Source organism: Amphritea sp. HPY, from assembly GCF_050870985.1.
In the GTDB taxonomy this organism is placed as follows: Bacteria; Pseudomonadota; Gammaproteobacteria; order Pseudomonadales; family Balneatricaceae; genus Amphritea.
On sequence record NZ_CP194015.1, the window covers coordinates 690,713 to 748,383 of the forward strand.

At 51.2% G+C, this 57,671-nt stretch carries 37 protein-coding genes (2 of these 37 running past the window's edge); 28 read left to right on the forward strand and 9 right to left on the reverse strand.

The features are described from left to right. From ACQUQM_RS02820 to ACQUQM_RS02865, 10 genes are all read left to right on the forward strand, one after another. Positions 1 to 737, forward strand: partial view of a putative bifunctional diguanylate cyclase/phosphodiesterase gene (locus ACQUQM_RS02820; RefSeq protein ID WP_432472964.1) — the end only. 1,507 nt of this gene lie to the left of the window's left edge; the window shows 737 of its 2,244 coding nt (coding positions 1,508-2,244); its start codon lies off the left edge, out of view; the stop codon is at positions 735 to 737. 513 nt (positions 738 to 1,250) lie between these two features. Beyond that, positions 1,251 to 2,171: an AAA family ATPase gene (locus tag ACQUQM_RS02825; RefSeq protein WP_432472965.1), complete on the forward strand. Its 921-nt coding sequence runs from the start codon at positions 1,251 to 1,253 to the stop codon at positions 2,169 to 2,171. 12 nt (positions 2,172 to 2,183) lie between these two features. After that, complete coding sequence (locus tag ACQUQM_RS02830; RefSeq protein ID WP_432472966.1) at positions 2,184 to 3,176, forward strand: DUF58 domain-containing protein; 993 nt, start codon at positions 2,184 to 2,186, stop codon at positions 3,174 to 3,176. 236 nt (positions 3,177 to 3,412) lie between these two features. Further along, a complete protein-coding gene (locus ACQUQM_RS02835) occupies positions 3,413 to 5,395 on the forward strand; it encodes a transglutaminase TgpA family protein (protein ID WP_432472967.1) in 1,983 nt (660 codons plus the stop codon). Positions 5,396 to 5,443: 48 nt separating this feature from the next. Further along, positions 5,444 to 6,199, forward strand: a complete 756-nt coding sequence (locus tag ACQUQM_RS02840; protein ID WP_432472968.1) for a M48 family metallopeptidase — start codon at positions 5,444 to 5,446, stop codon at positions 6,197 to 6,199. A 208-nt stretch (positions 6,200 to 6,407) separates the two neighbouring features. Next, a complete protein-coding gene (locus ACQUQM_RS02845; RefSeq protein ID WP_432472969.1) occupies positions 6,408 to 8,213 on the forward strand; it encodes a methyl-accepting chemotaxis protein in 1,806 nt (601 codons plus the stop codon). 300 nt (positions 8,214 to 8,513) lie between these two features. Continuing rightward, positions 8,514 to 9,632 carry a porin gene (locus ACQUQM_RS02850; protein WP_432472970.1) on the forward strand — a complete coding sequence of 373 codons (1,119 nt, stop codon included), beginning with the start codon at positions 8,514 to 8,516 and terminating at the stop codon, positions 9,630 to 9,632. A gap of 268 nt (positions 9,633 to 9,900) precedes the next feature. Continuing rightward, complete coding sequence (nosP, locus tag ACQUQM_RS02855; protein ID WP_432472971.1) at positions 9,901 to 11,058, forward strand: nitric oxide-sensing protein NosP; 1,158 nt, start codon at positions 9,901 to 9,903, stop codon at positions 11,056 to 11,058. Beyond that, the gene (locus ACQUQM_RS02860) at positions 11,055 to 13,664 is read left to right on the forward strand and encodes a NahK/ErcS family hybrid sensor histidine kinase/response regulator (RefSeq protein WP_432472972.1); all 2,610 of its coding nucleotides are present in this window, start codon (positions 11,055 to 11,057) and stop codon (positions 13,662 to 13,664) included. The genes nosP and ACQUQM_RS02860 overlap by 4 nt, the downstream gene beginning before the upstream one ends. 285 nt (positions 13,665 to 13,949) lie before the next feature. After that, a complete protein-coding gene (locus ACQUQM_RS02865; RefSeq protein ID WP_432472973.1) occupies positions 13,950 to 17,327 on the forward strand; it encodes an EAL domain-containing protein in 3,378 nt (1,125 codons plus the stop codon). Positions 17,328 to 17,367: 40 nt separating this feature from the next. On the opposite strand, the gene ACQUQM_RS02870 is transcribed toward ACQUQM_RS02865, so the two are convergent. Beyond that, a complete protein-coding gene (locus ACQUQM_RS02870; protein WP_432472974.1) occupies positions 17,368 to 18,036 on the reverse strand; it encodes a response regulator in 669 nt (222 codons plus the stop codon). Positions 18,037 to 18,657: 621 nt separating this feature from the next. On the opposite strand from ACQUQM_RS02870, the gene ACQUQM_RS02875 reads away from it, so the two are divergent. After that, complete coding sequence (locus ACQUQM_RS02875; protein WP_432472975.1) at positions 18,658 to 20,775, forward strand: cache domain-containing protein; 2,118 nt, start codon at positions 18,658 to 18,660, stop codon at positions 20,773 to 20,775. A 70-nt stretch (positions 20,776 to 20,845) separates the two neighbouring features. Here the strand turns inward: ACQUQM_RS02875 and ACQUQM_RS02880 are convergent, their stop codons facing one another. Genes ACQUQM_RS02880 through ACQUQM_RS02895 form a run of 4 tightly spaced genes read right to left on the reverse strand, consistent with a single transcriptional unit; the run spans position 20,846 to position 24,602 of the window. After that, complete coding sequence (locus tag ACQUQM_RS02880) at positions 20,846 to 21,634, reverse strand: ABC transporter permease (protein ID WP_432472976.1); 789 nt, start codon at positions 21,632 to 21,634, stop codon at positions 20,846 to 20,848. Then, entirely contained in the window at positions 21,634 to 22,395 is a 762-nt protein-coding gene (locus tag ACQUQM_RS02885; protein WP_432472977.1) for an ABC transporter ATP-binding protein, read from the reverse strand. Before ACQUQM_RS02885 ends, ACQUQM_RS02880 begins: the two co-directional genes overlap by 1 nt. After that, complete coding sequence (locus tag ACQUQM_RS02890) at positions 22,395 to 23,375, reverse strand: YVTN family beta-propeller repeat protein (RefSeq protein WP_432472978.1); 981 nt, start codon at positions 23,373 to 23,375, stop codon at positions 22,395 to 22,397. Before ACQUQM_RS02890 ends, ACQUQM_RS02885 begins: the two co-directional genes overlap by 1 nt. Positions 23,376 to 23,408: 33 nt before the next feature. Continuing rightward, on the reverse strand, positions 23,409 to 24,602 hold the full coding sequence (locus tag ACQUQM_RS02895) for an ABC transporter substrate-binding protein (protein ID WP_432472979.1): 1,194 nt from the start codon (positions 24,600 to 24,602) through the stop codon (positions 23,409 to 23,411). Between the two features lie 163 nt (positions 24,603 to 24,765). On the opposite strand from ACQUQM_RS02895, the gene ACQUQM_RS02900 reads away from it, so the two are divergent. Then, positions 24,766 to 25,200, forward strand: coding sequence for a copper-binding protein (locus tag ACQUQM_RS02900; protein WP_432472980.1), 435 nt, complete (start codon positions 24,766 to 24,768; stop codon positions 25,198 to 25,200). Positions 25,201 to 25,302: 102 nt separating this feature from the next. Here the strand turns inward: ACQUQM_RS02900 and ACQUQM_RS02905 are convergent, their stop codons facing one another. The 3 genes from ACQUQM_RS02905 to ACQUQM_RS02915 form a co-directional block, all read right to left on the reverse strand. After that, entirely contained in the window at positions 25,303 to 26,607 is a 1,305-nt protein-coding gene (locus ACQUQM_RS02905) for an HlyD family type I secretion periplasmic adaptor subunit (RefSeq protein WP_432472981.1), read from the reverse strand. Further along, positions 26,594 to 28,339: a type I secretion system permease/ATPase gene (locus ACQUQM_RS02910; RefSeq protein ID WP_432472982.1), complete on the reverse strand. Its 1,746-nt coding sequence runs from the start codon at positions 28,337 to 28,339 to the stop codon at positions 26,594 to 26,596. Before ACQUQM_RS02910 ends, ACQUQM_RS02905 begins: the two co-directional genes overlap by 14 nt. Positions 28,340 to 28,417: 78 nt before the next feature. Further along, positions 28,418 to 44,167 carry a VCBS domain-containing protein gene (locus tag ACQUQM_RS02915; RefSeq protein WP_432472983.1) on the reverse strand — a complete coding sequence of 5,250 codons (15,750 nt, stop codon included), beginning with the start codon at positions 44,165 to 44,167 and terminating at the stop codon, positions 28,418 to 28,420. A gap of 484 nt (positions 44,168 to 44,651) precedes the next feature. Between ACQUQM_RS02915 and ACQUQM_RS02920 the strand changes: the two genes are divergently transcribed. Further along, the gene (locus ACQUQM_RS02920; RefSeq protein WP_432472984.1) at positions 44,652 to 45,782 is read left to right on the forward strand and encodes a helix-turn-helix transcriptional regulator; all 1,131 of its coding nucleotides are present in this window, start codon (positions 44,652 to 44,654) and stop codon (positions 45,780 to 45,782) included. A gap of 50 nt (positions 45,783 to 45,832) precedes the next feature. Here ACQUQM_RS02920 and ACQUQM_RS02925 read toward each other — a convergent pair whose 3' ends face one another. Next, on the reverse strand, positions 45,833 to 46,588 hold the full coding sequence (locus tag ACQUQM_RS02925) for a hypothetical protein (protein ID WP_432472985.1): 756 nt from the start codon (positions 46,586 to 46,588) through the stop codon (positions 45,833 to 45,835). 277 nt (positions 46,589 to 46,865) lie between these two features. Between ACQUQM_RS02925 and pedF the strand changes: the two genes are divergently transcribed. From pedF to ACQUQM_RS03000, 15 genes are all read left to right on the forward strand, one after another. Then, entirely contained in the window at positions 46,866 to 47,309 is a 444-nt protein-coding gene (pedF, locus tag ACQUQM_RS02930; protein WP_432472986.1) for a cytochrome c-550 PedF, read from the forward strand. 5 nt (positions 47,310 to 47,314) lie between these two features. Continuing rightward, a complete protein-coding gene (locus tag ACQUQM_RS02935) occupies positions 47,315 to 48,244 on the forward strand; it encodes a substrate-binding periplasmic protein (RefSeq protein WP_432472987.1) in 930 nt (309 codons plus the stop codon). A 74-nt stretch (positions 48,245 to 48,318) separates the two neighbouring features. Further along, positions 48,319 to 48,603 (forward strand): hypothetical protein, encoded by a 285-nt coding sequence (locus ACQUQM_RS02940; protein ID WP_432472988.1) that lies wholly within the window; start codon positions 48,319 to 48,321, stop codon positions 48,601 to 48,603. 175 nt (positions 48,604 to 48,778) lie between these two features. Then, positions 48,779 to 50,548, forward strand: a complete 1,770-nt coding sequence (locus ACQUQM_RS02945; protein ID WP_432472989.1) for a PQQ-dependent methanol/ethanol family dehydrogenase — start codon at positions 48,779 to 48,781, stop codon at positions 50,546 to 50,548. A 740-nt stretch (positions 50,549 to 51,288) separates the two neighbouring features. Then, on the forward strand, positions 51,289 to 51,633 hold the full coding sequence (locus tag ACQUQM_RS02950) for a VOC family protein (protein ID WP_432472990.1): 345 nt from the start codon (positions 51,289 to 51,291) through the stop codon (positions 51,631 to 51,633). An 84-nt stretch (positions 51,634 to 51,717) separates the two neighbouring features. After that, on the forward strand, positions 51,718 to 52,152 hold the full coding sequence (locus ACQUQM_RS02955) for a hypothetical protein (RefSeq protein WP_432472991.1): 435 nt from the start codon (positions 51,718 to 51,720) through the stop codon (positions 52,150 to 52,152). A gap of 124 nt (positions 52,153 to 52,276) precedes the next feature. Next, entirely contained in the window at positions 52,277 to 52,699 is a 423-nt protein-coding gene (locus ACQUQM_RS02960) for a GFA family protein (RefSeq protein ID WP_432472992.1), read from the forward strand. Between the two features lie 84 nt (positions 52,700 to 52,783). Next, positions 52,784 to 53,320: a GNAT family N-acetyltransferase gene (locus tag ACQUQM_RS02965; protein WP_432472993.1), complete on the forward strand. Its 537-nt coding sequence runs from the start codon at positions 52,784 to 52,786 to the stop codon at positions 53,318 to 53,320. A 96-nt stretch (positions 53,321 to 53,416) separates the two neighbouring features. Next, positions 53,417 to 53,830, forward strand: a complete 414-nt coding sequence (locus tag ACQUQM_RS02970) for a hypothetical protein (protein WP_432472994.1) — start codon at positions 53,417 to 53,419, stop codon at positions 53,828 to 53,830. Between the two features lie 294 nt (positions 53,831 to 54,124). Further along, positions 54,125 to 54,544 (forward strand): VOC family protein, encoded by a 420-nt coding sequence (locus ACQUQM_RS02975; RefSeq protein WP_432472995.1) that lies wholly within the window; start codon positions 54,125 to 54,127, stop codon positions 54,542 to 54,544. Positions 54,545 to 54,667: 123 nt separating this feature from the next. Next, complete coding sequence (locus ACQUQM_RS02980) at positions 54,668 to 55,249, forward strand: NAD(P)H-dependent oxidoreductase (RefSeq protein WP_432472996.1); 582 nt, start codon at positions 54,668 to 54,670, stop codon at positions 55,247 to 55,249. Between the two features lie 185 nt (positions 55,250 to 55,434). Next, complete coding sequence (locus ACQUQM_RS02985) at positions 55,435 to 55,758, forward strand: YciI family protein (RefSeq protein ID WP_432472997.1); 324 nt, start codon at positions 55,435 to 55,437, stop codon at positions 55,756 to 55,758. Between the two features lie 256 nt (positions 55,759 to 56,014). Next, positions 56,015 to 56,455, forward strand: a complete 441-nt coding sequence (locus ACQUQM_RS02990; RefSeq protein ID WP_432472998.1) for a hypothetical protein — start codon at positions 56,015 to 56,017, stop codon at positions 56,453 to 56,455. A 93-nt stretch (positions 56,456 to 56,548) separates the two neighbouring features. Continuing rightward, complete coding sequence (locus tag ACQUQM_RS02995) at positions 56,549 to 57,280, forward strand: NAD(P)-dependent oxidoreductase (protein ID WP_432472999.1); 732 nt, start codon at positions 56,549 to 56,551, stop codon at positions 57,278 to 57,280. A 133-nt stretch (positions 57,281 to 57,413) separates the two neighbouring features. Then, positions 57,414 to 57,671 carry the start of a pseudouridine synthase gene (locus ACQUQM_RS03000; RefSeq protein ID WP_432473000.1) on the forward strand. 429 nt of this gene lie beyond the right edge of the window, so the window shows 258 of its 687 coding nt (coding positions 1-258); it begins with the start codon at positions 57,414 to 57,416; its stop codon lies beyond the right edge, outside the window.

Here is a 57,671-nt window from a genome sequence, read left to right on the forward strand (position 1 = left end):
AGCAGCAGCAGGTTATCGGTTATGAGGCGTTGATTCGTTGGCAGCATCCGGAAAAAGGCCTGCAATCCCCCCTCAGTTTTATTCCGGTCGCGGAAGAGTGTGGCTTGATTGTGCCGATCGGCTATTGGGTTATAGAACAAGCCTGTCGGATGATAAAACATCGTGAGGAGCAGGGGCTGGAATCCAGGTTCGTCGCGGTTAATCTATCTCCGGTGCAGTTTCAGGATCCACAATTGATCACCCGGATCAGGGAGATTGTTCATCGTATTGAGATTGATCCGGCCCTATTGGAAATTGAGATTACTGAAGGTTCATTGATCGAAGATGTCGGGCAGGCGGTTGAGGTGCTGCACCGTATGCGAAGTCTGGGGCTGACTATCTCTATCGACGATTTTGGTACAGGCTATTCTTCCCTGGCGCAGCTGAAACAGCTGCCGGTTGACAGGTTGAAGATTGATCGCAGCTTTATTGTCGGTCTGGCCAGTGACCCCGATGATCAGATGATTGTTGGAGCGGTAGTGGCTATGGCACATAAGCTTGGTCTGAAGGTGGTTGCTGAAGGAATTGAAACCGAGCAGCAGTTGGCGATGTTGACTTCTTGTCATTGCGATATTGGCCAGGGCTTTCTGTTTGGTCGGCCTGAGCCGGAAGCCCTGCACAGTGTTGAGTCCCTTAAAGAGCAGTGCAGTGTTGAGTCGGTCAAAGAGCAACGCAGCGTCGTTCAGGGGCAGGTCTGATGCCTGTCAGGGCAGATATTCATATTGATGAAATACTGAAATGGACTTTGAATGGTTTGGTTATTTCATTAAACATCCTATCTGTCTGAGTCGATGCGGTTTAGTGATCAGTAATATATATTACTGTTTATTAAGGTTTTTTATGTTTTTCTTTGGGTTGGCATCAGTATTGCTCTTGTTTAATTGTTAAATGGTAATTGTAAGACGATAGATGCTAAAGGCTCAGCTGCGACGGTAAACTAAGATCCCCTCCTTTGTTTACCTTGGCATCACTCTCGAACAGAAAGGCGGGATATAGCGTTGCTTGCCAGTTAATCTGCATTATTTGGAATAGCACTCTTAGCCCCTCATTGAGGGGCTTTTTTTTAAGCCGTAGCTCGAGCATCGCATTATATGTGAGGTCTGAGCCTTGAACGTCTATTCGATTGAGCAACGAGTAACAATTATTGCTCGTTCCCTATCTGACTCCGGGCTATAGTGACTACAACACTTTTCATCTTTGCAGGGGATACGATGAGACAGCAGGTCGAAGCGGCTATTAGTGCAGTGGGGCAGGTGTTTTATGGCAAGGAGTTGCAGGTCAGGTTAGCACTGAGCTGTATTTTCAGTCAGGGTCATCTGTTGATAGAAGACCTGCCGGGTATGGGCAAGACGACTCTGGCCCATGCTTTAGCCAAAGTGCTGGGGCTGGATTATCAGCGTTTGCAGTTCACCAGTGATATGCTGCCGGCCGATATACTAGGGGTTAATATTTTCGATCCAGGCAATAACAGTTTTAAATTTCACCCAGGCCCTGTCTTTACCCAGCTACTACTGGCCGATGAGGTTAACCGGACCACACCTAAAACCCAGTCGGCCCTGCTTGAGGCGATGGAGGAACGAAGGGTTACTCTTGATGCAACGACTTACGAATTGCCCGCCCCTTTCTTTGTCATCGCTACGCAAAACCCCGTGACCCAATACGGAACGTTTCCGTTGCCTGAATCCCAACTGGATCGTTTTCTGATGCGGATCGAGCTGGGCTATCCCGATGCCAAAGCTGAGCGGGAGCTGTTAACTGGTGGTGACCCCCGCCGAAGGATGGATCAGCTTGAACAGGTGATTAATCTGCAACAACTGCAGCAGATTACCGATGCCTGCGCAGCGGTAAAAGCTTCGGACAGCGTGATCGACTATCTGCAGCGTATTGTTCGGTATAGCCGTCAGACCGCGGAATTCAGTTATGGTATTTCGCCCCGGGGCGCATTGGCCCTGCTCAATGCCTGTCGTAGCTGGGCGTATATTCATGGCCGTGATTATGTGGTGCCGGAAGATCTGCAGATGCTTATGGGACCAGTACTGGGCCATCGCTTGCGGGTCGCCGATGATGTCGGCAGTATCGCCGGTAAAGGGCTGATTCAGCGCTTGCTGAGCCAGGTTGATGTAGTTGCCTGACGGAGCTTGATAATGACAGAAATCGCAGCGGCAGGTTTCAGGAAACGACTCCGTAAGTCGGTACTGGATTGGGCCGTACGGCGTAGCCCCCGATCCCGCCAGCTGACCCTGAAGCAGAAGCGGATCTATATCATGCCCTCCGCCGCCGGTTTCGGTTTCCTGTTGCTGCTCGGCATCATATTACTGCTTGCGATAAATTATCAGAATAATCTGGCTTATGGTGTAGTTTTTTTGCTGCTCAGCTTATTCATCATCACGATCATCCATACCTACGCAAATATGTCAGGTCTGACCATCAGCTTTGTTCGCGGGCATCACTGCTTTGTTGGTGACGATGCGGCCTTTGAACTTCAGCTGAATGCTGCAGCGGGGCGTCAGTATCACAGCTTACAGCTGAGCTGGCAGGATGGGGCGGAAACAGCGCTGGACCTGGTTGATGGCAACGATGAATCGGTTACCCTCTACCTTCCGGCACGGCAACGGGGTGTGTTGCCCGCCGGAGTTTTGTTGATTCAGACCTATTACCCGCTGGGGCTGATTAAAGCCTGGAGCTGGCTGGACGCGGATCTGCAGGTTTTAGTCTATCCTCAGCCGATTGCAGGTGGAAGTCTGCTCGAAACCGCATCGGGGCGGGGGGATGGCCGTGAATCCGGGCAATCAGGGGCTCAGGAATTTGCCGGGTTGGAACAGTTCCAGCAGGGGATGTCACCACGGCATATCGCCTGGAAGCAATATGCCCGTGGGCAGGGGCTGCTGGCGAAGCAATACGTCGATTATGCCGAAAAGAACTGCTGGCTGAGTTGGCAGCTATGGCCAGAACTCGGCACTGAGGCACGTTTGTCCCGTTTAACCTGGTGGACTTTGCAACTGGAAAAACAGGGCGCGTTTTATGGTCTGATACTGCCTGGTACAGAGATTGAACCGGGCCGGGGAGAGCTACATCGGAATCGGATCCTGCAGGCGCTGGCGCTGTTCCCCCACGGTCAGTCAGGAGATCCGCAATGAAGCCTGTCTGCCAGTTAACCCGCTGCACTATGGTCTGGATGATACTGAGCACTAAGGGCCTGGGAGCGCAAATACGATGAAGCCTGTCTGCCAGTTAACCCGCTGCACTATGGTCTGGATGATACTGAGCACTAAGGGCCTGGGAGCGCAAATACGATGAAGCCGCTCTGTCAGTTAACCCGCTGCACTATGGTCTGGACGATACTGAGCACTAAGGGCCTGGGAGCGCAAATACGATGAAGCCGCTCTGTCAGTTAACACGCAATACTATGATCTGGATGATAGTAACTATCCTGATGGTGATACTGCCGTTTGCCGGTCACATACCGTCCTGGATATATGCGCTGGCGTTGCTGACAATTGGCTGGCGGCTAATGGTGCATCGTGGCCGCCTCGATTTTCCCCCTGGCTGGTTGCGCCTGATGCTGGTTGCTGTTTGTCTGCCCGCGCTGTTTTTCAGTTTCAAACAAGGTTCAACCCTGGGGGCTACTGTAGCTCTGCTGTTGGTGGGGTTTCTGATCAAACTGCTGGAACTATATCAGCGGCGGGATGCGCTGGTGGTATTGTTCATAGCCTACATTCTGGCGGCCTCAGTTTTTTTGTTTAACCAGAGCATTCCGATGGCGCTCTATATCCTGCTGACGCTGATAGTGATTACAGCGACGCTGAACACTGTATATCGTAGTGAGCAGGAGAGTAATTTCTGGCACCCTATAAAACGATCTGCATTGCTCTATATGCAGGCGATTCCCCTGATGTTAGTGATGTTTCTTATATTTCCCCGGATTCCCCCGCTCTGGAGTGTTGACCCTGATGCCGGGCAGGCATTTTCCGGACTCTCAGACAGTATGGCTCCCGGTGATGTCAGCCGCCTGACCCGGTCCGCCGAAATTGCTTTTCGGGTTACTTTCGAGGGGGCTGTGCCGGTAGCCAGCCAGCGTTACTGGCGGGGCGTTATCTATGACCAGTTTGATGGTCGCAGCTGGCGCCGGAGTGAGCAGGCAGAGTCGCAGTTTTTTGCCAAAGCAGCGTTAAGGCAAACGCAGACAGAGCGCTACCGCTATCAGGTTATTATGGAACCAACCGCGCAGCGCTGGCGTTATGCGCTGGACCTGCCACAACAGGTTCCGGCAAACCTGGTACGTAACAGGGATTTCACCTTATCGGCAGCTGAACCTCTGATGCAACGCAGCCAGTACAGGATCACTTCCGCGCTGGACTATGGCAGTTGGTTGTTGTCTGAATCTGAGTCGCAGCGTTACCTGCAACTACCGGCCAGTGGTAATCCCCGTAGCCGCAAGCTTGCCCGGGATTGGCTGCAGGCCACCGCGGATGATCAGTTCAAATTTATTTCCCGACTGTTACAGCACTTTACTCGCCGCTTCAGTTATACCCTTGAACCACCCGGGTTGCAGGGGGACAGTATCGATCAGTTTCTATTTCAGACCCAGCGCGGGTTTTGCGGGCATTATGCCGGTGCCAGTGTGTTCCTGTTACGGGCAGCCGGTATACCGGCCCGGGTGGTTGGCGGTTATCAGGGCGGGGAACTGAACCCGCTGGATGGCAGTATGACGATCAGGCAATACGAGGCCCATGCCTGGATCGAAGTATGGCTTAAGGGACAAGGCTGGCAGCGACTGGATCCAACGGCGATGGTGGCCCCTGAACGGGTCGAACAGCCGGCGCAGCAACTGTTCGGTACTGAGTCTGGGTTTCTGGCCGACGCGTTGCTGGCCCGAGCCAGCCTGGGCAATCGTTGGTTACAACAGATGCGCTGGCAGTATGACGCCCTGAACTATGGCTGGCACCGCTGGGTGCTGAATTTTGAAAATGAGCAACTTAACTTGCTGGAGCGGTTACTCGGCGGCATCAGTGTATTAAAAATGTTAATGCTGCTAATGATACCGGCGGTTATTGTACTGCTATTGCTTAGCTACAGCTTGCTGTCAGGTCGCCGCTCAGCCGTTGATCCGGTTGAGCGATGTATTGCCAGATTGAACTGCAAGCTGGCACGGCTTGGCTTACAAAGAGGCTGCGGCGAAACGGTCACCGATCATGCCAGACGAGTCGCTGAGGTCGTTCCGGAACTCGCAGTGGAGATCCATGAAGTTGCCGCTTGCTATGAACAGATTCGCTATGCGGGGAATGCCTCTGAGCAGGTTAAAAAACAGCTATATAAGGCTGCTGATCGTTGTTATGCTCAGATCCCTTTAAGGTAACTTCGGCTTTAGCTTTTTCATTTTTTACTGGTGTTCCGGCGATATCTGATGTTTTCACTGTTTAAAAATCGTTTACCGCAGCATGATCTGCTGCAGGATGACTGGTTGCCGGATAATACGGAATACCAACTGACCCGCAGTCGGCGGCGTAAAACAATTGAGATTCAGGTCCGGCCGGGTGCTGTTCGGGTATTAGCCCCGGCGGCTATATCTCAGGCCAGAATTGATCATTTTGTCGCGGCTAAGCAGAGCTGGATTAAAAGTCGGTTGGCGGGTTTTGCACAACAACCGGTTGCTCAAGAGATACCTGCTATCGATAACGGGTCTGAGTTGCTGTACCTGGGGAAGCGATATCCATTGCTGATTCTGGAACAGCAAGAAAGCAGCAACGTTAACGTTGAGCAGGGCTGCATTGTGTTGCATCTGTCCCATCGTATTCGTCGTCCCCGCGAGGCGGCGATCCATCATCTTCTGGAACAGTGGTATCGGCAACAGGCTGAACAATATATCCGTAACCGGACTGATTATTGGGCGGCAATTATGGGGGATCAGCCTGCCGCAGTCAGTGTCCGCAGCTACCGGCGTAAATGGGGCTGCTGTAATAGTCGTGCCGAGTTAAGGTTTAACTGGCTGTTGATTATGGCGGAGGAAGAGGTTATCGATTATGTGGTAATCCATGAGATGAGCCATCTGCAGCACATGAATCATTCGCCACAGTTCTGGCAGCGGGTTGCTCGTTTTTGTCCGGCATATAAAAACTCGAAACGCTGGCTGCAGCAACATGCTTTTCAGCTGCGATGGTGAGTTTATTATCTGAATCTTGCCCTGGATCAGTGTTTCCTATGTGTCGATAGGGTAGTTGTTGATCAGTTTCTGAATGTTTAAATGAACGTTTAATATAGCTTCAGTTAAGTACTTGAAATGGGTAAGCTTTATAGTTGTGAAAATTAAACATATGTTTTAATGAAAAAATTATATATCTGATACCAACAACAATAATAATGTGGATCAAATGAACCTGTATGACGCAGTAGAAAGTACCTTCTTCCATTCACTGACCCGTAAAATTATCGGCAATGTGTTGTTTCTGTTACTGCCATCGGTGCTGTTTCTGGTGGCTGGTTACTATTACCTTGAGCAACTGAACGGATTTATTCAGGCGGCCAGAGTAAGTGACGGCGTATTACGGCAGATTAATAGCCAGTTACAAACCTTGTATTATCTGGGCGGGGGTATTTTTGTTTTTGCGATTATCTCGGCGTTGTTTACCGTCTTCTTTATGCGCCATATCTTTCTGCGACCGATTCGCACTATGATCGATGTCCTCAGTGCGATTAAGGAGAAGGATGGTGATATTTCAGCCACCCTGCCCGAATTTACCCATGATGAAATCTCTACTATGGCTGCCAGCTACAACGGCTTTGCCAGCAGCCTGAAAAAGATTATTGCCCGGACCCGGAATCATAGTGTGCGGGTTGCGCTTAGCGCCACTCAGTTGAGCAAAGTGCTTAAAGAGGTACATCAATCCACCAGTGAGCAGGAGCAACAGGCCCAGCTGGTGCTGCAGTCAAGTCACGAATCGACACAGGCGATCGAAGAAGTCGCCGGTAATACCCTGAATATTTCTGAATATACCAGTAATAACCTGCGTGAGATTAAGGGGTCGAGCAATGAGCTGGAACAGGTTCTTGGCCAGATACGGACTATCACCGAGCTGGCAGCGGGTTTTCAGTGTACGGTGGAAAAGCTGAGTCAGAATTCCGCCAATATTACCGATATCCTGTCGATGGTTAAGCGTTTCTCTGAGCAAACCAACCTGCTGGCACTGAATGCCTCAATTGAGGCGGCCAGAGCTGGAGAGGCCGGAAGGGGCTTTGCCGTGGTTGCAGACGAAGTACGTAATCTTTCTCAGCAAGTTAAGACGGCAACGGCTGAGATTGACGAGAATATTGTAGTAATGGCTGAGCTGGTACAGGATACCCGGGCTAATTCGAAAAATATTCTCGATTATAGCCGCAATGCTGAAGACTTTATCAGCAATACCAGTGAGCAGTTTGGACGTCTGGTCGTTGATTTTGAGCAGGTGAACGGGCAGCTTACTACGATCAGTTCCACTTTGGACGAGCTGGCTTATACCAATAAAGAATCTCACAGCCATGTCGAAACAATTGCCGGCATCAGCGGAGACATCCGCAATGAAATGGCTCGCTCGCGGACCTATTCAGCTGAGCTTGAGGCGTCCACTGAAGAGACCCAGGAGTTGTTGTCGCGTTTCATCATCGGTTATGGCAGTTTTGAAAAAATCATTCAGTCCGGGCGGGATTGGACCCGCCAGGTTCAGCAGGCGCTGGAGCAGTTACAGGCGCAAGGCCTGGATCTGTTTGATCAGAACTATCAGCATACTAATCAGGGCTTACCTGAAAAGTATGACCTGAGTTATACCGATGCTTATGAGAAACTGATCAGGCCGATGTTTGAGCAGTTTCTTGGTCAGCAAACCGGGCTGATTTATGCAATTGCTGTGAATAATGATGGTTATGCTCCGGCGCATCATATCAGGGTATCTGAGCCGCTGACCGGTGATTTCAGCATTGATAATGTTAAGAGCCGTCACCGTCGTATCTTCTTTTCCACCCGGGCGGAGAAACGCCGGGCGACCCATACTGCGCCTTTCCTGTTGCAAACCTACGTCCGTGATACCGGGGAAGTGCTCAACGATCTGTCCTTTCCGATCTATCTGAATGGTAAGCACTGGGGTGGATTCATTATGGGCTTTGAACCGCAACTGCTGATAGACAGCGATACATCCCCTGAATAGTCCGGAACGTCTTTTCTAAGAAACCATCAGACTAATATCTGATGGTTTTTTTTTGCCTGAAAGCAGTATTATCAGACTTAGGCACTTCCCCTTAAGGTATTACTTCTGTGCTTAGTCCTTTTAGATGAAAGCTATTGGCTGGTGCGGCATCTGACGGTCGGGGGTCAGAAGAGCAGGGCGGTATCAGAGCCCAAAAAAGGGCCTGTCCGGCACAAAAGCAGCGTGTTTCCAGCAGAGTATCTGCGTCACTATTTTCATCACAAAAAAACAGTTCAACGTTGATGATAATTGAGGGGCAAGATGAATAATAAAAGCATGCTAATCAAACTACTGCCGGTTGCTGTGGCCGCGGTGATCAGTAACAGTGCCAGTGCTGCGATTACGCTGTACGACCAGGACGGTACTACCTTCAGTGCTGATGGACATTTTAATGCGTTTTACACCTATCAGGATGTAAACGATAAAGTTGCCGATACCAGCACTAAGACCTCCCGGGTACGAATGGGTTTTTTGCCAAACTATATCGGCTTTAATGTCGCTAAGCAGAGCGGTGATCTGACCCTGGGCGGTCGCTCATCATTCTGGGTGTCGATCAACGATAGCAACCAGGATGGCGATGATACTAAAACCGATTCCATGATTGATGTGCGTCAGTTCTACGCCACTGTTGATGGTGACTTTGGTCAGGTACTGTTTGGTAAGGATTTCGGTCTGTACGGCCGCACTAATATCTTCAGCGATGAGCTGCTGCTGGGTGTTGGCTTTGCCCCCGCTGCCACCTCTAATACAACCTTTGGTAATATCACTACCGGTTACCCATATGCCAATCCGGTCGCGCAAATCACCTACCGTAGCCCTGTCAGCAGTGGCTTCCAGGTCGCTGTAGGTATTATGGATCCGAATACCACCGATTCTGCCAGTGATCAGAGCAATAATGCCCGCTTTGAAACTGAAGCGACGTACAGTGCCGATTATAACGGTACCGGGATTAAAGCCTGGATCGGTGGCGCGTTTGGCGATTCAACAACGGCCGGTGTTGATGCGACTGGCGTCTCCTATGGTGCTCAGGTTAAAGCCGCAGGCTTTGCCCTGACCGCATCCGGTTTTGATCAGGAAGGTATCAGCAGCGTGTTTGCCAGTAATACCCTGACCGCTGCGGATGAGTCTGAAGGTTTCCTGGTTCAGGGTTCTTACAGTGTCGGGGCTAATCGTTTTGTACTGTCCTATGGTGAAACTGAAAACCAGGCGTCCGGTTCTTCCCTAACAACTAAGGACAGCCTGAGCGGTGTCGCGATGTTCCATGATATCAATGAAAACCTGAAGCTGGTGGCTGAATACACAGTACATGAAAGTAACAACGGTACTATTGATACTTCAGAAACCGATACCTTAGCGCTGGGTGCCACGCTGAGCTGGTAAGCACTGCGCTTGCGCAGAAATAATCTTAGCGTATAGCTGCAGCGGGCCATTAACCCCTTCAATGGCCCGCTTTTTTTGTGCTACTTAAGTAGTAATGTGTTCTTTTGTAAATTATATGTAAATCAGTCACTTACGGTTTTATAAGTGGTTGGTTGCAAATTATATTCTGTCCCCAAGTACAATTTTTATTCGTTGGCACTCTCCTTAGACTGTAGTTATAGCCATTAGTAGCTGTAGCTATTATCAGAACCGACCGGGTTGTCCAGCGATGCAATTACCTCCGATACCACAACAAGCAGAACTTCGTACCGCCAGTACCAGTGTCAGGAATGAACGGGAGGCAGCGTTATCCTTGCATCAGCAGCTGGATTGGCCGGAGCTTGGTTTTGTGTTGTTTTTCTGTTCTACCGAATATGATCTGCCGGCACTGGCTGAGGAGTTACAGGATCAGTTCAGTGACATTGCAGTAGCGGGTTGCACTTCTGCCGGCGAAATTACTGCCCAGGGTTATGGTCAGGGATGCGTGACCGCGATCGGTTTTGCCGCGTCCGAGTTTGCTATCAGCGCCCGGCTGATTCACAACCTGGATCAGTTTAGTTTCAGTGATGCCCAGGCGGTGGTGGATCAGTTAACGGAGGATTGTCAGCAACAGCAAATCGCGCCGATTATCGGTAACAGCTTTGTCCTGACCTTGCTCGACGGTCTCTCCACCCAGGAGGAGCAAGTACTGGTTACCCTGGATTCAGCACTGGGCAGTATTCCTCACTTTGGTGGTTCAGCAGGTGATGATATCTGTCTCGATAATACCCACGTTTACTTCGATGGACGTTTTCATAGTGACGCCGCGGTGGTGCTGATGATCAATACCCGCTGTCGTTTCGAAGTGTTCAGTATGCACCATATGCGAAGCCGGGATGAAAAGCTGGTGGTGACTGCCGCTGACAGCGATCAGCGGCGGGTTCTGGAGTTGAATGCAGAACCCGCTGCCGTCGAATATTCGAGGGTGACCGGGGTGCCGCTGGATGAACTCAATCATCAGGTGTTTGCACTTAACCCTATCGCAGTACGGATCGGCGATGAGTACTTTGTGCGCTCGATTCAGAGTGTTAACGATGACCTGAGTCTGACGTTTTACTGTGCCGTAGAGAACGGCATAGTGATGACGGTCATGGAGTCTGGTGAGATGATCGCGCAGCTGGATACCGAGTTGGCGAAAATCGAGCAGCGGGTCGGGGACCATCTGTTGACCATCGGATGCGACTGCTTTCTGCGCCGGCTTGAGCTGGAGTTACGCGATCAAAACAGGGCCATGTCCGGATTATTGAACAGGCATAAGGTGGTTGGCTTTAATACTTATGGCGAGCAGATCGGTGGTATGCATATCAATCAGACGTTTACCGCGGTTGCAATCGGGAGAGTGGGATGAATACCAGCGTAAAGTCATCTGCCGCCGATACTCAACGTTTGCAGCAACGCATCGATCAGTTAGAGCAGGAGAATCAGAAGTTACAAAAGATTAACCGGGTCTTGATCGAAAGGGTTGAGGTCAGTGCGACCACCCGCACCGATCCCTACGCTGCGTTTGAGCATTCGGTCGCACTGGCTGAACAGGTGAGGGAGCGAACCGAAGCCCTCAATATCGCCCTGGCCGACCTAAAGGTCAGCAATCAGGCGCTGACCCGGGCTAAGCTGGAGGCTGAGATCACCCATCAGCGCCTGATCGATGCCATTGAAAGTATTTCCGATGCCTTTGTTCTGTTTGATAGTGAGCGTCGCATCGTGCTCTATAACAGTAAGTTTTCCTCGTTCTGGGAGGATACCGGTGTCACTATCGCGCGGGGCACTGCGATTCAGGACATTAAGCGGCTGGCCACAGAGCACGGTGTGATCGTTGAAGAATATGTCGCCGAAGAGGCCGATAACAGCATTGTCTATCGGCTCAATAATGACCGCTGGGCGCAGATGAGTGAGCGGCGCACCCGGGATGGTGGCCTGGTTATTCTGTATACCGATATTACCGAACTGAAACAGCGTGAAACGGCGCGTCGGGAACGGGCCCTGGCTGACAAGTCCCGGGTGCTGCAAAACACCGTGGATAACCTGTCTCAGGGAGTTGTCCTGATCAACGCCCAGGGGCGGTTGGAAGTCTGGAATCAGCGCTTTGCTGAGCTATCCGGATTTTCTGAAGAGCGGCTCAATCAGCAACCGGTGTTCGATGATCTGATCTCGGATTGCGAGCTGATTTTGTTAACGCCATTTACCAACAGTCATAGTGGTCGGGCCGCGATTGAGCTGGAGCAAAGCCTGAGCAACGGCAAAGTGATCGAGATCAGGACCCACCCAATGCCTGAAGGTGGCTTTGTTAATACCTATACCGATATTACCGAACGCCATGAATATGCTGAAACACTGCGTGAAAGTGAGCAGTGGCTCCGGCTTATCACCGATCACGTACCGGCCCTGATCGCCTATGTCGGCGATGATCTGCGCTTCCAGTTTACCAATAAGGTGTATGAGGACTGGTATGGCTGGCCTCGGGAGGCGTTAACCGGTAAGACAATTACCATGGTGCATGGCGGGCAACAGTTTATTAAGCTCAAACCCTATATTGACCGGGCACTGTCCGGGGAAAGCGTCACCTTTGAGATTGAAGAGCTGGACCCCCAGGGCAATCAGCGCTTTATGCTCAAAGCCTATGTGCCCAATCTGGATGCAGAGGGTCAGGCCGTGGGCTTCTTTGTCCTGATTCGGGATATTACGGAACGTCGCAAGACCGCTCAGGCGTTGCAGGACTCCTATCAGACGATGGAGCAAAGGGTGATCGAGCGGACCTCTGAACTGACCAAACTGAATGATCAGCTATGGCAGGAGATTACCGAGCGTAAACAGGCCGAGGCACGCCTGCGTGAAGCAAATAAGCATGCTGAACAGGCTAACCTGTCAAAAACTAAGTTCCTGGCGGCGGTTAGCCATGACCTGTTGCAGCCGTTGAATGCCGCGCGGTTGTTTACCGGTGCATTGCTGGAGCAATCAGCAGGGGCAGAGAATAAACACCTGATCAGTTCGGTCAGTACTTCGCTGGAAGATGTCGAATCGTTGCTCAGCACTCTGGTGGATATTTCCAAACTGGATGCCGGGGTTATTGAACCAGATATTACGGCATTTCCGGTGACGACCTTGTTGCAGAATATCGCCAATGAGTACCGTCAGATCGCCGCCAGTGAGGGGCTGACTCTATGCTATAGCGGCTCGTCGGCAGTTATCTCATCGGATTCACAACTGCTGGCGCGGATTCTGCGTAACTTTCTATCTAACGCGATCCGTTATACCGAGCAGGGTAAAGTGCTGTTTGGTTGTCGGCGCAAGCGTAACAGCCTGGTGATTGAGGTCTGGGATACCGGTGCCGGTATACCGGAAGAGAAACTGACCGATATTTTCCTTGAGTTCAAACGTCTGCAGCCCCAGCAAACTGAAACCGATAAGGGGCTTGGGCTGGGGCTGGCGATAGTCGATAAGATATCCCGAATGCTGGGGCATCGGGTCAGTGTATCCTCTGTTGAAGGCAAAGGTTCTGTTTTTTCTGTTGAAGTACCTTATGGTGAGCTGCCTGAAAGCAGCCTGTTACCGATGCAGAATCAGCCGTTGCCGCAACAGTTTGATCAATTAGCGGGCAGTGAAATATGGGTGATCGATAATGACCCGGCCATCTGCAGGGCGATGCAAACCTTACTACAGGGCTGGGGTTGTGAAGTGATAACCGGGCTGTCGTTGGCGGGTCTGATCGAGCAGGTTGATCTGCAACAACCGCCGCGGTTACTGATAGCCGATTATCATCTTGATAACGGTGAAAACGGTCTCGATGCTGCGCTTGAATTGAACGGGAAGTTACAACAGCCGGTGCCGGTTCTGATGATTACCGCGAACTACTCGAGCGAGTTAAAGCAGACAATTCGGGAGCATGGCTATCTGCTGATGAATAAGCCTGTGCGACCACTGAAGCTTAAAACAACCCTCAACCATCTGCTTAAGTAAGCCCTTACAGGTACCCATATTGGTGGCATGGGTATTATTTTTTACACCCAACACTGGTTAAATGATCACTGCAGGTCATTCAATCTACTCACTATTTTGTCCCTATCTGACTTTTCAGAGGGGTCGTAACAGGTTAGTGAGGACCGGTGACCGCCATCAACATTAATGGTGAGCAGGTGTCCTATGAGTTGTAACCGGTCCCGGTCTGTCTGTTTTTGGTTGCTGCATATACCGCTTCTGACATTGTTGTTGCAGGTCTGTTCTGTGCAGGCTACGGAACTTTGGTTGAGTGAAGCTGAAAAAGCCTGGTTGGCGGCGCATCCTGAAATTCGTCTGGGGGTCGATCCACAATGGCCGCCGTTTGAGTTCATTGAGCAGGGCGAGTACCAGGGAATAGCCGCAGAATACATTGTGCTGCTGCAGCAGCGGTTGCCGCTTAAGCTGGTGCCGCAGCAGGATCTGAGCTGGCGTCAGGTATTGGATACCGCCAGAGCGCGTCAGCTGGATCTGTTGCCGGCGGCTGCAGAAACTGCATCCAGAAGTGAGTACCTGTTGTTCACCGAACCTTATCTCAGCTATCCGATGGTTATTATCACCCGCGATGATATGCCCGATATCACCACGCTGGATGATCTTTCTGAACGTCAGGTCGCGGTTGTGCAGGGCTACTTTTCCCATGACACCCTGAAGGCAAATCATTCGGAACTTAAACTGGTCAGCTACGGCACTATTGATAGTGCGCTACAGGCGGTAGCCTTAGGCCAGATCGATGTGTTTGTCGGCAATATGGCGTCGGTCAGCTTTGCGATTAAGCAGCAGGGTTTGAGCAATCTCAAGGTCGCAGGAGATACCCCTTATAACTTCAAACTAGGCATGGCGGTGCGCAACGATTGGCCAGAGCTGGTTGGTATTTTGAATAAAGCGCTGGCCAACATCGATACCGGGACCGCAGCCGGCTTGCAGCAACGCTGGATCAGGCTGGAGCATCAGGAGAGTCGAAAATTACGCAATTACCTGTTGCTGTCACTGCTGGTTATCGGTGCTGTGATTCTCGGTTTACTGGGGGTTTTGTTCTGGAATACCGAGCTACGGCAGGAGGTCTTATCCCGTAAGAAGGCTGAGCGTGCGCTACGTAAGAGCGAGAACCGGTTGCTAAACTCGCAACGAATTTCAGGCGTTGGATCCTGGGAGTGGTCGCTCAAAAGTGGTCGTATGTACTGGACCGCCGAGCTGTATTCAATCCTGGGTTTTAAGCCGGCGAATACTGTCTCATCATATGAAAATTTTATCGGCGCGGTTCATCCGCAAGATAGTAGAGAGCTTGAACGGCAGCTGCAGAGTGTGGCCAGCGCTTCTCCCGGTATGGACTACGAGTTCCGTATCCTGTCGGCGGAAAATCAGATCCGATATGTGCGCTGTCAGGGACGACGCGAGTTTAAATCCAAACAGGTAGTCGGTACCCTGCAGGATATAACGACGGCTAAATTATCGGATCTGTTTTATCGCGGTCTGGCGGAGAATGTATCCGGCAAGAGTGGCGATGAGTATTTTCAGAGTGTCGTAACCTTATTGGCGCAAACCTTCAGCTGTGCCTATGCGCTGGTAGGGGTAAGGGACAGTGAGAATCCTCAACGGGTTAATATTCGTGCAGTGTTTGCTCATGGCGAGATTGTTGATAATTTCAGTTATAGCTTGCAGGGCACTCCCTGTGAAAATGTAGTCGCCAGCACGGTGTGTATCTATCCTGACAATATTCAGCAGCGTTTTGCCGGCGATCAGCTGTTGCAGGATATGCAGGCCGAGAGCTATGCCGGAATATCCCTGTTTGACTCTGACGGTAGTTGCAATGGGTTGATAGCGTTACTGGATGTGCACCCACTCAACAATACTGAAGCGATCGGCGGGTTGTTGCAGATAGCGGCGAGTCGGGTGGGTGCCGAGTTACAGCGAGAGGTCGCAGATAAACAGTTACAGCTGACCGCCTCAGTGTTTGAAAATACCCGTGAGGGGATCATAGTTACCGATGCTGACAAACGCATTATGATGGTTAACAAGGGCTTCAGTGATATCACCGGCTTCAGTGAAGGCGATGCGCTCGGGTTGCGACCTGAACAGTTGTTCAGTTCAGGGCATCATGATCGCTTCTTTTACCAACAGCTGTGGCAGACCTTAATAAGCGAAGGTAGTTGGCAGGGAGAGATCTGGAACCGGCGTAAGAACGGAGAAGTATTTCCGGCACTGCAGAGTATCGAAAGGGTGTTGAACGGAGATGGCGAAGTCGTACAGTTTATCAGTGTATTTACTGATATAACCGAAAAGAAGATCGACGAAGAGCGCATTCAGTACCTGGCACACTATGATCTGGTAACCGGATTGCCAAACCGGATATTGTTGAACGACCGTTTGAGCCATGCCTTGGATCGGGCCGGGCGGGTGTGCCGTAAAGTCGGTGTTATGTTTATCGATCTGGACCGGTTTAAGTTTATTAACGATACCCTGGGGCATCATATGGGGGATCTGCTGCTACAGCAGGTCGCCCAGCGCCTGGGGCGGGGAATACGTCAGTCTGATACTTTGTCCCGCCTGGGCGGTGACGAGTTTGTTATCGTTATGGAAGATATCGAAGATACCGGAGCTTTACAGAAAACCGCCCGTAAACTGATGCTACAACTTGAAGAGCCAGTTGATCTTGAGGGACATCAGGTTGTAGTGAGTTGCAGTATTGGTCTTAGTCTGTTTCCCGATCATGGCGAGCAGGCGGAGCTACTGCTGAAAACCGCTGATATTGCGATGTACCATGCGAAAGATACAGGGCGTAACCGGTTTGCCCTGTATTCTCAGGATCTGCAACAGAACACTTACGAGCATTTTCAACTGGAGAGTAAGCTGCGCCAGGCGATAGATGATGAACAGCTGGTATTGCACTATCAGCCGCAGCTGAATCTGCATAATGGTTGTATCGAGCGGGTTGAGGCGCTGGTGCGCTGGCAAACAGATGCTGGTCTGGTACCGCCGAATACCTTTATTCCCCTGGCGGAAGATACCGGATTGATCGTGCCTCTTGGTTGCTGGGTTTTGCGTCAGGCTTGTATGCAGGGGCGTATCTGGCTCGATCAGGGGATGCCGGTAAGAGTTGCAGTTAATCTGTCTGCCGGTCAATTGTCTCGCAGTAATATGTTCCAAACCGTCGAGAATGCATTGCAGCAAACGGGGCTGCCGGCTGAATACCTTGAGCTGGAAGTAACCGAAAGCTATATCATGCAGGATATAGATCAGGTGGCAGAGACCCTGAATCAATTGCGCAGTCTCGGAGCCAGTATCAGTATCGATGACTTTGGTACCGGTTACTCTTCTTTGAGTTATCTGAAGCAGCTGCCGATCGACAGCCTCAAAATCGATCGCTCTTTTATCCGTGATATACCGGACGCTAAGAATGACGAAAAGATCGCTGCCGCGATCATCGCAATGGCCCGTCAGCTGGGCCTTGAGGTGATTGCCGAAGGTGTGGAAACTCAGGCTCAACTAGAGTTTGTGCAGCAGCGTTGCTGTGATCTGGTACAGGGGTTTTACATATCCCGGCCTCTGACCGCAGAAGGTTTCTCCCGCTGGATGCGAGAGCATGAAACCTGCCAGCCGACCGAATCATTAGCTTGTATAGACTAGCGGATACAGGTCCTGATGGAGGGTGTTGAAAGTCGTGTGCTCAGCGCTTCAGGTATTCGCTGAAGTCGATGTTGCCGGCGGATAAAACAGCCTGAATCCGGTTATGCACACCGAGCTTTCTGAGAATCGCTGAAACATGGGCTTTAACCGTAGTTTCGGCGATATTCAGGTTATAGGCTATCTGCTTATTTGATTCACCTTCAGACATTCGTTCCAGTACCAGTAGCTGACGGCGGGTCAGTGAAGACATCATCTCGGGTGGAATCTGACTCTCTTCGTGGCGCCGATGGACGCGGCTGGCTGGTTTATCCGAGCGGATAATGTCTGATGGAAGATAAACGTTTCCGTCGAGAATCTGTTGCAGTGCTTCGGTCATCTGCTGACGGGGTGAGGATTTAGTAATAAAACCGACAGCACCGTAAGTAATCGCCTGCAGCACGATCTGTTTATCTTCTTCTGCCGAGACGATCACCACCGGGATAGTCGGGCAGTCGTTACGCAAAGTGATCAGGCCGTTGAGACCATTCATCCCCGGCATGTTCAGATCCAGCAGGATCAGGTCCAGGTCATCATGTTCCCGGGCCAGCTCGAGAGCGGCATCAAGATCTTCAGTTTCCAGGGTTTCACAGGTGGGAAAGCCGCTGGCAATGACATTGCCGATGGCTTCGCGAAACAACGGGTGATCATCGGCGATCAGTATTTTATACACATTATGCTCCCAACTCAGGCTACAGCTACCGTGGTTATATCAAGTATAAATTAAACGACGGATCAGCCCTGATTATATTTATTATTAATCGGGTTTACCTGATCCGCTAGCGGGGAAGGATCAGATATTTCTTGGTTATCGGTTTAACGGCTGAATTATTGTTCAGACGTCGAAGATTACAGCTTCTCTTGCTGTATTACACCTTTTAGTGGTGTCAGATTAAATTGAACCATTGGGGCAAAAAACCAGTACTAAAGTACTGGTTTTGCTGTTGTGGCTATCTGCTTATGCTGCAGTTCTTATTGCGAGCGGTCTGCAACATAACGTTTCAGTTAAGCCGTAAGCGGAAGTGTTGAATTCGTTTCTGAGGCGACGGTATTCGGGTTATGTCTTGATAGTGACTGCGGCTCTGTCAGCAGCATACGTTTGAATAGAGGGTTAAGTTACAGGGTATAGTTAACCTTCTAATATGTAAGGGTTAATGGTTGGGGTTATTACTTCGGTGGTACTTGAACTACCTGCTGGAAAGCTTAGTATGAGAGTCTGCTTTAGAACAATTTGACGGCTGCCGGATATAGCCCTCTAACTTAGCTGGATGCTTTGTTTTGTATTAAGTCAAATATGAGTTTACATATCAGCCCGCACCGAATTTCCCGTTATATTCTCTGGGGCGTATCGGCGATCGTTATTATTATGCTGATCGCTATTGTGGCCTACTTCATTGTTAATGACCGGCAATATTACCAGCAGCAACTCGATAGTCTGCAACAGACCTTTCTTGAAGAGCAGCGCCTGCGCTTGAATGACGAGTTGGATGATGCGGAAACCTTTATTCAGCTGAGTAATGCCAGTGCTGAAGAGACGCTCAGACATGAGTCGCAAAGCCAGGTTCGCCAGGCGCTGAGTGTAATGCGCAGTATATATGAGCAGCAACAGCATAAAATGCCTGAAGCCGAGTTGCAGCAACTGCTGATTGAATCGGTCCGGGATCTGCGTTTTTTTAATGGTCGTGGCTATATCTTTATCGATGATATGAACGGCGTTTGTATTCTTTTGCCTACAGCGCCCGGGCTGGAAGGGACCTCGCTCTACGATAATCAGGATGATACCGGGCACTATATTATGCGTGGACTGATCGATGCGGTTAGAAACCCAGAGCAGTCCGGTTTCTCCCGTTACCGTTGGTATCCGCCAGAAAATGAAGAAGAGATGGCGGATAAAATCGCCTATGTGGAACGGTTCCAATCCTATAACTGGATCGTAGGAGGTGGTGACTATATCTACCGTATTGAACAGGATCTGCAGTTAACGATTTTGCGTCATCTGAAGAATATCCGGTTTGATAACAATGGTTATATAGCGGTGCTCAAGAATAATGGGGTGGTGCAGGCCAGTGCCGCTTCGCCGCAGTTGGAGGGTATGCATTTCGAGCAATTCAGTAATGCTTCAGATCAGGAGAGTGCTCGTCGTGTTCTTGAGATAGCAAAGGATGGCGGCGGATATCTGTATTATGACTGGACGCTGCCTGGACAGGCTAAAAGGGGAACTAAGCTGTCTCTGGTGAGACCTCTCAAGCATTGGGACTGGATTCTGGTCGCTGGTATTTATGAAGATGATATTGAGTCGTTAATTCAGGCTCAGAAAGATGAGTTGGATCGTCAGTTGCAGGAAAATACGAGAAAACTGCTCCTGTTGCTGGTTATTCTTTGTGCCGCCGTACTGATGGTGACCCGGCTGTTTAGTCGTTGGTTAAGCAGTCAGTTTGATAACTATCATAGTAGTATTGAGCAGCAGAAAAATCAGTTGGTTGAGTATGCGCAGTCCATGGAGCTGAGTGCCCGAATTGTTGAGGCGGCCTATGAAGGGATCGCAGTAATGGACCGGGACAATAAGATTCTTCAAGTTAACGATGCTTTTAGCCGAATCACGGGTTACTCCAGTGACGAGGCAGTAGGACAAAACCCTAAACTACTGGCCTCGGGTAAACATGATTCTGCGTACTATCATCAAATGTGGCAGGAACTGCTGACTCAGGGCGGTTGGCAAGGTGAGATCTGGAATAAGCGTAAGGATGGCACGGTCTACCCTGAGTGGTTATCTATTACCGCGTATCTTGGACCAGATGGACAGATTCAGAACTTTATCGCCACCTTTACCGACATAACCCGGCGCAAAGCGGCTGAGAAAAGACTGCGTATCCTGGCCGAAAATGACCCATTAACAGAGCTGCCTAACAGGCGTTCGCTGATGCTCTATCTGGAACGTGATATTGCTATATATCAACGCTATCAGACACCTCAGCTGGCGGTTATGTTCATCGATCTTGATCGATTTAAAGAGATCAATGATAACTTTGGTCACGATGTCGGCGACATGGTGTTAATTGAAGTGGCCCGCAGGTTAAAAGATACAATTCGGGTATCAGATATTGCCTGCCGTATCGGTGGTGATGAATTTGTGCTGATTGCCAAGCAGTTGCCTCAAGATGCTGACAATGGCTTTGAACCGCTGGCGGATCGTCTGGTGAAAGTGTTTTCTGAGCCGATGGTGGTCAAGGGTGAGCGCCTGCTACTCAGTGCCAGTGTTGGTGTTGTTATCTGTAATGACAATGAAAGTGACGCCCAAAGGTTGATGAAGAAAGCCGATCAGGCGCTTTACCGGGCCAAAAACAATGGCCGGGCCCAAGCGTTTATCTGCCAATCAGATACTGAATTGAATGAATCGAAAGAGCCGGCTTAAAGGCTCTTTTCAAGTGGTTCTTTCCTGATGCTCCATTCTTTATGCTTCTTGCCTGATGCTTCTTTCCTTATCAACCCCGGCCACCTTTCTGGGGTTGAAAACCGCTGACCGCCAGAATTGATGCGATCAGGGTGATACCAGCCGTCACCAGCAGGGCTTGCAGATTGAGCTGCTGGTAAAGCCCGAAGCGAACCAGTTCTACGGCATGGCTGAAAGGGTTAAAGCTGCACACCCAGAACAGCCACTCACTGGCCTCGCGCATCTTCCACAGTGGATACAGAGCAGAGGACATAAAAAACATTGGGAAAATGACGAAGTTCATTACCCCGGCAAAATTTTCCAGCTGTCTGATCCGGGCCGAAATAAACAGGCCGATAGCGCTTAGCATCAGCGCACTCAATAGCAATGCGGGCAGTACGGTAATCAATCCGGCCAGCGGCGGTTCAATTCCCCATAACCAGGCGATAGCCAGAAACGCATAAACCTGCAGCATTGAGATCAGCGCACTGGCAATCAGCTTTGCCAGCAGCAGGAATGGTCGCGGCAGGGGGCTGACCAGCAGCACCCGCATGCTGCCCATTTCACGGTCGTAGACCATCGATAGCGAGCTCTGCATGCCGTTAAACAGGATAATCATGCAGCACAGCCCGGGGACTATATACACTTCATAGGTGATATAGGTTTCATAGGGCTCAATAATCGATATTCCCAGTGCCGCACGGAAACCGGCGGCAAATACTACCAGCCATAACAGAGGGCGAACCAGCGCGCTGAGGAAACGCGAACGCTGCTGCACGAAACGCAGAAGTTCCCGCTGTAACAAACCATTGAAACAGATCAGATAAGCGCTGAGTTTCATTATCTATCTCCACCGCTGGTATTCGCTTCCCCGGCCTTTTCTCCGTTAAGGGTGAGCAGTTGGAAAGCGTCACTGAGTAGTGTTTTTTGAGTTTGACTACAGATATCCTCTGCGCTGCCCCGGGCCAGAATATCTCCCCGGTGCAGTATGATGACCGGGTCATGTGGCTCAACTTCTTCAATCAGGTGAGTCGCCCACAGCACCGTCAGTCCGTCAGTTTGACAAAGTTTCCGTATATGTTGGTTGAGTTCGCTTCTGGCCTGAGGGTCGAGGCCAACAGTCGGTTCATCCAACAGCAGAATCTGTGGCCGGTGTAGCAAGGCGCGGGCGATCTCTACCCGCCGTCGGTGTCCGCCGTTGAGGGCGCGAACTTTGTCATTGATCCGCTCCGCCATGTGCAATCGTTCCAGTTCTGCAGCGATGCGCGGCCGGGCGGCGGCCGCACTTATACCATGTAACGCCGCATGATATTGCAGGTTCTGGCCAACGGTCAGGTCCAGATCCAGGGTGCTTTGCTGAAACACTACACCCAGCTTTCGCATCACATTAGCGGGATGACGACGGATCGAGTCGCCGCTGATAGTGATCTCACCCTGCTGCAGCGAGTAGAGGCGGGTCAGCAGGGCGAACAGGGTGCTTTTGCCTGCACCGTTAGGCCCCAGCAGGGCGTTGAACGCCCCCGGCGTCAGATCAAAATTCAGCTGATTCAGCGCGGCTTTCTTGCCATAGCTGAAGCTAAGATCACGCACTTCAATGGTCATCAGGATTTAATCCGTACGCCCCATGGGTAGCGACCCACTTTGATCGATTTAGTGACCTTCATCTTATTAATATCGATCACTGAGATATCGCCGCTGACACCATTGGTGGTTAACAGCTTTGTCTGATCGGCGTTGAAATCCATATGCCAGACCCGGCGGCCTACCAGCAGGTAGTCGATCACTTCATAGGTTTGTGCGTCGACCACGGCGACGTGGTTGGCCGGACCCAGCGCGACAAATGCGTATTTGCCATCATCGGTCAGCCTGACACCAACCGGCTGGACCTTATCCGGGTGAATGCCTTTGATCTTAAAATTAAGCTTGTGCTGAATCTGGCGGCTGGCAACATCAATAACCGAGACGGTGCCGCCAATTTCAGACGAGGCCCAGAGGATGCTGCTGTCCTGGGTGAATTCGACATGGCGGGGGCGCTGATCGACCAGGGTGTTATCGATCAGTTGGTTAGTTTCGGTATCGATCCAGTGCACCATGTTGGTGGTTTCACTGGTGCTTACCGCCCACTTGCCATCGGGACTGACCGCCATGCCTTCCGGTTCTACGCCGACATCAATCTGCGCCAGTACTTCATGGGTCTGGGTATCGACGACTGTCACCAGGGCGTCATCTTCGTTGGCGATATAGAGACGACGATCATCCGGATGCAGGGCAAACTGCTCCGGATCTTCGCCGGAAGGCAGTTCGGCAATAATACTGTGATCCTTCAGGTCCATTACCTGAACTGTGTCGGAGTCACTGGCGCAGATGTAGAGTTTGCTGCGGTCCTGACTGAAAATGATACCGCGGGGCCGCTCCCCGACATTAAGGGTTTCGGTAACTTCCATGCTATCCAGATCGATGATCGAGATAGTGTTGTCTTTCTCATTCGATACATAGGCTTTTTCTGCCAGTACCGGAGTACTGCAGAGCATGACGCTCAATAGCGTTGTCAGAAGGCGGGGTTTACTTTTTAAAGGGAGCATATACTGAACCTGTATTTATTAATCTTATATTTATTAGCTTTGAAAGCTTGCTGTGCAGGCGGATTCAGGCTTGTCGAAGCCCAGTGTATCCAGCTCTGTGACCGGGTGGAGGAAACCTTCCAGTGGCGGTTGTGAAACCAGGGAGCGGGGCTGCACCAGGGGGATAGGCTGGCGTAACTGACCACTCCAGGGGCGGAAGTTGAGTTTGCGCCCTTTAAAGCCGGCCAGCTGAAAACTGTCTGACAGCATAAAGTTGAACAGTTGCTGTGCATCGTTGGTTTTGCTTTGGGTGACCGCCTCGCCAATGGCCCGCATTGCAAGCCAGGCGGCATAATCCTTATTGTTCATCCAGCGCTGGCTCAGCTTACCGAATCGGCTCTGTAGCTGTGCGGCACCCCACTGTTCGACGACCCGGTGCCAGGCAACCGGAGTGAGGCCCTGGGTACCGGCAACCGGACGGGGATACCAGGTGTTGAACATCACATACTCACCAAAGTCCCCTCGTTCATCGGCGAGAACCACCAGATCATACTCATCGGTTTGGGTGAACAGTGGCAGTTCGCTCTGGGCGGTGCGGCGCAGGTCGGTATCGAAATCCCAGGTTTTATCAGCCACGATATTGATGCCGAAACGTTTAGCGCTGCGCTTCAGGGCATCCGCGTATGCGATATCTTCGGGTTGCTGGCCTTTGATCAGAAGCCAGTCGCGCAGTCGGCGGGCACTGCTCCACTGCCCCAGAGCATCGGTCAGCATCGCCCGGCTAGGCAGGGTATGCAGAGTATTCGGCAGGCACTGGCTGGTACGGATATCGTTGTCGTAACTGCCGGCATTCAATACCAGAGCCTGATGTTCTGTTGCCAGGGTTGTTAACTGGTTAAGTTGGGCAGCAGGCAGATCAGCAATCAGCAGTTTAATACCTTGATCAAGCCATTGTCCGGCGATTGCGCTGACTTGTTCAGGATCCTCGGCCAGGGCTGTTTTCAGTGAGTATTGCTGTTTCAGGAAGCGGCCGGTGGTGTTGTTGTCTTTCAGGCCCAGCTCGGCGCCTTTGAAACCCCGGTCTTCAGGTTCCGGTAACAGGTTAGACAGTACCGCGCCCTGGTCAGGGTGCCAGGCTATAAAACCGATTTTTATCTGTAGCGGTTCTGCCAGCAGCAGGGTTGGGAAGCCCAGAGCAAGTATCAGTAACAGTGCCAAACGGCTAAACAGCTCATTAATCTTAAACACCAGTCTCAACTCCAATAAATTCCAGAGTTTCAGGATAGGCAGGAAAGGGCACGGATTAAATATGAAGAAAGTACCAATCAATTAGTCCTGAAGTACTATTTTTAAAATTTCATGGCGCTCTAGGATTAATAGTGTCATCTATAAACATGTCTGGGGTTAGGTTATGAATCTGGTTAAATCTTTGTCTGTAGCGGTTATGGCTGCGTCTATTTCTTTAAGCGGCAGCGTGCTGGCGAAGGGTGATCTGACCCGTAAACCGGTTGCGTTGCCTGATCTGGTGATGGGTAGTGAACAGAGTGATTACAGCTTGTCTGAAAAGCGCTATGAACTGGAAACCGGTACCGCTTATAAATTGGAAATTACTTCGAGCGGCTTAAAAGAATATGCCTTGCAGGCACCGGAGTTCTTTACCTCTATCTATCTGCGCAAGGTGGAAGCCGGCGGCATGGAGATCAAGGCGATGACCCTGACTGAACTTGAATTCGAAGATGAAGGCAGCGCCGAGATCTACTTTGTGCCGATCAAGCCGGGTAGCTTTGAATTCTATGCCGATGGTTTGCAAAACAAGGGCATGGTCGGTGAGTTTGTAGTGAAGTAGCTGCTTTCCGGAATTGCTGAACAGTACTTGAGCTGGCGCTGAAATGTCAGCTCAAGTGTAAGTTTGGTAGAATTAAAAGATTTCCTTCTTCTCCTGTTTGCCTCACTCTCTGAAGGCCCGGTTAAGGCTCTCCGTCAGAGGTTCCAGCAGATAGTCCATCGGCGTGCGTGAGCCGGTCACAATCATTACTTCTGCCTGCATGCCCTGATACAGTGATTCGCCATTAAGCGCCGCTTCGATATTGCCAGTCAGTGCCACTTCGGCTTTGTAGTAGGCTTCCCCGGTACGCTCGTCGGTAAAACGATCGGCAGACACATTGATCACCTTGCCATCAACCGGCGAGTGGGTACGACTCGAGAACGCAGTATAGCGGACGTGTGCGGGCAGGCCCGGCCGGACAATGTCGATGTCATTGGGTGAGACTCTGGCTTCTATAATCAACTGCTCATCGGAAGGAACAATTCCCAATACCTGTTCGCCCGGTCCGATGACGCCGCCCTCGGTAAAAATCTGCAGCCCGACAATGGTGCCGGCAAGTGGCGCCCGTATCTCTATTCGCTCAACCACATCCGTAGCAGCGCGGAGCTTTTCATCGAGGTCAAATACCTCATTTTCGACCTCTCGTAACTCTTCAATGACCTCATTCAGGAATTGGGTGTCGAGGGTACTGATACGCAGTTCTGTCTCGCCGATATTTTGTTCAGTCCGGGCGATGGCCGCGAGATTCTTGCTCTTCTCGCCTTTGATGCGGGCGTACTCTTTTTTTAACTGCAACATGCGTGTTTTACCGGCGGACATACCATTTGTTTCCAGGTGCTGGTAAGCATCGACCTCTTGCTGGGTCAGAGTAAGTTGTCTGTTCTGTGATTGGACCGCCTGGCGCAGGCCTTTGATTTCTGCCTGATACTGGGAGATACGCTGTTGCAGAATGCCGCGCTTTTTGTCCAGTGCGGTGCGCCTGGAAGCGATAATATTGCCCTGTCCGCGCACAATGACGGCAACATTTTCGTCGTTCGATTGCTGCAGAGTCCCGGGGAAGGTAATCTCCTGCAAGCCATCACGTTCGGCCATCAACCTGGCCTGCAAGGCCAGGGCGGCATGATAGCGGCCGCGAATCAGGTTCAGGTTTGCCTGTGGCTGGGTTTCATCCAGCCGGACAAGTACCTGGCCCGATGCGACGATATCGCCATCTTTAACCAGTATTTCACTGACGATGCCGCCTTCAAGGTGCTGGATCACTTTCTGCTTGCCCACAGTGCCGACCTCGCCAACGGCGATAGCGGCGCTTTCAAGTGGAGACAGGATTGACCAGCCCAGGAATGTGCCGAAGAAGGCTAAAATGACAACCATGCCGAAAATGACGGTACTGCGTATTTCGGGACGCTCAGGGAGATTATTTGATAGCATCAGGCGTCTCCATCTTATAAGTCATTGTTGGCGGGGACATTTTCCTGGCCGGCGAGACGTTCCTCGAAGCCGCCGCTTTATTGAACACTTCCTCTTTAGGTCCGAAAGCCCGCAGGCTGCCATCCTGCAGTACCGCGACTTTGGTTACCCACTCAAACACCGTTGGTCGGTGTGAGATGATAATGGTGGTGACTTCATGTTTCCTGAGAGTGTCCAGCACTTTAGCTAGTGCTTCATCACCGGCCTGATCCAGGTTGGCATTGGGTTCATCCAGTACCACCAGACGTGGATTGCCATAGAGCGCGCGGGCCAGACCGATGCGTTGCCGCTGGCCACCGGAAAGCGCCATGCCCTGAGCTCCGATCTGGGTGTCATACCCCTGCGGCAGACGCATAATCAGCTCGTGCACGTCAGCCAGCCGGGCGGCCTCAATTACCAGATCAGTATCACCTTCAGTCATGCGGGCGATGTTCTGCCGTACGCTGCCGGCGAACAACTCCACATCCTGTGGCAGATAGCCGATATATTGGCCCCTATCAGCTGACTCCCATTGCTCGGTATCCATGCCGTCGAGTCTTGCATGGCCTGACAGAGGGTGCAGGTTACCCAGTATCAACCGTACCAGAGTGGTCTTGCCGGAGCCGGAGGGGCCGATCAGGGCCAGGGTTTCGCCGGCAGTGAGATCAAATTGAATACCTTTCAGGATCGCCTCCCCGGTGCCCGGAAAAGCGAAGTTCAGTGCTTCAACACTGATATCGCCTTTAGGTTCCGGCAGGGACATTTTTTCAATCTCAGCCAGCTGATTGTGAAAATGTGATTTGAGTCGGTTATAGGCGGCCCGCGCCGCCAGTGCCGAGCGCCAGGTGACAATTGCCTGATCAACCGGGGACAGGGCGCGGCCGACCAGAATCGAGGCGGCGATGATGGCGCCGGCGGAGATCTCACCGCCAATGGCTAGAAAGGCGCCGGTGCCCAGAATAGCGACCTGCAGGCTGAGGCGGATAAACTTGGATATTGAAACCAGCACAGTGCTGCGCCGACCGGCCACCGCTTGCTGCTCAAGGCTGGCGTTATTGGCGCGGTTCCAGCAATCAACCAGGTGGGGCGCCATGCCCATTGCAACTACGGCATCGGCATTACGCACCGTGGATTCAGCGTGCTGCAGGGCTACCATGGCGGTTTCACCGGCGGCCTGTTGCCGCTTGCGGGTACCGATATCATTGGCAATGGCGATAATCAGTAACACTAACGCGCCGCCCAAAGCGATCCAGCCGAGTAGGGGGTGCAGCAGGAAAATGGCCGCCAGGTAGATCGTTGCCCAAGGTGCGTCGACCAGCGGATAGACGGTGGGACTGGTGAGAAAACCGCGCACCGTATCCAGATCCCGCAGGCTTTGCACATTGGCGGGTTGTTCCATCCTGAGAGTTCGCTTGATACTGACATTGAGGGTTTCGCCGGACAGCGCCTGACTCATCCAGTGGCTGATCTTAGCCATCAGGCCACTGCGCACCGCCTCCAGAAAACCGATAGTAGCGAGGGCCGCTACTACGATAATTGTCAGCAGCACCAGGGTATCGACACTGCGGCTGGTCAGGATGCGGTCATAAACCTGCAGCATATAGAGAGGGCTGGCCAGCATCAGCAAATTGATAAAAAAGCTGATGCCCAGCACTGAAACCAGCCCGAAACGGATACTCTTGAACACCCGGGTAAAGACAGATTCATTCGCCATAAACGCTGTAACTCCCTGTCAGGTAAAGCCTGGAAGCAGGGAGAGGTAACGGGTAGGGCCGTTACCTCCCCGGCTCATTCATGAAAAGATATCCAGATTATTTCCGGCAAAGAGGGCATCAATGATCTGCTCATCACTGAGGCTACTTCCGTCCGTCAGATCGACGTTGGATAACACAATTGACTGATCGCCATAACCGTCACCATTGGCATCGATCCCAATTACTTCAAGGACAGTTGCTGAACCGTTAAAGGAGAAATCCAGTACCGGATCGAGGCTGGCGCCGGTTTCACTGAGGCCGGACAGGCCGCTTAGTAAGCCGGTAAGGTTTATTGTATCGCCATCTGCGATGTTGAAATCGTTGATGGTGTCGGTGTCAACATAGCCCAAGGGCAAGAGAGAAACGGGCAGGGAGAATACGAAGGTGTCTTTACCGTCACCACCAGACAGTTGATCATCTCCTCCACCGCCAGCCAGAGTATCGTTACCGAAGCTTCCGTCAATCGTGTCATTATCTATACCACCATCGATGCTGTCGTTACCATTACCACCGCTCAGTGTGTCTTCGCCAGCACCGCCGGTGATACTATCGTCACCGATAGTGCCGTCATAAACATCGTTGCCTAAGGTTCCGGTAAAGGTCGTACCGAAGATGCCACTGCCATCCGGCGGAAACGCGGGGGAGAAGTTATCGGTTGTGAAGCTGTTTACATCAACGTTTTCAAATACCACCGCCGTCACGTAACTGTCGCCACCGCCGTTGGTATCGATTTGCAGCAGGGCATGATCGCCATCCTGGATAAGTTTCATATATCCGGAGGCAAAGGGGCTTGATGCGCCATCCCAGCCTGTGAGGCGGCTATTGAGGGTATAATTCAGGTTGATAATGTCACCGCCATCGCCCGCTTCAAAGTCAGTGATGGTGGCAAAAGCATACTGGTTAAAGTATGAGTTGAAGAGATCCACCTCATCCTGTCCGGCTCCCAAGGTCAGTGTCGGGGTACCCTGGTAGGTGGAGTTTCCGGCAACATGAAGGCTTACATAATCATCACCGCTGCCCAGATCGACCATGTCGTCACCATAGTAGCCTACTTCATAAACACGATCGTTACCCGCACCTGCGTCGATGGTCTCCGTGTAGCCGGAGTCAGTATCGGCATAGATGTTATCAGCACCACTGCCTCCCGTAAGCACATCATCGCCCTTATTACCCCGGAGAGTACTGCCACCTTCACCACCGGTCAGGGTGTCGTTACCGTCTCCGCCATAGAGATAATCGTAATCGGTATCGTTGCCTCCAGTCAGGATATCATCACCCGCTTCCCCGTATAGGTAATCGTTACCTTGGCCTCCATCAATCGTATCACTGGAAAAACCACCATAAATCCAGTCATTGCCCTCCAGTGCGTCGATGGTATCGGCACCAATGGTTCCATACAGAGTCTCACCAGCCGCCGTTCCCTCGATCGTCTCACCGGTCTGCACACTGCCATTTAGCGGCCACGCGGGCGAGAAATTATCGGATGTGAAGCTGCTTACTTCAACGTTTTCAAATACCACCGCCGTCATGTAACTGTCGCCACTGCCGTTGGTATCGATTTGAAGCAGGGTATCCGTACCGGATTGTATCAGTTGGAGGAAGCCGGCCGTCGCATTAAAGGGGTTAACGCTGCCATCCCAGCCTGTGAGGCGGTTATTGAGGATATAATCAAGATTAATGATGTCGCCGCCAGCGCCTGTTTCAAAGTCGGTGATGGTGGTAAAAGCATACTGGCTGAAGTTTGAGTAAAGGAAATCTACCTCATCCTGACCGGTTCCCAACGTGAGTGTAGGGGTTCCCTGATAGGTGGAATTACCCTGAACCCGAATCCTGACATAGTCATCGCCGCTGCCCAGGTCGACCGAATCACTACCATAGTAGCCCACGTCATAAACACGATCATTACCCGCACCTGCGTCGATGGTCTCCGTGTAGCCGGAATCGGTGTCGGCATAGATGTTATCAGCACCACTGCCACCCGTGAGTACATCATTGCCCTTATCACCCTGGAGAGTACTGCCACCTTCACCGCCGGTCAGGGTGTCGTTACCGTCTCCCCCATAGAGATAATCGTAATCGGTATCGTTGCCTCCAGTCAGGATGTCATCACCTGCTTCTCCGTATAGGTAATCGATACCTTGGCCACCATCAATCGTATCACTGGCAGAACCACCATAAACCCAATCATTGCCCTCCAGTGCGTCGATCGTATCGGCACCAATGGTTCCATACAGAGTCTCGCCAGCCGCCGTTCCCTCGATTGTCTCACCGCTAGGCACACTGCCATCCGGTGGATACGCGGGCGAGAAGTTATCGGCAGTGAAGTTGCTTACATCAACGTTCTCAAATACCACCGCCGTCACGTAATTGTCGCCATCGCCATTGGTATCGATTTGAAGCAGGGTATCCGTACCGGCTTGCATTAATTTGAAAAATCCTGCCGTCGCATTAAACGGATTAACGCTGCCATCCCAGCCTGTGAGGCGGTAATTGAGGATATAATTAAGATCTATAAAGTCGCCGTCAGCGCCTGCTTCAAAGTCGGTGATGGTAACAAAGGCATACTGGTTAAAGGATGAAGCGTAGAGATCCACCTCATCCTGCCCGGCACCTAAGGTCAGTGTCGGAGTACCCATATAAATAGAATTGCCTCCTACATAGAGCCGGACATAGTCATCCCCGCTGCCCAGGTTGACCATGTCGCTACCTGTGTAGCCAATGTCGTATACAAAATCGTTACCTGCCCCTGCGTCGATGGTCTCCGTGTAGCCGTAGTCAGTACTGGCATAGATGTTGTCGGTGCCGCTGCCTCCCGTATACACATCATCGCCATCATCACCTTGAAGGTAGCTGCCACCTTCGCCGCCAGTCAGTGTGTCGTTGCCGTCACCGCCATACAGTGAATCATAATCGGTATCGAGCCCTCCGGTCAGGACATCATCACCTGCTTCGCCATACAGGAAATCACTACCTTCGCCACCCTCGAGAAGATCTGCGCCGGTTGCCCCCCTTAACGTATCATTCCCGGCAAGTCCCTGGATAAAATCACCGTTGATCGTGCCTGTGAGATTATCATTGCCGATGGTACCTGTAATCACTGAGCCGTCGAGAACCGTCAGGGTGAATACATAGTTGCTTTGCTGGCCGTCGTCTTCTGTTGCGGTGACATTGATGTTGTAGAGGCCTGAATCAGTCGCGCCGGGCGTTCCGCTCAATTCATAGGTAGTTTCATTCAACGATAACCAACCGGGCAGCGGCGAACCGTCATCCAGTGCCGCCGTATACGAAACAGAGCCACCTTCATCATGGTCTGTAAACAGATCGGTTGGGAGCGTAACGGTGAAGCTATCACCGACGAACCCACTTTGAGCTTCCACGCTATTGGTCAGAACCGGAATATCGCCAGCACCTGTCACGGTGATAGTCACCTCGGTCTGAGTGCTGTCAACTTCATCCGAGAGTTCCAGAGTATAGGTCAGTTCCAGCGTTTCTCCCTGGTCGAGATAGTCAAACTGATTACCTGCCGCGGCAAAGGACCAGTTTATCGAACCATCGATACCATCGCTGGGCGCCCCGGTCGTATTCGCAGACATAAAGCCCAGTAGTGTTGCATTATCCAGGGAGCCTGCATTGCCCGATGACACAGCGACAGAATCCACAGAAACGCTGTGGTTCGTATCGGTAACATCAAGGTCAGCAAACGCAATGGCGGCAGCGGTTGTAAGAGTAGCGGCATTGAGGGCTGGGTCGTCAGAATCGGATTCAGTCACACTCCCGGTAAAGTTCTCGCTTGGATTGCTGATCTTCACAACCGGGGTATCGTTGGTTCCGGTAACCGTCACCGTAATCGTCTTGGCTTCACTGGTGGCGTTGTCCGCCCCGGAGTCATCGGTGGCGGTGTAGCTGAAACTGACATCCCGGGTCTGACCCTGGGTCAGGTCCTGAAAGTCTGTGCCGGGATCGAAAGTAAAGCTGCCATCATTGTTGTTGGCCAACGAGCCTTCGGCTGGAGTCGAAGTAACGGCAAAGCTGTGTGTATCAGTGGTATCGGCATCCGTTGCATAGAAGCTATCTGTTACGCTTGCCCCGTCTTCAGTCGCGGCGATGCTGACGTCACCTGCAACAGGTGCATCGTTGACGTTATTGACGGTGACGGTGACCGTCTCTTCGATATCATGGCTGCCATCGCTGACTAGGTAGCTGAATGTATCGGTACCGAAGAAGTCGGCGTCGGGGGTGTAGCTGTAACTGCCATCGCTGTTGATCAGCAGTGCGCCATTTTGTGGCACAGTGGTGCCTGCGCTGAAGCTCAGGGCGGTGCCATTGGCATCGGTAGCTGCCAGGGTATCATTGAGCACAGTGTCTTCATCCACGGTGGCGGCAGTGGTTTGCGGCTGCGGCGGAACGTCGACAGACACCGAACGTGTGATCAGGTTGCTGTCAGCCAAGCCGTCATTGACGCTGAACTGTATAACCCGTAAGGCGCCCGATTCACTATTCGTTGTGGCGAAGGCGACCGATTGCAATGCCGCCTGGTAGTTGGCCAGCGAAGATTCACCCGTCAGGGTCAGGGTACCGCTTGCCGCATCGAATGTGCCGGTAATACCCGAGCCGTCTGGTGCAACAAACACCAGTTCATCACCAGCAGCAAAGCCGTCACCGATCTGTATCAATGCGCTGTGCAGGGTGGCGTTATCAATGTCTGCTAACAAGAGGCTGCTATCCACTATTACGGCTGGATTGCTGCCACCTTCTGCGTGGAATATACGTGCGGATATGCCGTCCTGGGAGGTATCGCCGGTGGCAGGGTCAGAACCATACCAGGTCACCACAAAGCCACCATCGGCCAGTCCGGTGACTGAGGGTCTGAACTGATCATTCTGCGTATGGGTATTAACCAAAAACTCATTGCCCACCGGATCTCCTGCGGCATCAAAGCGCTGGCCAGCAATACCCCGATAGGAAGTATCGCCGGTGGTGGGATCATTGCTCACCCAAGTCACCACGAAGCCGCCATCGGTCAATCCGGTGACCGAGGGATTGTACTGATTATCCTGCGTATGAGTATTGACCAGAAATTCTTCACCAACGGCATCCCCGGCCGCATTAAAACGCTGCCCGGCAATGCCAGCACCGGAGGTATCGCCGGTGGCGGGATCTTGGCTCTGCCAGGTCACTACGAAGCCGCCATCGGCCAACCCGGTAACCGAGGGAGGGTACTGATTACCCAGAGTATGGGTATTCGCCAGAAACTCGTCACCCACCGCATCGCCGGCCGCATTAAAGCGTTGTCCGGCGATGCCATAACCTGAGGTGTCGCCGGTGGCGGGGTCTTCGCTGAACCAGGTCACCACAAAGCCGCCATTATTCAACCCGGTAACTGAAGAACCGTACTGTCCATTCTGCGTATGGGTATTCACCAGAAACTCGTTACCCATCGGATCACCGGCGGCATTAAAGCGCTGTCCGGCGATGCTAGTACCTGAAGTATCGCCGGTGGCGGGATCATGGCTCCGCCAGGTCACTACGAAGCCGCCATCGGCCAACCCGGTAACCGAGGGGGTGTACTGATTACCCAGAGTATGGGTATTCACCAGAAACTCATCCCCCACAACATCACCTGTGGCATTGAAACGCTGGCCGGCGATGCCCCAACCTGAGGTGTCCCCGGTGGCGGGGTCTTCACTGTACCAGGTCACCACAAAACCGCCATCGGCCAATCCGGTGACTGTGGGTGTAACCTGAGAGTTCTGCGTATGGGTATTAACTAAAAATTCTTCACCCAGCGCATCACCGGCGGCATTAAAGCGCTGTCCGGCAATGCCCCAAGAGGAGGTATCGCCGGTGGCGGGATCAGTGCTGTGCCAAGTCACCACAAAGCCGCCATCGCTTAATCCAGTGACTGAGGATGCCTCCTGATCATTCAGCGTATGGGTATTCACCAGAAACTCATCCCCCGGCATATATTCCACGGGGCCATCGCTCACGATAAAAGTCGGATCAGTTGTCAGTGTTGAAGTGATCGTCGGCGCATCGTTGACGTTATTGACAGTGACGGTGACCGTCTCTTCTATCGAATGACTACCATCACTGACAACGTAGCTGAAGGTGTCGGTGCCGAAGAAGTCGGCGTCGGGGGTGTAGCTGTAACTGCCATCGGTGTTAATCACCAAAGCGCCATTTTGTGGTGCAGTAGTGCCTGCACTGAAGCTCAGGGCGGTGCCATTGGCATCGGTGGCCGCCAGGGTATCGTTGAGCACCGCGTCTTCATCCACTGAGGCTGCCGTGGTTTGTGGCTGCGGCGGTACATCCACAGATACCGAACGGGTTATCAGGTTGCTGTCAGCCAAACCATCATTAACGCTGAACTGAATCTCACGAGCCACGCCTGATTCGCTATTGGTGGTGGCAAAGGCGACCGATTGCAGAGCTGCCTGATAGTTGGCCAGAGAGGATTCGCCGGACAGGGTCAGAGTACCGCTCGCCGCATCGAAGGTGCCGGTAATACCCGAACCGTCGAGAGCAACAAACACCAGTTCATCGCCTACAGCAAAACCGTCACCGATCTGCACCAATGCGCTTTGCAGGGTAGTGTTATCAATGTCCGACAAAGAGAGGCTGTTATCCACCACCTTGGCCGGGCTATTGCCACCTTCTGCATGAAATATACGCGCGGCGATGCCCCAGTCGGAGATATCGCCGGTGGTGGGGTCGGCGCTCTGCCAGGTCACCACAAAGCCACCATTGGCCAACCCAGTGACCGAGGGAGCCAACTGAGAACTCTGGGTATAGGTATTCACCAAAAACTCGTCGCCCACTGTATCACCCGCTGCATTGAAACGCTGTCCGGCGATGCCATAACCGGAAGTATCACCGGTGGCAGGGTCATTTCCATACCAAGTCACAACAAAGCCGCCATCGGCCAATCCGGTGACTGCGGGACCGAATTGATGATTCAGCGTATGGGTATTCACTAAAAACTCGTCCCCCACCGCATCACCCGTGGAATTATACTGCTGTCCGGCGATGTCATAACTGGAGATATCGCCGGTGGCGGGGTCACCGCTCAGCCAGGTCACCACATAGCCGCCATCGGTCAATCCGGTGACTGAGGGAGACTCCTGAGAATTCTGCGTATGGGTATTTACTAAAAATTCTTCACCCACCGGATTACCTGTTGCATCAAAACGCTGACCGGCAATGCCAACACCGGAGGTATCGCCGGTGGCGGGGTCATTACTGTACCAGGTGACGACAAAGCCGCTATCGGCCAAGCCAGTGACGGCGGGAACAACCTGGTAATTTAGCGTATGGGTATTTACCAGAAACTCATCACCCACCGCATTACCCGCCTCATCGAAACGCTGTCCGGCAATGCCAACACTGGAGGTATCGCCGGTGGTGGGGTCGTCGCTCTGCCAGGTCACCACAAAGCCGCCATCGGTCAACCCGGTAACTGAAGGGTTACCTTGATCACTTTGCTTATGGGTATTCACTAAAAATTCTTCACCCACCGGATTACCTGTTGCATCAAAACGCTGACCGGCAATGCTAACACCTGAGGTATCGCCGGTGGCGGGGTCGGCGCTCTTCCAGATCACCACAAAGCCGCCATTGGCCAGCGCGGCGACGGAGGGTGATGTCTGATCATTCTGCGTATGGGTGTTTACCAGAAACTCGTCACCCACCGCATTACCCGCCTCATCGAAACGCTGCCCAGCAATGCTGTACTGGGATAGATCGCCGGTGGTAGGATCGTTACTGTACCAGGTCACCACAAAGCCGCCATCGGCCAAGCCGGTCACAGAGGGGCCCGCCTGAGCACTTTGCGTATGGGTATTGACCAGAAACTCATCACCCGGCGTGTATTCAATCGGTCCAGTATTCACGATAAAGGTCGGATCAGTGGTCTGCGTTGAGGTGATAGTCGGTGCATCGTTGGTTCCGGTAACCGTCATAGTAACCGTTTTGGTTTCACTGGTGGCGTTGTCTGCCCCGGAGTCATCGGTGGCGGTGTAGCTGAAGCTGACAGCCCGGGTCTGACCCTGAGCCAGGTCCTGAAAGTCTGTGCCGGGACCGAAAGTAAAGGTGCCGTCATTGTTGTTTACTACCGAGCCCTCGCTGGGGGCCGAGGTGATGGTAAAGCTGTGAGAATCTGTGGTATCGGCATCCGTTGCATAGAAACTATCGGTTACGCTCGCCCCATCTTCAGTCGCGGCGATGCTGATATCACCTGCCACAGGCGCATCGTTAGATCCAGTTAGCGTAATAGTGACATCCTGTTCGGCGGTCGCACCTTCATCATCGGTCACAGTGATAGTGAATATAGCGGAGACCACTTCACCTTTACCCAGGAATGCCATATCGGCCTGGCTGATGGCGTAATCCCAGTTAATGGTACCGTTGTTGCTATTGGCCGGATCGGCGCTGATGCTGAAGGCGGCTTCGATGGCGGCAGTTTGTGTAGCGGTTAAAGCCAGCGCGGTGGTGCCGTCCTGTGCCAGCGAGGTGATGGTTTTGGTGGCTTCGTCGGCGGTGGGGCGGTCGGTCAGATCAAGGTCGGTGAAGGTCAGAGAGCCATTGGCTTCAGTACTGGTAATTGATGTTGAATCATCAAAATCACCCGCAATGACGAACAGTGCGTCGCTACTATAACTGCCTACGACTACCGGTGATGCGTCAAAATTTCCAGCGCCGTCATTAACCCAGATGTAGTCTCCGGTTGTGGTGCTGCTATTGGTGTTGATAAAGGCGTCAATATCACCGTCATGGTCAAAATCTGCTAACGCCAGGCCGAAACTGTTATCAGTATTACTTCCCAGGTACTGATGAAAACTGAAATTGCCAGTATCATCCCCATCGTTCAGCCATACTTCATCACGTGCTGTATTATTAGAGATAACAGCATCCAGGTAACCATCGCCATTCAAGTCGGCCAATTCAATAAGGGAGAAGCTTCCCGAACCAGCCATCCCTAATACCTGACCAGAATCAGAAAAGTGGCCATCACCATCGTTCAGATAAACATGATTGGTATCCCACCAACCGCCGACCACGGCATCGAGATCGCCATCGCCATCGACATCGCCAAGATCAACATCAAAACTATGATCTGAACCGAAACTGAGACTTGAACCGCTACTATCAACGGCGGTGAAGTTACCAGCACCATCACCCAGGAGAACGTCATTAGCCCTGTTCGAGTTGACCCTGTTTTCGTGATAAGCATTTACGACGACAAGATCTAAATTGCCATCACCATTAACATCACCGGCCTCGACAGAGCGACTGTATGTTGTTCCCAAAGTTTGGACACTCTTGCTGAATGTACCATCTTCATTTTGCAACCAGAGTTCGTCTGATCCACTCCAGTTAGCATTGTAGATATCCAGGTCACCATCACCATCATAATCACCCATTGCTACATCAAAGGTATTGGCGTTGCTGCCTATGGACAGACCCTCTACAAAAGTACCATCGCCATTATTGAAGAGTATTTTTGTATTCTTACTGTTAACACCTGCAGCTATGTCCAGATCACCGTCGCCATCAATATCACCCGTATCCATGCCGCGTACTAAGGAGAGAGTCAGGCTTTGAGTGGTACTTATCAGTGATCCTGAACCGTCGTTTAAAAGCGAATCCGTAGCGGCACTGGAGTTCCAGCCGCCGACAAATATGTCATCGCTTGTTGATGTGGCGACACCAATTTCACCAGTGACATTCACTGCCTGGATTTCTGGCGCATCGTTGGAACCGGTCACGGTGAGAGTCAGGGTGCTGCTGTCGCTGCCGCCGTTGTTGTCGCTCATGCCGTAATCGATAACGACGGTGGCTGTTTCACCTTCGGCCAGGTAGTCGAAGTCCGTGCCTGGGCTCCACTGTACCTGATTGTTGACGATCGTTGCGCTGCCTTGGCCCGCGGGTACAGAGACGCTATCAACAGTATGGGTATCGTTGAGATCAACGTCGGTATCGTTGGCCAGTACATCAATGCTGTAGGCGGCGTTTTCGTAAACTGAGCCGGTATCGACATTGGCGACAGGGCTGTCGTTGGAGCCGGTCACGGTGAGCGTTAGGGTGCTGCTATCGCTGCCACCGTTGTTGTCACTCATGCCGTAATCGATAACGACTGTGGCTGTTTCACCTTCGGCCAGATAGTCGAAGTCTGTGCCTGGGATCCACTGCAGCTGATTGTTGATGATCGTTGCACTGCCTTGGTTGGCAGCTACGGAAACGCTATCGATGGTATGGGTATCGCTGAGATCCTCATCGGTATCGTTGGCCAGCACATCGACGGTGATGCTGACGTTCTCGCCCGTTATGCCGGTATCTGTAACTGCGATAGGGACGTCATTAGTCCCGGTGAGGGTGATTGTGACATCCTGGGTAGCCGTGGCACTTTCATCATCGGTGACGGTGATGGTAAATATGGCGGTAACCACTTCGCCCTCGCCGAGGAAGTCCATCTCGGTTTCGCTGATGACATAATTCCAGTTAATTGTGCCATTGTTGCTGTTGCTGGGATCGGCACTGATACTGAAGGCCGCTTCAATGGCAGCGATCTGGGCTGCGGTTAGCACCAGAGGCGTGGTGCCATCCTGTGCCAGCGCGGTGATGGTTTTTGTATCTTCGGTCGCAGTGGGACGATCAGTCAGATCTACGTCAGTGAAGGTCAGGAAACCGCTGGTCCCTGGATTTTCCGGGGCTGCACTGATGGATGAGAATTGCAGATTATCCATCACCATCTGCCAGCCAAAACTGTGGGTAAACTCAACCGTATCGATGGTGTTAAATGAACCGGTTAAGCCTTCGGCAGTATTCAGATCAATGGTCAGCGGATCGTTTTTATCAACCTGGACGGTCAATGAACTCTGTTCAATTCCCTCAAGGTATCCTGTAATGGTGACGGTATCGTAATCAGGATCCGTTCCGGTTGTTGGATCGCCATCTGCGAATGCACTTGCCAGTACTAAGCTGTCGAAGTTAAACGTACTGTCTCTGGAAATAACTGCTTTTACGCCAGTCCAGGGGCTTGTTGATGTATCCCAGCCACCAATAGTGAATGCAATATTATTACTGTTGGTTTCGAGTGCGACCTGCTTGTAACCCCGACTTTCTAATCCTAATACTGTCCCTTCATCTGTTTCGCCAAAAATAAAGCCTTCCCATGTGAAACCATTGTAATCAGTGATTTCACCAGTTTGCCCGCCTGGTGAGTCGAGGTCTTCAAAATTGATCACTAAAGTCCCGCCCGTTGCAGGGGTATCAGTCGGCTCAGTGACTGTTCCGCTGACATCTATGGCTTGTACGTCTGGTGCGTCATTGGTGCCGGTAATGGTCATGACCACGGTTTCAGTGGCGCTGCCACCGTTACCATCATCGACCGTGATGTCGTAACTCTGGGTTAGGGTCTGGCCGGCGGCCAGGTCATCAAGGTCGGCATCGGCGATGTTGAAGGTCCAGGTGATCTGGCCCTGAGTGTCATTGGTGGCTGCGTCATTGACCACTGCAGTCATCAAGCCGCGGTAATCGGCAGTCTCATTGCCCGCCACACTGACAGTGTGGCTGTCAGTCAGGTCCACATCCGTAAATTCAAACGTGCCGCTGTCGCTGTGTGCGCTGGTGCTTTCCTCAAGGACAATGTCGTCGATGAGGATAGTGGTGCGACTGCCCTCGGCGTAGCTCATCGGGTCGTCGGGTGTGGGATCGGATGGTTGCTGGGAGGATACTTCCACCCGGGAAACATTATCAAAACCCGTGAAGGCAATGGGATAGGCCTGGCTGCCATCAATGGTTTGCTTATGCTCCGCGACAACATTGCCATCGGCATCATATCCGGTGACCCAGAGCAGGGTTGCATACTCACCACCCACGGCAAATTCGGCACTCTGAAAATTGAAGCTACCGCCGGATTCAGACTGGATAACCAACCCCATCCCTTCGGCGGCATACAGCAACGTGTTATCACCTTGGTCCTGTGTGAGTGCGTTTATATGCGTGTTGGTGGTGTTTTCATCGCTCTCCCAGAACCTGATGACAGGCTGGTGAGCATCATCGTAAAGATGTGAGAACGTGAAGCCTTCGTAAACCGAAGGGACATTGCCCACGTAGCTGCTGTCCGAAGACAGTGATTCAAAACCAATGTGCTGTGCCCCCGCGCTTGCAGTGGCCTCAGTGACGTTACCGCTGAGGTCGGCGGACTCGATCACAGGTAGGTCATTGGTGCCGGTAATGGTCATGACCACGGTTTCAGTGGCGCTGCCACCGTTACCATCATCGACCGTGATGTCGTAACTCTGGGTTAGGGTCTGGCCGGCGGCCAGGTCATCAAGGTCGGCATCGGCGATGTTGAAGGTCCAGGTGATCTGGCCCTGAGTGTCATCGGTGGCTGCGTCATTGACCACTGCAGTCATCAGACCGCGGTAATCGGCAGTCTCATTGCCCGCCACACTGACAGTGTGGCTGTCAGTCAGGTCCACATCCGTAAATTCAAACGTGCCGCTGTCGCTGTGTGCGCTGGTGCTTTCCTCAAGGACAATGTCGTCGATGAGGATAGTGGTGCGACTGCCCTCGGCGTAGCTCATCGGGTCGTCGGGTGTGGGATCGGATGGTTGCTGGGAGGATACTTCCACCCGGGAAACATTATCAAAACCCGTGAAGGCAATGGGATAGGCCTGGCTGCCATCAATGGTTTGCTTATGCTCCGCGACAACATTGCCATCGGCATCATATCCGGTGACCCAGAGCAGGGTTGCATACTCACCACCCACGGCAAATTCGGCACTCTGAAAATTGAAGCTACCGCCGGATTCAGACTGGATAACCAACCCCATCCCTTCGGCGGCATACAGCAACGTGTTATCACCTTGGTCCTGTGTGAGTGCGTTTATATGCGTGTTGGTGGTGTTTTCATCGCTCTCCCAGAACCTGATGACAGGCTGGTGAGCATCATCGTAAAGATGTGAGAACGTGAAGCCTTCGTAAACCGAAGGGACATTGCCCACGTAGCTGCTGTCCGAAGACAGTGATTCAAAACCAATGTGCTGTGCCCCCGCGCTTGCAGTGGCCTCAGTGACGTTACCGCTGAGGTCGGCGGACTCGATCACAGGTAGGTCATTGGTGCCGGTAATGGTCATGACCACGGTTTCAGTGGCGCTGCCACCGTTACCATCATCGACCGTGATGTCGTAACTCTGGGTTAGGGTCTGGCCGGCGGCCAGGTCATCAAGGTCGGCATCGGCGATGTTGAAGGTCCAGGTGATCTGGCCCTGAGTGTCATCGGTGGCTGCGTCATTGACCACTGCAGTCATCAGACCGCGGTAATCGGCAGTCTCATTGCCCGCCACACTGACAGTGTGGCTGTCAGTCAGGTCCACATCCGTAAATTCAAACGTGCCGCTGTCGCTGTGTGCGCTGGTGCTTTCCTCAAGGACAATGTCGTCGATGAGGATAGTGGTGCGACTGCCCTCGGCGTAGCTCATCGGGTCGTCGGGTGTGGGATCGGATGGTTGCTGGGAGGATACTTCCACCCGGGAAACATTATCAAAACCCGTGAAGGCAATGGGATAGGCCTGGCTGCCATCAATGGTTTGCTTATGCTCCGCGACAACATTGCCATCGGCATCATATCCGGTGACCCAGAGCAGGGTTGCATACTCACCACCCACGGCAAATTCGGCACTCTGAAAATTGAAGCTACCGCCGGATTCAGACTGGATAACCAACCCCATCCCTTCGGCGGCATACAGCAACGTGTTATCACCTTGGTCCTGTGTGAGTGCGTTTATATGCGTGTTGGTGGTGTTTTCATCGCTCTCCCAGAACCTGATGACAGGCTGGTGAGCATCATCGTAAAGATGTGAGAACGTGAAGCCTTCGTAAACCGAAGGGACATTGCCCACGTAGCTGCTGTCCGAAGACAGTGATTCAAAACCAATGTGCTGTGCCCCCGCGCTTGCAGTGGCCTCAGTGACGTTACCGCTGAGGTCGGCGGACTCGATCACAGGTAGGTCATTGGTGCCGGTAATGGTCATGACCACGGTTTCAGTGGCGCTGCCACCGTTACCATCATCGACCGTGATGTCGTAACTCTGGGTTAGGGTCTGGCCGGCGGCCAGGTCATCAAGGTCGGCATCGGCGATGTTGAAGGTCCAGGTGATCTGGCCCTGAGTGTCATCGGTGGCTGCGTCATTGACCACTGCAGTCATCAGACCGCGGTAATCGGCAGTCTCATTGCCCGCCACACTGACAGTGTGGCTGTCAGTCAGGTCCACATCCGTAAATTCAAACGTGCCGCTGTCGCTGTGTGCGCTGGTGCTTTCCTCAAGGACAATGTCGTCGATGAGGATAGTGGTGCGACTGCCCTCGGCGTAGCTCATCGGGTCGTCGGGTGTGGGATCGGATGGTTGCTGGGAGGATACTTCCACCCGGGAAACATTATCAAAACCCGTGAAGGCAATGGGATAGGCCTGGCTGCCATCAATGGTTTGCTTATGCTCCGCGACAACATTGCCATCGGCATTATATCCGGTGACCCAGAGCAGGGTTGCATAATCGCCACCCACGGCAAATTCAGCACTCTGCAGGTTAAAGCTGCCGCCGGATTCGGATTCGATGACCAGCCCGATGCCTTCGGCGGAATATATCAGCGTACTGTCGCCCTGTGTCGGATCGGTCAGGTGGTTCATTTGGGTAAAGCTGCTATTCTCGTCGGTTTCCCAGAATTTGATGTTGGCTAAGAATGTCTGCGAGGGCTCATACAAATATGAGAACGTGAAGCCTTCGTAAACCGATGGGACATTACCTGCGTAGCTAGTATCTGAAGACAGTGATTCAAAACCAATGTGCTGCGCCCCTGCGCTTGCAGCGGCCTCAGTGATGTCACCGCTGAGGTCGGCGGAATCAATGACAGGCCCATCATTAGTTCCGACAACAGTGAGGGTCAGGTCGCTTGTACTGGTTGCAGTATTGACCGTATTCGAGTCGTATAATAGATCCGTTATTTCATAAGTTATAGTGACGGTAGCGGTCTCCCCCAGCGCCAGGTAATCGAAGTCAGTGCCAGGATTCCATTCAATCAGGTATTCAGAACCTGGAGCGAGTTGGTTCTGATTGTAGAAGATGGTGGTTGTGCCAGTACCGGTCATGTTTTCAGGATCGGACGCTACAACGGCTGTAATACCAGACAGCATCAGCGCATCGTCTTCAAAATCCCAGTCATTAGCGATGACATCGAAAAACTGCGTGTCATTTTCAGAAATTAGGTCGGTGTCAGCGATGGCAAGGGGGCCATTATTAGTGCCATCGAGCAGGATGGTGATGTCATAATCGCCAAAGGTGAAATTGAGTTGCTCTACATTGGTCAGCTGATCGGTTTCTGTGTATGCCTGCTGATCGACAGTAGTCGAGTGATAGGAAACTGACCAGCTACTGCCGGAGGAAGTGAATGTGTAATCCCTGACATCGCCGGAATAAAAAACGGTATCTAAGTCGCTGCCACCATCGATCAGGTTGTTGCCGCCACCGACATAAAAACTGTCGTTACCTTTACCGCCGATCAGCTCATCATCCCGGTCACCGTCATAAAGAATATCATCGCCGGCTCCGCCATCCAGTATATCGTTGCCGCCTCCACCAATCAGGAGATCATTACCACCTTTGCCGAGGATTGATTCGTCTTCGCCTGTGCCGAATAGCTCATCGTTACTATTGGTGCCTGAAATTGTTTCTAAATTGTTATTGTTATTGCCTGACGGCTTACCACCGCCACCGGGTTTCTTGGCCATGACAATCTACCCCTCGTTTGTGAGCTGTTTGGGTAGACTGCTACCCCCCTTTAAGGACGGTAGAGAATCTTATTCAGATAAATAATCTAATGTGGCGGCTTCCTTGTCTATCGCTTGTATCTTCCCTGTGCCCTGAGATCCGATACCGTCTCAATACAAGCTTACAAACGGCCCCTTAACCCAGTTTTTGAAGATTGTGCTGGCTCCAGCTTGTTCGTTAATACTAGTCACATTTTGAGTATTATCGCCCCCTCAATTGGGGGTAAATCTGCTAAGCAAAAAAATATAGTGTTTTATCAATAAGATGGGATTGTAAAAAAACTACAATTTTTGCTTTAAAGGGTAGGTTACGTGCTACTTTTTCGATTGAAGACGGTATTTTTTGTTTGAATATGCGGCATGCTTGAGCTAAAGCTTAATGGACATCGCGGTCTGTTCAGCGCAGTTTTGGACAGGATTTTCGAGCTATATCGGGTCGACTGAAATGGATAACCGGCAGTTTAACCAGATAATTGAATCTATTTACCAGGCTGCGATTCAACCGGATCAATGGCCTGATGTACTGGCGCTGATTAACCGCTTTATTCCGTCGACTGCGGCAGGGCTGTTTATCCAGAATATTTCGACCGGCGTAATGACCCCGATCCCCTTTCTGGGAGTCGGTGATGAGTGGCTGCAAAGTTACAGCGAGCATTATGGTTTTGTGAATCCTGCTTTTTCGGATGAAGATATTCTGCAACCGGGCACTATTTTTACCGAACAACTGTTCAACGAGATACATCAGGACCCGGATTATTATCACAACACCGAATTTTACCAGGAGTGGATGAGACCGCAGAATTTTCATCACACTTCCGGTGGGGTGTTGATTGCCGATGGTGATCACTACGTCAGTTTCACCCAGATACGCTCAGCAGCCCACGGTCAATACAGTGATCGGGAGATGGAGCTACAGACCCTGCTTGCGCGCCACCTGTGCAAAGCAGTACAGCTGTCCGGCACTTTTGAAAAACTGCAATATCGACTGCGTAATGCAGAGCAGCTGCTGGAAAGTATGGGGCATGGGATAATAGCGCTCGATCAGCATGGCCGGATACTGGAGAGTAATGCTGTTGCCTCAGGTCATATCGATAAAACAGCTGGCCTGACAATTCAGCAGGGCAGGCTGATGGCTGTAAATAGCAGCGATCAGCAGCAGTTGGCGATAGCACTGAATCAGGCATTTGCACAGGCGGGGGCGGTGCAGGAAATTCCGATCCGATTACAGCTTACCGGCTGTAGTTCACTGTTTTTGATTCTGATGCCAGCGACCGCACAACACCGTTCTCAACTTAAGGATCTGACCGCGATCCTGATCATCAAAGATGTGCAACAGTGCCGACCTCTGAGCGTCGATTATCTGCAATCCGCCTATCGGCTGACCGCAAGCGAAGCCCGGCTCACTCAGCAGTTGATGAATGGCAATGAGTTGAAAGTTGCTGCAATTGAAGCCGGTATCTCTTACGAAACGGCTCGCGGCTATCTCAAGTCTATATTCGAAAAAACCGGAACCCGGCGCCAGGTTGATCTCATTCTTCTGATGAATTCCGATCCTGCAGGACGATTTAAAACCTGATAAAAAGAACTGGATAAATGCCCCGCTCATAAACTGATCGGGGCATTTGCTCAGGCTCCCTCAGGGTGGGGGTATTTATAGTCACTCCCTGCCGGGCAGGCTGATGAATCGACGCCTTTCTGATCTCGGATTAATGCTCTTATCCTGGCGTCATTCTTATCCCAGCAGATTCTGACAAACTGGTAACTGACAACGGTGTTGTTGGCTATGTTGATGGTTTGATTGTCAGTGCTGTTCATCGTTACTGATAGGTTTGCCAGGTTGGTATCGCCACTGAGTCTGATCTCTTCAATGCCAGCTTCCAGAGAACCTTCAAACTGCCGGGTCCAGTTATGATCGAAGATAATACCGGCGGTGGTAATAAACCGGATCTCGGGGTTTCGTATAGCTTCTGCAAACTCAGGATCACTGAGATAAAGTTTTTCTATCTCCCGGCGCAGGGTGACAAGGTCGTATATCTGCAGGAAGGTAATCTTGTATTGTCCCTGCTGCGTCCAACTGGCACCTGCTTGGACCTGTCCCAGTTCGGCAATGCTTGCCGACAGATTTTCCAGACCGGTGCTGCTGTCTTTATCGATAGTTACGGTGGCAACATGGCGGGTTTCAATGTTGTTCCAGTTGGGAACTCCGAAGCGTTGAAACTGGTTGATGCCGTGGCGTAGCCTGACACCGTATGAGCCGAGCAGCGCGTTGGCAGCACCCTGAGTACGGTAGCCGCCCATCAGTTTTTCTGTTTCAGGTTGCTTTTGCCAGCTTGAACAGCCGCTAAGCAGTACGGCAGAGATCAAAATCGGGAGTGTTTTCATAACAAATTCCTTTTGTCGCAGTGGCTAAAATCCATTCATATGTAGGTATAGCCGATATTTCAAACACTTGCTTAAATCTGTGCGGCAAAGCCATCTCTGCTTGTTTCAGGCTACCCATCTCTGGCTAGTACCAAGGTACTGCTTTTTCAGAGCCAAAGTAGAATTCAGGTGCTTTACCCTGCCGTTTTATTATGTCCCTAAGTGCAAAGTACCCGTGATAAGACGTGATTCTTTGGGACAAAAGGTTTTTAAAACTCTAATAAAAATGGTGATGTGAATGATTAAGCCAACTAAAACTCTGGGTGTTGTTGCCGCAGGTGCGCTGTCTGTACTGTTGTCGGCTCAGGTTATGGCTCACGGTGATGTGACTCCGCAAAACGTAGATGTTGCAGGTCTGACAGCGTTAGGTGAAGAGTGGGTGGAAGAAAACCCGTATCGTGCAGATTATGAAAACCATGCTTTAGCAGTGGAAATCGGTGCCTCTGCATATACTCAGAACTGTGCCCGTTGTCATGGTCTTGAAGCGATCTCAGGTGGTATAGCGCCCGATCTGCGTTTCCTTGAACCGGGTATGGAAGGAGATGAGTGGTACAGCTACCGGGTACAGAATGGTGCCGTACGTGATGGTCGGGTATATATGCCGAAGATGGCGGAGCACCTGAGTCAGGAAGCGCTGTGGGCGATCCGTGCCTGGTTAGAAACCCAGCCGGTAACTGAGTAATAACGGTGAACAGGTTGTTTGCCACCCTCACACTTGCCGGCAGTCTGGCTATCTCCCTGTTGATCGGGGGGATGCCTGGCTCAGCCCTGGCGCGCAGCTATGACGATGTGATCGCCAGCAGGACGATCGCTATCGGGGTCTATAAAGACTTCCCGCCTTACTCTTATATGCGCGATGGTAAGCCAGCTGGTGTTGATGTCGAGATCGGCCAGCGTATCGCTGATGCTTTCGATCTTGAGATGAAAGTGCACTGGATTACGCCGGATGAGAATCTGGAAGATGATCTGCGTAACAACGTCTGGAAAGGCCATTATCTGGACAAGGATGAGGCAAATCCCCTGGCGCTGAAGAATCTTGCCGATGTCATGATGCGGGTACCTTATGACCGGGAATATGCTTTCAAACGCGGTGATCTTGATTTGCTGATCAATGATCAGGTGGTGCTGTTCGGGCCCTACCAGCGAGAACGCTGGCAGGTAGCGTTCGACAGTCGCAAGATCGAATCGGTATCCACAGTCGCGGTATTTCAGTATCACCCCATCGGTGTTGAGGTTGATAGCCTGCCGGATTTCTATCTGACGTCGGCCTTTGCCGGGCGAATGCGCAAGCATACTCATCACTTTCCTAATATCCGGGCCGCTTTTGCTGCTATGGAACAGAGTAAGGTTGACGCCGTAATGGGGATGCGTGCCGAGGTGGACTGGCTACTCAGTGATTCTGACGAGAGCGCTTTTAAACTGGCGGAAAACGGTTTCCCAATGATGGGTAAGCAGCAATGGGATATCGGTATGGCGGTTAAGCACAGCTATCGTCAGCTTAGTTATGCTGTTGAAGACGTCGTTGATGGTCTTATCCGCTCCGGAGAGATGGCTAAGATCTATGCCGGTTATGGCCTTAGATATGAATTGCCTGGTTTGTACCAGGACGTTCAGTAATGAATTCAATGAGATGTACAGTCAGCCCCGCTGCTAGCTGCGAAGCAATGATCATTCAGAACAAGAGCAAGCCTATGAAGACCACTACACTGGGCAGGATTCCGGTGCTGAAGGACGAGTGCCAACTGTATTTTGACGGTAAGCATGATCGCTGGGTACTGAAAGCGCCGCAGCAGGCGGTCTTTCTGGATAAGCTCACGTTGCTTGTTCTGCAGGCCTGCGACGGGTATTGCAGTGAGCAGCAGATCATCGCTTCTGTGGCAACTTTTCCTGAACTGGGCGGAATCAGTGAAAGGGATGTCAGTGACATATTGGCAGAGTTTGAACAACGCGGCTTTATCCAGGTACAGGCGGCCTGAAAGCGCTATCCGGCCTGCATTCAAATGAGTATTACTACTAAGTAAGTATAAAACTCCTTCCCCCGGTCAATTGTTGTAATTGACACAAACTTTAAGAATTGGGGTAGGGCTGGGAAAGCGTATCCGGTCCACCTGAGAGCCAAATAATAAAGACATCCTTTAAAGGAGCATTGCAATGAAGAAGTTCGGCTGCAGTAAGAATTTTGCTGTCACAGCATTGGTGGCGGCAATGTCACTATCGGGTCTGGCGCAAGCGGGCGTATCCGATAAAGACATTCTTAATGACCAGATGACTGTAGAAGATGTAGTTTCTAACGGCTTGGGCCCTCGCGGTCAGCGATTCAGCCCGTTGGATATGATCAATACAGAAACAGTAGAGCAGATGCGTCCGGTATGGGCATTCTCTTTCGGTGGTGAGAAACAACGTGGTCAGGAATCACAGCCGATGGTGAAGGATGGGGTTATGTATGTAACTGCTTCCTACTCCCGGGTATTTGCCGTGGATACTAAAACCGGTGAAGAGCTGTGGGAATACAATGCGCGCTTACCTGACGGTATTATGCCTTGCTGTGACGTAATCAATCGGGGTGTGGCACTGTACGATGATCTGGTGATCTTCGGTACTCTGGATGCCAAGATGGTGGCGCTGGATGCCAAGACCGGTAAGGTTAAATGGAAGAAAAAGATAGCCGACTATAAAGCGGGCTATTCGATCACCGCAGCACCATTGTTGGTCAACGGTAAGCTGATTACCGGTGTATCCGGTGGTGAATTCGGTATTGTCGGTAAAGTTGAAGCATACGATGCCAAGACCGGCGACATTCTCTGGACCCGTCCTACCGTTGAAGGCCATATGGGCTACATCTGGAAAGATGGCAAGAAAACAGAGAACGGTATCTCCGGTGGTAAAGCGGGCGAGACATGGCCGGGTGATCTGTGGAAGAGCGGTGGTGCAGCAACCTGGCTGGGCGGCACCTATGATCCTGATACCAACCTGATGTTCTTCGGTACCGGTAACCCGGCACCTTGGAACTCGCACATGCGTCCTGGTGACAACCTGTTCTCCTCTTCACGTCTGGCGATCGATCCGGATACCGGTAAGATTGTATGGCACTTCCAGACCACGCCACACGATGGTTGGGATTATGATGGCGTAAACGAGCTGATCTCCTTTGATTACAAAGCTAACGGCAAAACCGTTAAAGCTGCAGCAACCGCAGACCGTAACGGCTTTATGTATGTCCTGAACCGTGAGAACGGTGATTTCATCCGCGGTTTCCCGTTTGTTGATGAAATTACCTGGGCTAAAGGTCTGGATAAGAACGGTCGTCCAATCTATGACGAAACGATGCGTCCGGGTAACCCGACTGCCGGTGAAGATGGTAAGAAAGGTTCTGTAGTCCGTGCCGTACCTTCCTTCCTGGGTGGTAAAAACTGGATGCCGATGGCATACAACCAGCAGACTGAACTGTTCTATGTGCCGTCTAACGAATGGGCGATGGATATCTGGAACGAGCCTACCGCATATAAGAAAGGTGCTGCGTACCTGGGTGCCGGATTCACCATCTCTGCTCTGAATGACAGCCATATCGGTGTGTTGCGGGCGATGGATCCGAAGACCGGTAAAGAGGTATGGCGCTACCAGAACTACGCTCCGTTGTGGGGTGGTGCGCTGACAACTGCTGGCAACCTGGTATTCATTGGTACGCCTGAAGGCTACCTGAAAGGCTTTAATGCCAAGACCGGTGAGCTGAAGTATGAGTTCAATACCGGTTCCGGTATCGTCGGTTCGCCGATCACCTGGAAGCAGGATGGCGAGCAGTATATCTCCGTCGTATCCGGTTGGGGTGGTGCGGTACCACTGTGGGGTGGTGAAGTAGCTAAGCGCGTTAAGCACCTGAACCAGGGTGGTAGCGTATGGACCTTCAAACTGCCTAAGTCTTAAGACACGGCTTTCGTTTGACTAAAAAGACCGGCGGTTAGCCGGTCTTTTTTTGTTTGTTAAAAACCGAGGCCAGACCGGAAGGTAAACCTTCCTCGCTAGACCGCCGCTTTGCGGCTGGCTAGAACCCACTTCGTGCTTGCTAGTGGCTAGAAAAATCAAAACAAAAAACTTCTTAAAATGGAATACGCCAGGGCAAACTCAGCACTCCGTAAGAACTGTAGGTTGGTCTGAGTGAAACGAAGCCCAACATGACTCTCCGGTAAGGGAAACGAAACAGCAGTGGCTAGATCGCGTCTGCGCCGCTAGCCAGAACGGAAGGCTAGCCTTCCTGTTTAGTGGCTAGAAAAATCAAAATCAAAGGCAAAAATCTTCTTCAGTCGCTCTCTCGCGGCCATCATATTTCCTGAACGGATACACAGTTAAGTTTTGATTCACGACAGTTGTTGCGCGTTTACACGACAGTTGTTGCGCGTTTACACGGCAAGCATGCGCGTTTGTATCTGGCAGTTTTGCAGAAAAGTAATTAGTATCAGTGAGTTACGAATTTGTGCATCGGAGCTTATGCGCAACGTAAAAAGAATAACGCGCATGCGCGTTTTCATGGAATCACTGGAGATGGATTTTGCTTACTAAGCCTTTCGTATCAAAAAGTTATTGTTCTATTTCAGAATTTTTCAGTCCGTGCATATGCGCATGCGCACAACTAAGCTGTTAGGCGATACAGTTATTAAGGAGTAGCAATGAAAGTTCACTATTTAGAAATTGTTTCTCATGATGTGGATGCAGCGTGCAAAGCATATGAGGTAGCTCATTCCGTCAGCTTTAGTGAACCAGATGAATTTCTCGGCGGAGCGAGGACATGCACTTTACTTGATGGCTCAATCGTTGGGATACGGGGACCTCTGCGAGATACGGAAGAGCCCGTAGTTCGCCCGTATTGGCTCGTAGATGACATCGAACAAGCCGTAGCGAACGTAGAGGCTGAGGGAGCAAAAATAGCTGTACCACCAATGGAAATTCCAGGGAAAGGGAAATTTGCAATCTATATTCTTGGATCTAATGATCATGGGCTCTGGCAACTTTGATTTGCATCGCCTAACAAGCGCATGCAGAGCGACCTCCAAAAGGCTACGCCTTTTGTCGGCGCCTGATGCGGGGCGTTAGGTGCTATGAATAAGCCAACTAAGTCTCAATGGGGAACCATAGAAAAGAACAACCTTGATGCAGAAACGGCATTTAAGAATTTCATTGGTAAGTCATTTTCTGAAGCTGAGGAAATGTTTAAAGAAAATGCCTACTACTACCAAGAAGATCTTATATCCATGCCGGCCGTAGCGTTTAATTATTATGCTCCAGCTTATGCAAATTATGTTGTGTCAAAATCATCGAAGGATGACTCAGATGGAGCGTCATGCTTCTTACATATGGTGATTGAGCTTCTGGAAAGTAATAGGAATCTGGCCACGTATGAAACACTAGAGGTTTTATTACAGGCGGCAAAGTTGGTTTCTGAAAGGCAAAATTTTTATGATGCAGATGTCAGCATATATGGGGAGTTTGGCTCTCTTTATAATAAAATCGTGCAACTTTATAGTTGCACCTAACAAGGTGGTGTTGTCGCCTTCGGTTGGGACTGCCATTCCGCTGGCGCTCCATGTCAGCCCCAAACCACGGCGTTAGGCACTATTTGAAATGAGTGGTACAAACGGAAATCGGGGTTAATGAAAAATGAGTACTCCTATATCAGGGCGCTGTCGGTGTGGTGAAATAGTCTACGAGTTTTCATCTGAGCCGACACGTAAATACCTTTGCTACTGTCGGGATTGCCAGTACTTCACAGGTACTGACAAGATCTTTGTTATCAGTGGCCCTCGAAACACATTCAATCTATGCAGCGGCAGTCCCGTAAATTACGATGTGGTTGCAGATAGTGGCGCTACAATTACCCGGTCTTTCTGTGGTTGTTGCGGCAGCAGCCTCTTTATCTACCCGAAAATTGACCATGTATACTATTTTGATGAAGATGATGTGATCTGTGTCGCTGCTGGTACTCTGGATGAACCGAATAAATTTAGTCCAGACTTTGCAGTTTTTGTGTCCAGGGCTCCAGCATGGGCGACTTTCCCTGAAGGAATTGAATGCCACCCATAGCCCAGCGCCTTTAGTGTTGTAATAGCGGGGGGGGGGGGCTATGTGTCCGTATTTCATGGCAATAAATGAGGTTTGGTTAACAGAATGAAGATTTCTACCTTTAGTGCAAGCCAGTCTCAGGATGTAATAAATCTCTTTACTGAAGTGTTCTCTGACTCTGAAGGGCGGGACGAAGGTGAATCAATTGGTAGCCTGGTGTCCGATCTGATCAGGACGACTGCTGAACACGACATCCTGGGCTTCGTTGCTGTTCTGGAAGAAGAGATAGTCGGTTGTGTATTCTTCACCCGCCTTAGACTTCCGAGTGGAAAAGTCGCATTTATTCTATCGCCTGTTGCTATTGTTACAGAACAACAGGGAAAAGGGGTAGGCCAGCAACTTATCAGGCAGGGTATTGAAGAGCTGCGTTTCAAACAAGTCGACCTGGTATTCACATATGGAGACCCTGCATTTTACTCTAAAGTGGGGTTTCAACAGGTCAGTGAAGATATTGTAAAAGCACCTTTAAAACTGACACAGCCCGAGGGTTGGCTTGCCCAACCGCTACAAAGTGGCGTTATGATTACAGTGGAAGACTCATCTGAATGCGTTAACGCATTGAATAAACAGGAATATTGGTGAAAGCACATAACAAGCCGCCAAATTCGTTCCGTTTCGCGTCACCGGCTGTCCACTGTGTTCGCTCCGTAGTGAACCTTCTTATCCAGTGACCCACCTATGAACGTAATCATCCAGCAAGAAGAGACCGGTTGTGGCATCGCCTCGGTGGCAAATATTGTGGGCCTGTCCTACGCCGCGGTAAAGGCCAGAGCGAATGCGATGGGTATTTTCGCCAGCGATGATAGCTTGTACTCCGATACGGGGTATGTGCGCCGGTTGCTACTGGAATATGGGGTGCAGTGTTCAGACAGCGAGATTCCCTTTGTCTCCTGGCAGGCGTTGCCGGATACTGCGCTACTGGCGATAAAGCATCACTATGAAAATGGCCTGCCATTCTGGCATTGGGTGGTGTTTAAGCGCGTTCAGGGTGTGCCTGTGGTATTAGATTCCGCAGCCTATCTGGACAGCAATGAAAGAACTGATTTTCAGGCCATGCAGCCAAAATGGTTTATCGGGATATCACAGAGTTAAGCGATGAGCTATGAGCAGCGCATCAGAACCGGGGGTATCATCCTTGCCAATACATCTGATGGGCTGAGCTGGAGCGCACTCTTCTGGAAGATCCGTTTAATATTGCTGAAGTAGCCCGGTACGACACAGAAGAGTTTGTGCCTGCTATGGTGGCCTCAGGTTTTGAGGCTTTAAAGGATTTCGTATAACAGGACTTTCAGCCTTTGAAGATAATTGGAGCTATAACCTTAACCGGATCTCCCTGGCTGTTATTGTGAGCTTTTTAACTGATCGTTATACCTTCAGGAGTGACGCGTGACGAAATTAGAACATGCAAATATTACCGTACCGGATATTGATGAGGCGATCAGGTTCATTCAGATTGTTGCCCCGGATTTCGAGGTACGAAAGGATGTAATTCCAGCAGCAAGTTATCGCTGGGCTCATATCGGCAATGATGAATATTATTTTGCCCTGCAGGAGCCGCATCTTGATGCAACGCCGCAGCAACCGCGAAAGTCATATAAGAATTTTGGCGTGAACCATATAGCGCTGGTGGTTGAAAATCTTTCTGAGATTGAGACAAAGTTGGTGGCAGCGGGTTATAGGCGGAGTATAGATACGCCAACTGAAAAACACCGAAAGCGATTGTATTTCTTTGATCGCTTTGATTTTGAATGGGAGTTAGTTGAATACAGTTCCACTAAGCCGAGTGAAAAATTCCTGTATGAGTAACATTAGAATATGCGTGTGCAGGAGTCGCTATTGCGGGAGGGAGGCTTTTGCTTTGCACTTGTCATTAGTTACATCAAGATTCATGGCTGCCATGGGGCACATTAGATTATTAGGGGGATCTGAGTGAACTGTCTGGTCGTATTGGCACATCCATTAGAGAACAGCCTTTGTCGTTACTTCGCGGATGAAACCATCGAACATCTGAAGAGCAAGGGGTATGAAGTAACGGTTAAAGACCTGTATCAGGAAGCCTTCGATCCAGTGTTAACCCGGTCTGAGAGGCAGAGTTATTATGAAAACCGGTTCGATGCGAGCAGCTTGAATACTGAGATTACTCAACTCAGGGCTGTCGAGTCTCTGGTGCTGATATTTCCGACCTGGTGGTTTGGCTTTCCGGCAATTCTAAAAGGCTGGTTCGACAGAGTGTGGGCGCCAGGGTATGCATATAACCATGCATCAGATCTTGGTGCTATCACCCCCTGCCTGGATAATTTGAAAGAAGTTAACGTGGTCACAACGTTGGGTTCGCCATGGTGGGTTGACGTTTTGGTTCTTTGGAAGCCAGTGCACAGAGTACTGAAAATTGCATTACTCGGGCCTTGTACCAAGCGTTGCAGGTTCAGAATGTTATCGTTCTATAAAAGTGAGAACGCATCTCAGACGAGGGTTGCAAAGTTTGTCGATAAAATTCGTTCCAGCTTCTAATCTGTATCTGGAAAATCTTCCAGTCAAACCTATCAGTCTCTGCTGATGTGTTGCGTGATATTGAAATTGAACGGGTTGTCTGGCGGGTAGTGGTAGACAGATTATGATGTTAGACCTAGGGTCTAACTAATAGTTAACGACGAGTTTAACTTCAAGAACTGTCTGCGTGAGCAAAGGAGAATGAGATGCCTCAGTACATGATTACTTATCTGGGTGGCAATCAGCCAGCAACTCCGGAGGAGGGTAAGGCGCATTTTGCCAGGTATATGGAATGGTTGGGTTCCATTGGTGATGCGGCTGTCAGCCCGGCAAATCCGCTTAAAGATACCTGTACAGTAAACCCTGACGGTAGCGTCACCACTGGCGGTACAACCACTATGTCAGGTTTTACTATTGTGGAAGCTGATTCGATGGCGTCAGCGCTGGCGATAGCAGAGGTCTGTCCTTTTCTTGATATCGGTGGATCACTCGAGGTATCGGAGCTGATGCAGATGCCGGGCGGGAATTAGGGACTAAATATCGTTGCTCGTTGCTCGTTGCTCGTTGCTCGTTGCTCGTTGCTCGTTGCTCGAAAAAGCGAAAAACTTTTTTAATCCCCGGCTATGTGTGGTGCGGTTTTGTACTTTGTAAGCCTCCCGGTTTGCGACGAAACTCGCAGTTATGTAGTAAAGGGCTTAGGTGGCAAAGGCTTTGGTGTAAAAGAGATGTGGCGGTAAAGAGATTATGTGGCAGAGGCTTAAAGCATTCCTTTTTGGGAAACCTCCTATGGCAATGGAACATGGCTATTTTGGCACAATGCTGTTTATGGCCGATGATGGTTCTGGAGACGAAGGTTCCGGTGATGACGGCTACTGGGAAGCTGAATTGTCCATCGCAGCGGCTAAAGAGCCGCTGACTATTCTGATCAATGCACCTGGATCGGGACCTGATGCGGCTCAGGTTGCTTTCTGTCAGCAGGTATTAGCTGATCCGGATGCCTTGTTTGATAAGTGCTGGCCGATCTTCGAACCGGATTTTGAACAATGGACCGGCACCGTGTTCAGCGGTAACTGGCAGGATGATTTCGAGCTAATGAGTATTGAAATACCCCGTCACGCTGATACGTCTGAAGAGTGGGCAGTGGGTTACTACGTCGACGCTGCCAATCACTATTTCACGGCACGGTTTATTGATGGTAAGCCTTGTTACAACGAGATCGATGGCTGATCCTGCAAAGTAAAAACTAACCGACGATTACACTGTAGCGTAACGATATAACTAACATGATACTCTCTCTATCTTTATAACAGGCGCTAAACAATGACAATTCTTGTAGTAGGCGCAAGCGGAGCGACCGGACGGCTGCTGGTGCAGCAGTTGTTGAACCGGGGGCGCGAGATCAGGGTTATAGTACGATCGCCTGATGCACTACCTGAAGAGATCAGAAGTAATGCGAACCTTTCTGTGATTGAGGCGAGTGTGCTTAATCTTAGCGATGCAGAGATGGCCCGGCATGTTGAAGGTTGCACTGCTGTTGCTTCGTGTCTGGGCCATACCTTGAGCTTTAAAGGTATTTACGGCCAGCCGCGCAGGTTGGTGACCGATGCGACTCATCGCTTGTGCAATGCTATCCGGGTAAACGCGCCAGAACAGCCGGTTAAGTTTGTACTAATGAACACTACCGGTAATCGTAATCATGATTGTCACGAACCGATTTCATTTGCTCAACAGTGTGTGCTTGGATTATTGCGTCTGTTATTGCCGCCGCATGTGGATAATGAACAGGCGGCGGATTACCTGCGTACCCAGATTGGTCAGGATGATAACCAAATAGGCTGGTCTGCGGTTCGCCCGGATGGGCTGATCGATACGGGTGAAGTGAGTGAATATGAGTTATATCCGTCACCGATCAGAAGTGCGATCTTTGATGCGGGGAAAACGAGTCGTATTAATGTCGGGCACTTTATGGCTGAATTGATTTGCAATGATGAGGTCTGGCGCAAGTGGCAGGGGCAGATGCCGGTGGTTTATAACAAGGTAGTAATTGAATAAAAGTAATAGAAGCAAAAGTAATAGGGTTAATCCTGCCCCGATCTGTTGCTGAAATTCGTCCGTTACGGGTTTTACTTGTTTCCGGTTAATATCGATAATTCCGCTTTCGAATATTCTTCTGGTGTTACCTGCTATGCGTCTCGATAGATTTATCTGTAAAAGCACTGAGCTGAGCCGAAACGAAGCCAGGGCTTTTATCCGTGCCGGTGAAGTGAGAGTTAATAGCGAGGTTGTGGCCAGCGAATCGTCCCAGGTACATGAGAATAACTCTATTACGCTTGCTGGCGAAACGCTCACACCACGCCCCTCACGTTATATTATGCTGCATAAGCCCCGCGATACTGTCTGCTCGAATATCGATGAGGCCTATCCCTCAGTGTTTAACCTTCTT

What these genes read in the sequence shown, in the direction of transcription:
- ACQUQM_RS02825 (WP_432472965.1), top strand. Translation starts at nt 1,251, where the DNA reads ATGAGACAGCAGGTCGAAGCGGCTATTAGTGCAGTGGGGCAGGTGTTT.
- ACQUQM_RS02830 (WP_432472966.1), top strand. Translation starts at nt 2,184, where the DNA reads ATGACAGAAATCGCAGCGGCAGGTTTCAGGAAACGACTCCGTAAGTCG.
- ACQUQM_RS02835 (WP_432472967.1), top strand. Translation starts at nt 3,413, where the DNA reads ATGAAGCCGCTCTGTCAGTTAACACGCAATACTATGATCTGGATGATA.
- ACQUQM_RS02840 (WP_432472968.1), top strand. Translation starts at nt 5,444, where the DNA reads ATGTTTTCACTGTTTAAAAATCGTTTACCGCAGCATGATCTGCTGCAG.
- ACQUQM_RS02845 (WP_432472969.1), top strand. Translation starts at nt 6,408, where the DNA reads ATGAACCTGTATGACGCAGTAGAAAGTACCTTCTTCCATTCACTGACC.
- ACQUQM_RS02850 (WP_432472970.1), top strand. Translation starts at nt 8,514, where the DNA reads ATGAATAATAAAAGCATGCTAATCAAACTACTGCCGGTTGCTGTGGCC.
- nosP (WP_432472971.1), top strand. Translation starts at nt 9,901, where the DNA reads ATGCAATTACCTCCGATACCACAACAAGCAGAACTTCGTACCGCCAGT.
- ACQUQM_RS02860 (WP_432472972.1), top strand. Translation starts at nt 11,055, where the DNA reads ATGAATACCAGCGTAAAGTCATCTGCCGCCGATACTCAACGTTTGCAG.
- ACQUQM_RS02875 (WP_432472975.1), top strand. Translation starts at nt 18,658, where the DNA reads ATGAGTTTACATATCAGCCCGCACCGAATTTCCCGTTATATTCTCTGG.
- ACQUQM_RS02880 (WP_432472976.1), bottom strand. Translation starts at nt 21,634, where the DNA reads ATGAAACTCAGCGCTTATCTGATCTGTTTCAATGGTTTGTTACAGCGG.
- ACQUQM_RS02885 (WP_432472977.1), bottom strand. Translation starts at nt 22,395, where the DNA reads ATGACCATTGAAGTGCGTGATCTTAGCTTCAGCTATGGCAAGAAAGCC.
- ACQUQM_RS02890 (WP_432472978.1), bottom strand. Translation starts at nt 23,375, where the DNA reads ATGCTCCCTTTAAAAAGTAAACCCCGCCTTCTGACAACGCTATTGAGC.
- ACQUQM_RS02900 (WP_432472980.1), top strand. Translation starts at nt 24,766, where the DNA reads ATGAATCTGGTTAAATCTTTGTCTGTAGCGGTTATGGCTGCGTCTATT.
- ACQUQM_RS02905 (WP_432472981.1), bottom strand. Translation starts at nt 26,607, where the DNA reads ATGCTATCAAATAATCTCCCTGAGCGTCCCGAAATACGCAGTACCGTC.
- ACQUQM_RS02910 (WP_432472982.1), bottom strand. Translation starts at nt 28,339, where the DNA reads ATGGCGAATGAATCTGTCTTTACCCGGGTGTTCAAGAGTATCCGTTTC.
- ACQUQM_RS02915 (WP_432472983.1), bottom strand. Translation starts at nt 44,167, where the DNA reads ATGGCCAAGAAACCCGGTGGCGGTGGTAAGCCGTCAGGCAATAACAAT.
- ACQUQM_RS02920 (WP_432472984.1), top strand. Translation starts at nt 44,652, where the DNA reads ATGGATAACCGGCAGTTTAACCAGATAATTGAATCTATTTACCAGGCT.
- ACQUQM_RS02925 (WP_432472985.1), bottom strand. Translation starts at nt 46,588, where the DNA reads ATGAAAACACTCCCGATTTTGATCTCTGCCGTACTGCTTAGCGGCTGT.
- pedF (WP_432472986.1), top strand. Translation starts at nt 46,866, where the DNA reads ATGATTAAGCCAACTAAAACTCTGGGTGTTGTTGCCGCAGGTGCGCTG.
- ACQUQM_RS02940 (WP_432472988.1), top strand. Translation starts at nt 48,319, where the DNA reads ATGAAGACCACTACACTGGGCAGGATTCCGGTGCTGAAGGACGAGTGC.
- ACQUQM_RS02945 (WP_432472989.1), top strand. Translation starts at nt 48,779, where the DNA reads ATGAAGAAGTTCGGCTGCAGTAAGAATTTTGCTGTCACAGCATTGGTG.
- ACQUQM_RS02950 (WP_432472990.1), top strand. Translation starts at nt 51,289, where the DNA reads ATGAAAGTTCACTATTTAGAAATTGTTTCTCATGATGTGGATGCAGCG.
- ACQUQM_RS02955 (WP_432472991.1), top strand. Translation starts at nt 51,718, where the DNA reads ATGAATAAGCCAACTAAGTCTCAATGGGGAACCATAGAAAAGAACAAC.
- ACQUQM_RS02960 (WP_432472992.1), top strand. Translation starts at nt 52,277, where the DNA reads ATGAGTACTCCTATATCAGGGCGCTGTCGGTGTGGTGAAATAGTCTAC.
- ACQUQM_RS02965 (WP_432472993.1), top strand. Translation starts at nt 52,784, where the DNA reads ATGAAGATTTCTACCTTTAGTGCAAGCCAGTCTCAGGATGTAATAAAT.
- ACQUQM_RS02970 (WP_432472994.1), top strand. Translation starts at nt 53,417, where the DNA reads ATGAACGTAATCATCCAGCAAGAAGAGACCGGTTGTGGCATCGCCTCG.
- ACQUQM_RS02985 (WP_432472997.1), top strand. Translation starts at nt 55,435, where the DNA reads ATGCCTCAGTACATGATTACTTATCTGGGTGGCAATCAGCCAGCAACT.
- ACQUQM_RS02990 (WP_432472998.1), top strand. Translation starts at nt 56,015, where the DNA reads ATGGCAATGGAACATGGCTATTTTGGCACAATGCTGTTTATGGCCGAT.
- ACQUQM_RS02995 (WP_432472999.1), top strand. Translation starts at nt 56,549, where the DNA reads ATGACAATTCTTGTAGTAGGCGCAAGCGGAGCGACCGGACGGCTGCTG.